Origin of the sequence: Xylanibacter oryzae DSM 17970 (assembly GCF_000585355.1) — a bacterium.
Lineage (GTDB): Bacteria > Bacteroidota > Bacteroidia > Bacteroidales > Bacteroidaceae > Prevotella > Prevotella oryzae.
In genome coordinates this window covers 1778491-1836161 of record NZ_KK073873.1, presented here as the reverse complement: position 1 = coordinate 1836161, position 57671 = coordinate 1778491, and the positions used below count along the sequence as shown (strand labels likewise).

The 57671-nt window shown below is 39.4% G+C and carries 50 protein-coding genes and 3 tRNA genes (1 of these 53 running past the window's edge); 46 read left to right on the top strand and 7 right to left on the bottom strand.

Features of this window, described 5'->3' with window-relative positions; all coding sequences use genetic code 11:
- Nucleotides 1-691 carry the 3' portion of a M48 family metallopeptidase gene (locus XYLOR_RS07410; protein WP_036878173.1) on the top strand. It extends 326 nt beyond the left edge of the window, so only the last 691 of its 1017 coding nucleotides appear in the window; the start codon falls outside the window, past its left edge; the stop codon is at nt 689-691.
- A 41-nt stretch (nt 692-732) separates the two neighbouring features.
- On the opposite strand, the gene XYLOR_RS07405 is transcribed toward XYLOR_RS07410, so the two are convergent.
- Both XYLOR_RS07405 and XYLOR_RS07400 read right to left on the bottom strand, forming a co-directional pair.
- Complete coding sequence (locus XYLOR_RS07405; protein WP_154655698.1) at nt 733-2292, bottom strand: hypothetical protein; 1560 nt, start codon at nt 2290-2292, stop codon at nt 733-735.
- Nucleotides 2293-2367: 75 nt separating this feature from the next.
- Nucleotides 2368-2440: transfer RNA gene (locus XYLOR_RS07400), tRNA-Met, on the bottom strand.
- 219 nt (nt 2441-2659) lie between these two features.
- On the opposite strand from XYLOR_RS07400, the gene XYLOR_RS07395 reads away from it, so the two are divergent.
- From XYLOR_RS07395 to XYLOR_RS07225, 34 genes are all read left to right on the top strand, one after another.
- Nucleotides 2660-3253, top strand: a complete 594-nt coding sequence (locus XYLOR_RS07395; RefSeq protein ID WP_036880890.1) for a TetR/AcrR family transcriptional regulator — start codon at nt 2660-2662, stop codon at nt 3251-3253.
- A gap of 37 nt (nt 3254-3290) precedes the next feature.
- Nucleotides 3291-4037, top strand: coding sequence for a 3-oxoacyl-[acyl-carrier-protein] reductase (fabG, locus tag XYLOR_RS07390; protein ID WP_036878169.1), 747 nt, complete (start codon nt 3291-3293; stop codon nt 4035-4037).
- Between the two features lies 1 nt (nt 4038).
- On the top strand, nt 4039-4716 hold the full coding sequence (locus XYLOR_RS07385; RefSeq protein ID WP_036878167.1) for an RluA family pseudouridine synthase: 678 nt from the start codon (nt 4039-4041) through the stop codon (nt 4714-4716).
- Between the two features lie 127 nt (nt 4717-4843).
- A complete protein-coding gene (locus XYLOR_RS07380; RefSeq protein WP_036880888.1) occupies nt 4844-9457 on the top strand; it encodes a translocation/assembly module TamB domain-containing protein in 4614 nt (1537 codons plus the stop codon).
- Nucleotides 9457-11775: a translocation and assembly module lipoprotein TamL gene (gene tamL, locus XYLOR_RS07375; RefSeq protein WP_036878166.1), complete on the top strand. Its 2319-nt coding sequence runs from the start codon at nt 9457-9459 to the stop codon at nt 11773-11775. Before XYLOR_RS07380 ends, tamL begins: the two co-directional genes overlap by 1 nt.
- 117 nt (nt 11776-11892) lie before the next feature.
- The gene (locus XYLOR_RS07370; protein ID WP_036878164.1) at nt 11893-12804 is read left to right on the top strand and encodes a sugar phosphate nucleotidyltransferase; all 912 of its coding nucleotides are present in this window, start codon (nt 11893-11895) and stop codon (nt 12802-12804) included.
- A gap of 62 nt (nt 12805-12866) precedes the next feature.
- Entirely contained in the window at nt 12867-13904 is a 1038-nt protein-coding gene (locus XYLOR_RS07365) for a DHH family phosphoesterase (protein ID WP_036878163.1), read from the top strand.
- A gap of 90 nt (nt 13905-13994) precedes the next feature.
- Nucleotides 13995-14639 (top strand): BamK family beta-barrel-assembly machinery protein, encoded by a 645-nt coding sequence (gene bamK, locus XYLOR_RS07360; protein ID WP_036878161.1) that lies wholly within the window; start codon nt 13995-13997, stop codon nt 14637-14639.
- Nucleotides 14640-16025 (top strand): phosphoglucosamine mutase, encoded by a 1386-nt coding sequence (gene glmM, locus XYLOR_RS07355; protein ID WP_036878159.1) that lies wholly within the window; start codon nt 14640-14642, stop codon nt 16023-16025.
- Between the two features lie 399 nt (nt 16026-16424).
- Nucleotides 16425-17897 carry an ethanolamine permease gene (eat, locus tag XYLOR_RS07350; protein ID WP_036878158.1) on the top strand — a complete coding sequence of 491 codons (1473 nt, stop codon included), beginning with the start codon at nt 16425-16427 and terminating at the stop codon, nt 17895-17897.
- A complete protein-coding gene (locus XYLOR_RS07345; RefSeq protein WP_036878156.1) occupies nt 17863-19254 on the top strand; it encodes an ethanolamine ammonia-lyase subunit EutB in 1392 nt (463 codons plus the stop codon). The genes eat and XYLOR_RS07345 overlap by 35 nt, the downstream gene beginning before the upstream one ends.
- Nucleotides 19247-20080: an ethanolamine ammonia-lyase subunit EutC gene (gene eutC / locus XYLOR_RS07340; RefSeq protein WP_051508927.1), complete on the top strand. Its 834-nt coding sequence runs from the start codon at nt 19247-19249 to the stop codon at nt 20078-20080. Before XYLOR_RS07345 ends, eutC begins: the two co-directional genes overlap by 8 nt.
- Nucleotides 20081-21277: 1197 nt before the next feature.
- Nucleotides 21278-22009 (top strand): flexirubin biosynthesis SDR family reductase FlxB, encoded by a 732-nt coding sequence (gene flxB / locus XYLOR_RS07330; RefSeq protein ID WP_036878153.1) that lies wholly within the window; start codon nt 21278-21280, stop codon nt 22007-22009.
- A 17-nt stretch (nt 22010-22026) separates the two neighbouring features.
- Complete coding sequence (locus tag XYLOR_RS07325) at nt 22027-23247, top strand: beta-ketoacyl-[acyl-carrier-protein] synthase family protein (RefSeq protein WP_036878151.1); 1221 nt, start codon at nt 22027-22029, stop codon at nt 23245-23247.
- 48 nt (nt 23248-23295) lie between these two features.
- The gene (locus XYLOR_RS07320; RefSeq protein WP_036878150.1) at nt 23296-24390 is read left to right on the top strand and encodes a FlxJ family methyltransferase; all 1095 of its coding nucleotides are present in this window, start codon (nt 23296-23298) and stop codon (nt 24388-24390) included.
- Between the two features lie 15 nt (nt 24391-24405).
- Complete coding sequence (locus XYLOR_RS07315) at nt 24406-24648, top strand: acyl carrier protein (protein WP_036878148.1); 243 nt, start codon at nt 24406-24408, stop codon at nt 24646-24648.
- Nucleotides 24649-24658: 10 nt separating this feature from the next.
- Entirely contained in the window at nt 24659-25555 is an 897-nt protein-coding gene (locus tag XYLOR_RS07310; protein ID WP_245601968.1) for a lysophospholipid acyltransferase family protein, read from the top strand.
- A gap of 1 nt (nt 25556) precedes the next feature.
- Complete coding sequence (locus tag XYLOR_RS07305; RefSeq protein ID WP_036878146.1) at nt 25557-26000, top strand: hotdog family protein; 444 nt, start codon at nt 25557-25559, stop codon at nt 25998-26000.
- Nucleotides 26001-26002: 2 nt separating this feature from the next.
- Nucleotides 26003-26434, top strand: coding sequence for an acyl-CoA thioesterase (locus tag XYLOR_RS07300; protein ID WP_036878144.1), 432 nt, complete (start codon nt 26003-26005; stop codon nt 26432-26434).
- Nucleotides 26431-28221, top strand: a complete 1791-nt coding sequence (locus XYLOR_RS07295) for a beta-ketoacyl synthase N-terminal-like domain-containing protein (RefSeq protein ID WP_051508926.1) — start codon at nt 26431-26433, stop codon at nt 28219-28221. The genes XYLOR_RS07300 and XYLOR_RS07295 overlap by 4 nt, the downstream gene beginning before the upstream one ends.
- Nucleotides 28221-28478, top strand: coding sequence for a phosphopantetheine-binding protein (locus XYLOR_RS07290; protein ID WP_036878143.1), 258 nt, complete (start codon nt 28221-28223; stop codon nt 28476-28478). The genes XYLOR_RS07295 and XYLOR_RS07290 overlap by 1 nt, the downstream gene beginning before the upstream one ends.
- Nucleotides 28479-28486: 8 nt before the next feature.
- On the top strand, nt 28487-29686 hold the full coding sequence (locus tag XYLOR_RS07285) for a beta-ketoacyl-[acyl-carrier-protein] synthase family protein (RefSeq protein WP_036878142.1): 1200 nt from the start codon (nt 28487-28489) through the stop codon (nt 29684-29686).
- A gap of 2 nt (nt 29687-29688) precedes the next feature.
- Entirely contained in the window at nt 29689-30720 is a 1032-nt protein-coding gene (locus XYLOR_RS13345; RefSeq protein ID WP_051508925.1) for a beta-ketoacyl synthase chain length factor, read from the top strand.
- Entirely contained in the window at nt 30708-31061 is a 354-nt protein-coding gene (locus tag XYLOR_RS07275; protein ID WP_036878140.1) for an EamA family transporter, read from the top strand. The genes XYLOR_RS13345 and XYLOR_RS07275 overlap by 13 nt, the downstream gene beginning before the upstream one ends.
- Before the next feature lie 10 nt (nt 31062-31071).
- Nucleotides 31072-31704: a flexirubin biosynthesis/transport protein LolA2 gene (gene lolA2 / locus XYLOR_RS07270; RefSeq protein ID WP_036878139.1), complete on the top strand. Its 633-nt coding sequence runs from the start codon at nt 31072-31074 to the stop codon at nt 31702-31704.
- Nucleotides 31679-32119, top strand: a complete 441-nt coding sequence (locus XYLOR_RS07265; protein ID WP_154655697.1) for a hypothetical protein — start codon at nt 31679-31681, stop codon at nt 32117-32119. The genes lolA2 and XYLOR_RS07265 overlap by 26 nt, the downstream gene beginning before the upstream one ends.
- Nucleotides 32119-32490, top strand: coding sequence for an ApeI family dehydratase (locus XYLOR_RS07260; RefSeq protein WP_036878135.1), 372 nt, complete (start codon nt 32119-32121; stop codon nt 32488-32490). Before XYLOR_RS07265 ends, XYLOR_RS07260 begins: the two co-directional genes overlap by 1 nt.
- The gene (locus XYLOR_RS07255; protein WP_036878133.1) at nt 32474-33238 is read left to right on the top strand and encodes a glycosyltransferase family 2 protein; all 765 of its coding nucleotides are present in this window, start codon (nt 32474-32476) and stop codon (nt 33236-33238) included. The genes XYLOR_RS07260 and XYLOR_RS07255 overlap by 17 nt, the downstream gene beginning before the upstream one ends.
- On the top strand, nt 33238-36720 hold the full coding sequence (locus XYLOR_RS07250; protein ID WP_036878131.1) for a 1-acyl-sn-glycerol-3-phosphate acyltransferase: 3483 nt from the start codon (nt 33238-33240) through the stop codon (nt 36718-36720). The genes XYLOR_RS07255 and XYLOR_RS07250 overlap by 1 nt, the downstream gene beginning before the upstream one ends.
- 15 nt (nt 36721-36735) lie before the next feature.
- Nucleotides 36736-38244: a phytoene desaturase family protein gene (locus XYLOR_RS07245; RefSeq protein WP_036878129.1), complete on the top strand. Its 1509-nt coding sequence runs from the start codon at nt 36736-36738 to the stop codon at nt 38242-38244.
- A gap of 3 nt (nt 38245-38247) precedes the next feature.
- On the top strand, nt 38248-39756 hold the full coding sequence (locus XYLOR_RS07240; protein ID WP_036878127.1) for a phytoene desaturase family protein: 1509 nt from the start codon (nt 38248-38250) through the stop codon (nt 39754-39756).
- Nucleotides 39757-39766: 10 nt separating this feature from the next.
- Entirely contained in the window at nt 39767-40657 is an 891-nt protein-coding gene (locus XYLOR_RS07235; protein WP_154655696.1) for an alpha/beta hydrolase, read from the top strand.
- Entirely contained in the window at nt 40647-41951 is a 1305-nt protein-coding gene (gene flxY / locus XYLOR_RS07230; RefSeq protein ID WP_036878124.1) for a flexirubin biosynthesis putative acyl-CoA ligase FlxY, read from the top strand. The genes XYLOR_RS07235 and flxY overlap by 11 nt, the downstream gene beginning before the upstream one ends.
- Nucleotides 41952-41959: 8 nt before the next feature.
- Nucleotides 41960-43081 (top strand): 1-acyl-sn-glycerol-3-phosphate acyltransferase, encoded by a 1122-nt coding sequence (locus XYLOR_RS07225; RefSeq protein ID WP_036878123.1) that lies wholly within the window; start codon nt 41960-41962, stop codon nt 43079-43081.
- A 320-nt stretch (nt 43082-43401) separates the two neighbouring features.
- Here XYLOR_RS07225 and XYLOR_RS07220 read toward each other — a convergent pair.
- A tRNA-Ser gene (locus tag XYLOR_RS07220) sits at nt 43402-43486 on the bottom strand.
- A 132-nt stretch (nt 43487-43618) separates the two neighbouring features.
- Here XYLOR_RS07220 and XYLOR_RS07215 point away from each other — a divergent pair.
- Nucleotides 43619-46147 (top strand): endonuclease MutS2, encoded by a 2529-nt coding sequence (locus XYLOR_RS07215; RefSeq protein WP_036878120.1) that lies wholly within the window; start codon nt 43619-43621, stop codon nt 46145-46147.
- Nucleotides 46148-46201: 54 nt separating this feature from the next.
- On the opposite strand, the gene XYLOR_RS07210 is transcribed toward XYLOR_RS07215, so the two are convergent.
- Together XYLOR_RS07210 and XYLOR_RS07205 are read right to left on the bottom strand one after the other, a co-directional pair.
- Nucleotides 46202-46630 (bottom strand): HIT family protein, encoded by a 429-nt coding sequence (locus tag XYLOR_RS07210; protein WP_036878118.1) that lies wholly within the window; start codon nt 46628-46630, stop codon nt 46202-46204.
- 97 nt (nt 46631-46727) lie between these two features.
- Nucleotides 46728-46801 (bottom strand) — tRNA-Thr (locus tag XYLOR_RS07205).
- Nucleotides 46802-47040: 239 nt separating this feature from the next.
- On the opposite strand from XYLOR_RS07205, the gene XYLOR_RS07200 reads away from it, so the two are divergent.
- The 10 genes from XYLOR_RS07200 to XYLOR_RS07155 all read left to right on the top strand — a co-directional run bounded on the left by XYLOR_RS07200 (nt 47041) and on the right by XYLOR_RS07155 (nt 56206).
- Complete coding sequence (locus XYLOR_RS07200) at nt 47041-47592, top strand: DUF4199 domain-containing protein (protein ID WP_036878116.1); 552 nt, start codon at nt 47041-47043, stop codon at nt 47590-47592.
- A 3-nt stretch (nt 47593-47595) separates the two neighbouring features.
- The gene (locus tag XYLOR_RS07195; RefSeq protein WP_036878114.1) at nt 47596-48558 is read left to right on the top strand and encodes a glycosyltransferase family 2 protein; all 963 of its coding nucleotides are present in this window, start codon (nt 47596-47598) and stop codon (nt 48556-48558) included.
- Nucleotides 48546-49031, top strand: coding sequence for a DUF6452 family protein (locus tag XYLOR_RS07190; RefSeq protein ID WP_036878112.1), 486 nt, complete (start codon nt 48546-48548; stop codon nt 49029-49031). Before XYLOR_RS07195 ends, XYLOR_RS07190 begins: the two co-directional genes overlap by 13 nt.
- Nucleotides 48982-49680 (top strand): DUF6048 family protein, encoded by a 699-nt coding sequence (locus XYLOR_RS07185; RefSeq protein ID WP_084608550.1) that lies wholly within the window; start codon nt 48982-48984, stop codon nt 49678-49680. Before XYLOR_RS07190 ends, XYLOR_RS07185 begins: the two co-directional genes overlap by 50 nt.
- A 1-nt stretch (nt 49681) precedes the next feature.
- Nucleotides 49682-50713 (top strand): FAD:protein FMN transferase, encoded by a 1032-nt coding sequence (locus XYLOR_RS07180; RefSeq protein ID WP_036878111.1) that lies wholly within the window; start codon nt 49682-49684, stop codon nt 50711-50713.
- Nucleotides 50714-50770: 57 nt separating this feature from the next.
- Nucleotides 50771-51388: a Crp/Fnr family transcriptional regulator gene (locus tag XYLOR_RS07175; protein WP_051508923.1), complete on the top strand. Its 618-nt coding sequence runs from the start codon at nt 50771-50773 to the stop codon at nt 51386-51388.
- A gap of 80 nt (nt 51389-51468) precedes the next feature.
- Nucleotides 51469-53559 (top strand): M3 family metallopeptidase, encoded by a 2091-nt coding sequence (locus XYLOR_RS07170; RefSeq protein ID WP_036878108.1) that lies wholly within the window; start codon nt 51469-51471, stop codon nt 53557-53559.
- Nucleotides 53560-53589: 30 nt separating this feature from the next.
- Nucleotides 53590-54033, top strand: coding sequence for a dCMP deaminase family protein (locus tag XYLOR_RS07165; protein ID WP_036878107.1), 444 nt, complete (start codon nt 53590-53592; stop codon nt 54031-54033).
- Nucleotides 54020-55654 (top strand): S41 family peptidase, encoded by a 1635-nt coding sequence (locus XYLOR_RS07160; protein ID WP_036880878.1) that lies wholly within the window; start codon nt 54020-54022, stop codon nt 55652-55654. Before XYLOR_RS07165 ends, XYLOR_RS07160 begins: the two co-directional genes overlap by 14 nt.
- A gap of 18 nt (nt 55655-55672) precedes the next feature.
- On the top strand, nt 55673-56206 hold the full coding sequence (locus XYLOR_RS07155; RefSeq protein WP_036878106.1) for a 5-formyltetrahydrofolate cyclo-ligase: 534 nt from the start codon (nt 55673-55675) through the stop codon (nt 56204-56206).
- Here the strand turns inward: XYLOR_RS07155 and XYLOR_RS07150 are convergent.
- Nucleotides 56203-56493, bottom strand: coding sequence for a DciA family protein (locus XYLOR_RS07150; RefSeq protein WP_036878105.1), 291 nt, complete (start codon nt 56491-56493; stop codon nt 56203-56205). The two genes, XYLOR_RS07155 and XYLOR_RS07150, sit on opposite strands and share 4 nt — an antisense overlap.
- Entirely contained in the window at nt 56486-57601 is a 1116-nt protein-coding gene (recF, locus tag XYLOR_RS07145; RefSeq protein WP_036878103.1) for a DNA replication/repair protein RecF, read from the bottom strand. Before recF ends, XYLOR_RS07150 begins: the two co-directional genes overlap by 8 nt.
- Nucleotides 57602-57671: the final 70 nt, after the last annotated feature.

The window sequence follows — 57671 nt, the reverse complement described above, 5'->3', positions numbered from 1 at the left end:
TTATAATATAGTTGAGAACCTGTGCATGACTTGCAATATGGATATGCCACAGATAAATGTGGTGGATGACCCTCAATTGAATGCCTTTGCTAGTGGAATAGATAAAAAAAGTTATACTGTTACATTGACTACAGGCATTATGCAGTTGTTGGATGATGATGAACTATCTGGCGTTATAGGTCATGAACTGACTCATATACGCAACCATGATACGCGACTGTTGATAACAAGTATCATCTTTGTAGGTATCCTTGCTACGATAACCAGTCTGGTAGTGAACATGATGTATAACATGTTTTGGTTTGGAGGCGGAATCGGAAGAAGGAGGGATAGTGATGATGATGGTAAGGGCAACGGACTCTCGATGATCGTAATACTGTTGGTGGCACTGGTGTGCTGTTCTGTAGGATATTTTTTCACTATAATAACACGATTCGCTATCTCTAGGAAGAGGGAATATATGGCAGATGCAGGTGGAGCGGAATTGTCGGGCAATCCTATGGCGCTAGCTTCGGCTCTGCGTAAGATTTCTAGCGATCCTGGATTACAGGGAGTAAAGCGTGAGGATGTAGCTCAGTTATTCATAATACATCCAAAGAGTATGTCGAATGGAGTAATGAGTTTTATGAATTCTATGTTTGCCACTCATCCAGATACTGAAAAACGAATACATATATTAGAACAATTCTAAAACAAATAAGCGGACTTCATAATAGAGTCCGCTTATTTGTTTTACTTGTTTGTCTGATTGATCAGTGACTTGATGTCAGTAATGCAGATGTCACTTTCAGATGTTAGAATTATCAGTTTGTCGTCTTTTGCATCGCAGTTGAGTATTATTTTGTTAAAATGCATCACAGGAACACCTGACTTGCGAATTATCCAACTGTCTAGATTGCCGTTGGTGACAACCACGTAATCGGCTGTCTGTGTTATCTGTCTATATAGATCGTTAATAGGAAACTTGCTGTTGATATACAAATCCTTGTCAGCCATATATACGTATGCATCGGATGAAATAACAGGGCAATTGTAATCGTCGTGGCATATGATTGCAAAATTTCCGGTGGACTGATTGTATGCATATACGGTATCGTTGATTAGGGCAAGAGGCCAACCGCGTTTTTTATTGTCCCATGAATATCTTACAGAAGCTGTATCTGATACAGTGCGGCTGGAAAGTCCCTTGTCTGACAAAAAGAAATACCGGTCTCCATATACTACGGCATCGTAGATTATGCATTTATTGTCAGATAGCATTTTTATATGTTCTAATTTGCCATTCTTGCTGTTGAACGAGGCCATGAAAGGAATGCCTCTTTCAATCTTACTGTTTCTTAAGCCGTGACCCATATTGAGCATATTGATATTACCACCATTTGCAGTAAGTATAGAATGTGATGCCAGATTATTTGGAAAATTATATATCCACCTCTGACTTAAATTGTAATCAAGGCATATAAGTTTTTCGCTGTCTGAAAAATATATAGACGAATCTTTAAGGCATACGTTAGAGTTGAGTCCGGTAATAACATTTGAGTTGGTCAGCATAGGAACAGAATAAATGTCGTTACCAACCATTCCGGCAAGTAATGATCCCTGTGCATTACTTTCAGAGACATTCATATCCGAGTCGGATACTCCTGCATTGATGTCATAAGAAGCCAAAAGTCCCTTTTGGGAATCTATAAGATTTAATTTGTCACCTATTATAAGACATCTGCTGCCACCAAGACTTTTGCATCCCGCATACGATATGTTGTGATATATCTTTGCTGTCCAAAGTTCAGAGCCATTGTTAATGTTGATACCAGTGAAAGAACCATTCCCCAAACTCTGGTACCCTAAAAGTACATCAGACGAATCAGCCTGCGTATGGACAACAGTACCTACATAACAAATATTTGACCAGCGTTTATCATGAGATGTATAGTCGTAATAAGACTTGTGAGTACCCTCTGTAATTAGTACTCCATTGTTGGTAAGCACCTCTTTAGGTTGATTGTAGTCAATTGGAATCTTCCATAACAATTGTTCGGAGACAGTATCATAGATGCCAAGTTGGCCCTTGTTGCTGTTCTCTGAGAAAATGCCATTACTGACAAACTCCAGACCGATATGCCTGAAATCAGGACTGGCTGTATAGTTCTTTACTATCTTATCAAAGTGAATAGCGTGCACACATATATTACTACCGTCAGACTTAAGCCCGATAACAATATCTTTTGGTTTCTGTGCAGAAGTACATAAAACAGTACCTGTGAGTAAAAAACAAAATAAGATTCTTTTCATATTTAGATTATTTGTCATAACGTGTTTAAAAGAAAAACGCAAAATATTGAAAACCAATATTTTGCGATCTTTTAGTTGCGGAGACGCGACTCGAACGTGTGACCTCCAGGTTATGAGCCTGGCGAGCTACCAACTGCTCCACTCCGCGATGTTATATTTTGTTATGCGCCTCATTTCTGAATTGCGACTGCAAAGGTATGGTTTTATTTTGTTATATCCAAATCTTTTGCAAACTTTCTTCATATTTATTTTTTTAATGCACATTCTTATGTTTTTATGAACGATTTATTTGCATAAGAAAAAATAAAAATATAATTTTGCACACAGTATACACGATGTGCAAAATGTAACTTTGGAGGAAAAAGCAATGTCAATTTCGAAAACGCGTCAAAAACTTGTGGATGTAGCAAGGCAACTGTTTGCCAAGAATGGACTTGAAAATACAACTATGAATGATATAGCTGTAGCTTCGGGCAAGGGCAGACGTACCCTTTATACATACTTCAAAAGTAAGGACGACGTCTATTATGCAGTGATAGAGTCTGAACTGGAAAGATTGTCAGATAAGTTGGACGAAGTGGCAGCAAAGCGCATCAGGCCACAGGACAAAATCATAGAACTGATATATACACACCTTATTATGATAAAGGAGACTGTGGTACGTAATGGTAATCTCAGAGCCGAGTTCTTTCGTAATATATGGATGGTTGAGAAAGTAAGAAAGAACTTTGACGAAGACGAATTGGAGCTGTTTCGTAAGGTATATGCCGATGGAAAGGCAGACGGCGAATTTGATATAGATGACGTGGATTTGGTAGCCGACATTACACATTATTGTATAAAAGGACTTGAAGTGCCTTTCATATACGGACGTCTGGGTCATGGAATGACAGAAGAGACGAGTAAACCGTTGGTAGTGAAATTCGTATACGGGGCTCTAGGCAAGAACGGCTTTAAATGAATGGATATTTTTAAACTAATAAATAAAAATTAAGAAAATGGGATTATTAACAGGTAAAACAGCTCTCGTAACAGGAGCTGCACGTGGTATAGGAAAAGCTATTGCATTGAAATTCGCTGAAGAAGGTGCAAACGTTGCTTTTACAGACCTCGTTATCGATGAGAATGGTAAGGCTACAGAAAGTGAAATAGCTGCTAAAGGTGTTAAAGCAAAGGGTTATGCAAGCAATGCTGCTGACTTTGCTCAGACAGAAGAGGTGGTTAATCAGGTTAAGGCAGAATTCGGAAGTATTGATATATTGGTAAACAATGCCGGTATAACAAAAGATGGTCTGATGATGCGTATGACAGAGGCTCAGTGGGATGCAGTAATAGCTGTAAATCTGAAGTCGGCTTTCAACTTTATCCATGCTTGTACCCCAATAATGATGCGCCAGAGAAGTGGTAGCATTGTAAATATGGCATCTGTAGTAGGTGTACATGGTAATGCTGGTCAGTGTAATTATGCAGCATCAAAGGCCGGACTGATAGCCTTGGCAAAGAGTATTGCACAGGAAATGGGATCTCGTGGTATACGTGCAAACGCAATAGCTCCTGGATTCATCGAGACAGCTATGACAGCAGCACTTCCTGATGATATACGTAAGGAATGGATCAATAAAATACCATTGCGCCGTGGCGGTACTGTAGAGGATATAGCAAATGTAGCTACTTTCCTTGCTTCTGATATGTCTTCTTATGTATCAGGACAGGTTATACAGATTGATGGTGGTATGAACATGTAATATGGAAGTCGTTTACGAAGACAATCATATAATTATTGTTTCAAAGAGAAGCGGTGAGATCGTGCAAGGTGATAAAACCGGAGATAAACCGCTTTCTGAGACAGTAAAAGAATATATTAAGATAAAAAGCGCTAAGCCGGGGAATGTTTTCCTCGGCGTAACGCACCGTCTTGATCGTCCTGTATGGGGATTGGTGGTCTTTGCGAAGACATCCAAAGCTCTTACACGTCTCAATGAGATGTTTAGAGTTGGCGATGTTCATAAGACTTATTGGGCTATAACAAAGAACTTCCCGAAGCAGACAGAGGGGACTCTTACAGACTGGTTGGTAAGGAATGAGAAACAGAACAAAAGTTATGCTTATGATCATGAAGTACCAAACTCAAAGCAGGCTATACTCAAGTATAGGGTAATCGGACATTCTGATAATTATACACTGATAGAGGTAAACCTTATGACAGGGAGGCATCATCAGATACGTTGCCAATTGGCAAATATGGGATGTCCTATAAAGGGTGACCTTAAATATGGTGCAAAGCGGAGCAATCCTGATGGAAGTATATCACTTCTAGCAAGAAAAATAGAATTCGTTCATCCGGTATCAAAGAAAGAAATAGTGATCGAAGCTTCCGTGCCTGAAGATAATTTGTGGCGTAACATTGCCAAAATAGGAGAATGACAGGGCATATAGAATGATTTTTCCGGATTTCAGTGGCTTTTTCTTATTTAAATTGCGAATTTTCCTTTTTTTTTATTTACTTTGCAGAGTTATGTGCATATGATATTATTTGTGCCGTAATTCAGATATGAATATACGTGTTAAAAAGATACTGAAGTGGACAGGTGTAGCAATACTTGCACCTATCCTGCTAGTTGTTTTATTGGCAATTCTCCTTTATATTCCGCCTATTCAGCGCTGGGCCGTAAAGGAGGTTGTATCTTATGCATCTAATAAGACAGGCATGAATATAAGTGTTGAACGTGTTAGACTTGTATTTCCTCTTGATCTTGGTGTTGATGGACTCCGTGTAATACAGCAGAACGACTCTTTGCCTCAGGTTAAAGACACTGTGGCTGATGTTAAAAACATTATGGTGAATGTACAATTTATGCCATTGTTGCATAGCAAGGTAGAAATTGACGCACTTGAGTTTAATAAGATGAGACTCAATACGACAAACTTAATTCATCAGGCACGCGTAAAGGGAACTGTTGGGCAATTGTCTATAAAGAGCCATGGTATAGATGTAAATAGAAAGTTCGTAAAGGTAAACAGTGCTAATATGGTTGATGCAAGACTAAATGTAGAGCTTAGCGACACTGTGCCTAAGGACACCACTCAAAAAAAGAACTTCTGGAAAATATCAGTAGACCATATTAACATCACTAATACTGATGTGGCGGTTCACATGCCAGGAGACACACTGCAAGTGCAGGGATATATTTCCAGGACTTCGGCAAGCGGTGGCTACTTTGATTTGTATAGTGGTTTATGCAAAGTGGACAATTTGGACTGGACCGGTGGAAAACTGCGGTATGACAATAATTATAAAACACAGACCAATGGTCTGGACTATAGCCATATAGCTATGACAGACGTAAATATAGGTATATGCGGTCTGTCTTACCTATCGCCAAAATTGAAATTGAACTTGCGTAACTTCTCATTTAGGGAAAAGAGCGGTATACGAGTGGATGATTTTTCAGGACTTATATCATTAGATTCGAAAAGAGTAATGCTGCCTGCAATACATTTCCGTACACCAGATTCAGAAATGTCGGCAGATTTAGAGATGGATCTTAACGCCTTTGCTAAGAAAAATCCAGGCAAAATATATCTAAGAGTGAATGGACAGTTTGGAAAGCAAGATCTTATGCATTTCATGGGATTAATGCCACAATCTTTTGTGCGTAATTGGCCAAACTATCCATTGAAAGTAATGGGTTCGGTAACAGGTAATCTTAATTATGTAGACTTTACTGGTTTGCTGATAAAACTGCCTACTGCATTTGATGTCTTATTAAAAGGATATGCTGCAAACCTTATGGATATGAGACACATAGATACCAAGATTCGGCTGAATGCACATACATATAATATTGGTTTTGTAACAGCTTTGTTGAACAATAATATTATGCGTAATTACAGGATACCAACAGGCATAGGTGTCAACGGTTCTTTCAGTATCAATGGAACACATTACGCTGCAGATCTAAAAGTAATAGAAGGTAACGGTACGGTAAGTGCACAGGGGCAGTATAATGCAGTAAAAAAGAGCTATCAGGCATCACTTAAAATTAAGAATCTACAGATACATCACTTTATACCTAATGATTCACTATATGCCTTCACCGGCAATGTTGATGTGAAAGGAGTTGGCTTTACCGTTATGTCTAAAAAGACACATATAAATGCTAAAGCGAACATCTCAAGTTTTCAATATGGGCACTGGAATTTAGATCATATGAAGGCAAACTTACTTTTGACTGACGGCAAAGCCCATGCTGATATAAACAGCGATAACAAATTACTTAAGGGACTGATATCGTTTGATGCACTGCTTGATGCCAAAAACATTAAAGCTACTATATCAGCGGATCTCAGTAAAGCCGACCTCTACCGCCTGCGCCTTTCTTCTAAACCACTTACCACGTCACTATGTGCAAATGTCGATGTTGCAAGTGATCTGAACAACTATTACAAAATGGAAGGTGTTGTTAGTGATGTGACAATTATGGATGTCAAAAAAACATATCGTCCTAAAGATTTAGTGATGGATATTATGACGAACAGGGATACCACAAGGGCAAAACTGTACTGTGGTAATTTTAGAATGAACATGAATGCACGTGGAGGTTACAAATGGTTATTGGGGCGCAGTAAGCTCATTATGAAGGAAATGACAAAAGAATTCAAAGAAAAGACAATAGACCAAAATAAGATAAGAAAACTTCTGCCCGTAATGATTTTTAGTTTAAGTAGCGGTAATAATAACCCTGTATATAATTTTCTTAAGTATAAGGGATATCAGTTTGATTCATTGGCTGTGAACGTGTCGTTGTCTCCTAAAGAGGGTTTGAACGGTAATCTGAATATTTGTTCGCTGAAAACCTCTCGAGCAAAGATAGATATAATAAATATTGAGGCTAAGTCTGACTCTGATAATGTAAAATTTACCGGTCACATTCAAAACAATAAGAAAGGTCAGCAGTATAAGTTTAATGCTCTTATGGACGGCTATATATTGAAAAACGGAGCAGGTCTTAATGTAAAGTACTTTGATGGTACGGGCCGTCTGGGATTACAGTTAGGCGCAGAAGTAGCTATGGAGAAAGACGGACTGAGATTCCACTTATCTCCCGAAAATCCAATAATAGGATATAAAAAATTCGGGCTTAATACAGACAATTATCTATTGTTGGGTAATAACAAACGAGTCTCAGCAAAGATAGACTTGCTTTCAGCGGATGGTGCAGGTATTAAGGTATACACAGACGACGGAGATACTGAAGCTCTTCAAAACCTTACAGTCAGCCTACAGAAATTCGACTTAGGCAAAATAATGGCTGTTATACCATATATGCCAAGGATGACAGGTACAATGAATGGCGATTTCCATCTGATACAGAATAAGAAAGAACTGTCTGTTTCATCAGATGTGGCGGTCAAAAAGATGACATATCAAGGTTGTCCATTAGGTAATGTAAGCAGTGAATTCGTTTATATGCCAAAAGAAGACGGTTCTCATTATGTAGACGGGCGACTGATGCGTGATGATCAGGAAATAGCCACAATAAAAGGTTCGTATAATTCAGCCGGAGATGGATCTCTAGATGCAACTTTAGGTCTTGAAAAATTCCCAATGGCCATTGTTAATGGTTTCGTGCCAAATCAGTTAATTGGTTTTAAGGGATATGCAGAAGGTACTGTGACCACAAAAGGTCCTTTGAATAAACCTCAGGTAGATGGTGAGGTATACCTAGATTCATCATACCTGGTTAGTGTGCCTTATGGCGTGGAAATGCGCTTCGACAACGACCCTGTGAGAATAGTAGGCAGTCATCTGCTATTTGAAAACTTTGAGATGTACTCGCATAATAATAATCCGCTGAATATATCAGGTTATCTGGACTTTTCGGATATGCAGAAGATAAACATGAGTCTGAATATGCGTGCACAGAATTATCTGTTGATTGATTCGAAGGAAAATAATCGTTCCATATCATATGGCAAGTCTTACGTAAACTTTTTTGGATCTCTTAAAGGATACATGGATAACCTTAATATGAGAGGTAAACTAGATGTACTGGGCAGTACAGATATAACATATATACTAAGAGACTCCCCACTTACGACAGACAATCAATTGGATGAACTTGTAAAGTTTGTAGACTTGCGAGATACTACACAAGAGATCGTAAAGCGTCCACCAATTGCTGGTTTGGATATGGATCTTATACTTAGCGTGAATGATGGAGCCAGAATAAGGTGTGACCTTAATTCAGACCATACCAACTATGTTGACCTTATTGGAGGTGGTGACTTGCATCTCAAGTATAACCCGATAGACGATATACGTATTACAGGACGATATACGCTGAATAATGGTGAGATGAAATATTCACTGCCTGTAATACCTCTGAAAACCTTCACAATACAAGATGGCAGTTATATAGAATTTCAGGGCGATCCTATGAATCCTAAATTGGACATTACGGCAAAGGAAAGAACAAAGGCTACGGTGTCCAGTCAGGGAGAAACAGGGCGCAGTGTAACATTTGACTGTGGCGTGATAATAACGAAGACGCTCAAGAATATGGGACTCCAATTCACTATCGATGCCCCTGAAGATATGAATATATCAAACCAATTGTCAGCTATGAGTACCGAACAACGCGGAAAGTTAGCAGTGACGATGCTGACAACAGGTATGTATTTGGCAGACGGTAATACTAGTGGATTCTCTATGAACGGTGCCCTCAACTCATTCTTACAGGGAGAAATAAACAATATAGCAGGTAATGCCATGCGTACACTTGATTTAAGCATAGGTATGGATAATAGCACAGATGCATCAGGGAATTCGCATACAGACTATTCGTTCAAGTTCGCTAAGCGTTTCTGGAACAATCGAATGAACATCGTGGTAGGAGGAAAAGTGTCGACGGGTATGGATCCTAATAATCAAGACCAATCAGTGTTTGATAATGTAACATTAGAGTATCGACTTGATAAGACATCTAATAAGTATGTAAAGCTCTTTTACTACCGCAATACATACGACTGGTTAGAAGGAGAAACAGGAGAATATGGCATAGGTTTCGTATGGCGTAGAAAATTGCAGCATTTCAAAGATATCCTAAGATTTAAAAATGTAGAGAATGATATGCCACCTGTAGATTCTGTAAAAATGAAATAATGAAAAAAGAAAGTATATACACACGAATAAAAATAACGCTGCTGTTGACAATCGCAGTGCTGGCATATTCATGCTCATCCACCAGAAATATTCCTGAGGGAGACCAGTTGTATACAGGAATTACCAAGATAGAATATAAAAACTATGAGAAAAATGACCATTTCACGCTGACTAAATCCGAAGTTGAGGCTGCACTAGCATGCGCACCAAACGGAGCTCTTTTCGGAAGTTCGTATTATCGTACTCCATTCCCTTACGGATTATGGATATGGAATGCCTTTTCCTCATCTAACTCAGGATTCAGCAAATGGATTACAAAATCATTAGGCAAGGCCCCAGTACTTATGAGTTGGGTAAATCCTGAACTACGAGCTTCTATAGCAAATTCGGTATTACGTAATCATGGATATTTTGATGGAAATGTGGAGCAGACACGAGTGCAACAGAAAAATATAAAGAAGTGTAAGATAGGTTATACTGTAAGTCCGAATCATCTGTATACACTAGATTCAATAGCATATAATGGATTTCCCAAACAGGCAGATAGCCTTATTCGTAAAACAATGAATGACGCGCTTATCCATAAGGATGACGCATTTGATGTTTATTCTCTTGATGCTGAACGTAATCGTATCGGAACTCTGTTTCGCAATAATGGATATTATTACTATCAGCCCGGTTATTCTACATATTTGGCAGATACACTTTCTGTTCCAGGTAAAGTAAACTTACGCTTCCATATGGCAGATGATGTACCTGTTAGAGCAAAGCAGAAATGGTATATTGGGAAATTAGATGTAGAAATCAAAAAACTTTTTACCGATCAGTTGACTGACTCCATCAAGCACCGTCGTCTCACTGTACATTTTACAGGTAGACGTCCTCCTATTAGGGTGCGTGTTATACTTAAAGGAATGAAAATTCGTCCAGGAAAACTATTTAGTTATGAAGATTATCTGGAATCTGCAAATAATGTTGGAGCTTCAGACTGTTTTAGTATGACCGACTTTAAATTCACACCACGTGATACAACTTCGTCTTGTGATACATTGGATATGCGACTGAGCTGTGTACTTGGAAAACCATACGACTTCTATGTAGAATCAAATTACATAAATAAAACAAGCGGAAGAACGGGTCCTGGAATAATAGTCGGTTTTACAAAACGTAATGCCTTCAGGGGAGGAGAAAAACTAGACATAAATATGCATGGTTCGTACGAATGGCAAGTTGGAAACAATGTGCAAGGTTCAAGTTCGCAGGTAAACTCATATGAATATGGAGGCGATGCGTCTTTAGAGATACCACGTTTAATGCTTCCTTTCAATGTGCGTCGTCGCCTATACAAAGCCCCAACTACGTTGTTTAAGGGGTCTACAAATATACTTAACCGAGCCGGTTATTTCAGAATGCATACCGTATCAGGTGAGATGACGTACAAGTTTCAGACATCAGCCAACTCAATACATGAATTCAGTCCATTGGTTATTGAATACCAGCATATGAATAGTTCTACCAAAAAATTCGATTCAATACGTGTAGCTAATCCATATTTGTCTGTATCAATGCAAAACCAGTTCATACCTAAAATGAAATATACATATACGTATATCAGTCCTGCAAAATACAGAAACCCAATACAATGGGAAACAACACTTACAGAGGCCGGTAATATATTGTCACTTGGGTATTTGGCCACAGGTAAGAAGTGGAATGATAAGGACAAACAGATGTTTAAGAACCCATATGCACAATTCTTTAAAGTGCAGACCGACTTCAGAAAGACTTGGAGGCTTGGAGATAAAACACAGTTGGTCGGTCATATAGGTGGCGGTATACTATTCTCTTACGGCAATTCATCAAGTGCACCTTACAACGAACAATTCTATATAGGAGGAGCTAACAGTGTACGTGCCTTTTCGGCAAGAAGCGTCGGTCCGGGAAGTTACTATTCAAATGTAGACAAATTCTCTTATGTGGACCAAACCGGAGATATGAAAATTCTTGCTAATATTGAATACCGTTTTAATATATTTGGTCATCTTTATGGAGCTACATTCTTAGATGCCGGAAATATTTGGTCGTTGAAGTATGACAGTTACCGAATAGGTTCGCAATTCAAGTTGAATAATATGCTCAAAGAAATGGCAACAGGAACAGGACTAGGCCTACGTTATGATTTAGAATTTCTTATAATCAGGCTAGATTGGGGTATCGGTATTCATGTTCCTTATGATACGACAAAAAGCGGATATTATAACATACCAAAATTCACAGACGGACAGACATTGCATTTCGCAGTAGGATATCCTTTCTGATAAAGGTAAGTTCTTTATGAAAATAGATTTAATGCAAAATACATTTGTCTGTTATCTAAAAATAAATTACCTTTGCAAGCAAGTTATATAACAACTGATACTTAAATACAATAAAAAATGAAACCAACTTTATTACTCCTAGCAGCAGGAATGGGAAGCCGTTATGGAGGTCTGAAACAGTTAGATGGTTTAGGCCCTAACGGTGAAACAATAATGGATTATTCCATTTATGATGCTATCAAAGCGGGATTTGGAAAGATCGTATTCGTAATCAGAAAAGATTTCGAGAACGACTTTCGTGAAAAGATATTAAGTAAATACGAAGGGCATATCCCTGTAGAGCTATGTTTCCAGAGTCTAGATTCTCTACCTGAGGGTTTTACTTGTCCGGCAGACCGTGTTAAGCCATGGGGAACAAACCATGCAGTGATGATGGCTCAGAATGCAATCAAAGAGCCTTTCTGTGTTATTAACTGTGATGATTTCTATAACAGAGACGCATTCATGGTAATTGGTAAATTCCTTTCAGAACTTCCAGAAGGCAGCAAAAACGATTATGCAATGGTTGGCTTCCGTGTAGGTAATACATTGTCTGAGAATGGAACTGTAGCACGTGGCATCTGCTCTAAAGATGAAAAAGAAAATCTTACAACCGTAGTAGAGCGCACAGAAATTATGCGTGTTAACGGTCCGGTAAGTTATAAGGATGAAAATGGCAAATGGGTAGCTGTAGAAGACAATACCCCTGTGTCTATGAATATGTGGGGATTCACTCCCGACTATTTTGAGTACAGCGTAGCATATTTCAAGGAGTTCCTTTCAGACCCTGCAAATATTTCTAATCTAAAAGCTGAATTCTTTATTCCACTTATGGTTAATAAGTTGATAAACGAAAAGACTGCCACCGTAAAGGTATTGGATACAACTAGCAAGTGGTTCGGTGTAACCTATGCAGCAGACAGACAGTCTGTAGTAGATAAGATACAAAGTCTTATCGACTCAGGCGTTTATCCTAATAAGTTATTTTAAACTAAAATAAATTGAAGAAGGCGCATCATTGATGCGCCTTTTTTATTAACTTTGCAACCATTATGCAGATCAATATATTAACAGACAAAGAATGTGGCCTCATCAAAAATCTGATAGAGACTTCAGAAAAGATAATAGTATGTTGTCATGTCAATCCAGATGGAGACGCAATAGGGTCTTCATTGGGCATGGCAGAATATATACGCTCTTATGGAAAGCAACCTTTAGTGATAGTTCCAGATCAATTTCCTGATTTTTTGAAATGGCTTCCCGGTTCAGAAGACATAATAAGATACGATAAACATAAGTCTGTAGCGGATACAGCCTTTGAAGATGCCGATACAGTATTCTGTATGGACTTCAATTGTGTAGAGCGTGTGGATGGTATGAGCGAAGCCTTACAGGCTAGTAAATCCACAAAGGTTATGATAGACCATCATCCCAATCCTCAGATGGACACACTTGTTACCGTATCACACCCCGAACTAAGTTCTACATCAGAGTTGGTATTCCGCGTAATATGGCAGTTGGGCTCATTTGATACGATGACGCCTAACATGGCTGTACCTATATATTGTGGAATGATGACCGACACAGGAGGATTCACATACAATTCGAATACACCTGAAATATATTTTATAATAAGTCAGTTGTTGATGAAGGGTATTGACAAAGATAAGATATATCGTAATGTATTCAATAATTACAGTTCATCACGTCTTCGTCTTATTGGATACATACTATACAATAAGATGCAAGTAAATGAAGAATATCATGTAGCTTGGTTTACTATTACCCGTCAGGATATGACCCGCTTTATGTTTAAGAAAGGCGATGCCGAAGGACTCGTAAATATGCCTTTACAGATAAAGGGACTGAAAATGTCAATATCTTTGAGAGAAGATACTGAAAAATCTAATTTGATTTGGGTCAGTCTCAGATCAGTAGACGATTTCCCTTGTAATGAGGTTGCAAAAGAATTCTTTAACGGTGGAGGTCACCTTAATGCAGCAGGCGGACGTCTGCATTGTTCTATAGAAGAAGCTGAAAATATTGTAAAGTTAGCTATAATTCGTTTTGCAGATCAACTAAGTCGCTAATAATCAGTTAAAGTAGCATAATTACATCATCTATTTTTTATTATATGCTTGGATTTTTGTAATTTTGTCACGATTAAAATAAATATTAAAATGAAAAAAACAGCCATAGCGCTTATATCCTTCATCGTTGTTATAATTGTAGCAAGTTGTAGCAAAGGAGAAACTTATGCGGATCAGAAGAATGCAGAGCGTGCTGCAATTAGTAAGTTTATATCAGATTCGTCTATAAATGTAATATCAGAAGCACAATTTGCCAATCAAGGTTATACAACAGACACGACAAAAGGCAAGAACCAATATGTACTTTTAGATAAGTCGGGAGTTTACATGCAGATAGTACGTAACGGTTGTGGCGAGAAGGTCAAGGATGGTGAAAATGTTACTATTTTATGCCGTTTTGATGAATATAACATAAAAGAGGATTCAATGCAGTTGAGTGATAATTATCTTACTTATGCAGCGTATCCTGAGAAAATGAATGTAACGAATTCAAGTGGTACGTTTACTGCTTCTTTTGACAGTAAATCCAGTTTGATGTATCTATCTTATGGTTCAACTTCAGTACCGGCCGGATGGCTTGTGCCACTTACTTATATAAATATAGGCCGTCCGCTAAAAGAAGGAGATGAAATAGCAAAGGTTAAAATCATAGTACCTCATTCAGAGGGACAGTCTCGTGCATCACAGTATGTATACCCTTGCTATTACAGAATAACTTACATGAGAGGAATATAAATGACACTTATTAAATCTATTTCAGGTATCCGCGGCACAATCGGCGGACAGACGGGCGATACGCTGAACCCGTTAGACATAGTTAAATTTACAACAGCTTATGCTACTTTTATTCGTCGTAGCAACAAATCAAATAGTGGGAAGATAATAGTAGGACGTGATGCCCGTATATCAGGCGATATGGTTGCAAAGGTAGTATGCGGTACTCTTATGGGTATTGGATATGATGTAATCAATATAGGTATGGCTACTACGCCTACAACCGAATTGACTGTACGTATGGCTGGTGCAGATGGTGGTATTATTATTACAGCCAGTCACAATCCACGTCATTGGAATGCCTTGAAACTTCTTAATAATGAAGGTGAATTCCTTACAAAGGATGAGGGCAATGAAGTGCTTGAAATAGCAGAAAAAGAAGATTTTGAATATGCTGAGGTTGATAACCTCGGAAAATATACAGAAGACGATACATATAACAAAAAACATATTGACAGCGTTCTTAATCTGAAACTTGTTGATGTTGAGGCTATCAAAAAGGCCGGATTTAATGTATGTGTTGATTCAATTAATTCAGTAGGAGGTATTATCCTTCCTGATTTATTGGATGCTTTAGGGGTAAAATACACATTCCTGAATGGAGAAGCGAATGGAAACTTTGCCCATAACCCGGAACCACTGGAGAAGAACCTTGGTGGTATTATGGGAGAAATGAGTAAGGGTAAGTTTGATATGGGTATCGTAGTCGATCCTGATGTAGACAGACTTGCTTTCATTTGTGAGGATGGAAAAATGTTTGGCGAAGAATACACATTGGTTTCTGTTGCAGATTATGTATTGAGCAAGACACCTGGAAATACAGTATCTAACCTAAGTTCTACACGTGCACTGCGTGATGTTACAGAGAAACATGGTGGCAAATATACAGCTGCTGCAGTAGGAGAGGTAAATGTTACGACAAAGATGAAGGATGTCAATGCTGTAATAGGCGGAGAAGGTAATGGTGGAGTAATTTATCCAGAGAGTCATTACGGTCGTGATGCGCTAGTAGGCATTGCTTTATTCCTTTCTTCTTTGGCACATAAGGGATGTAAGGTAAGCGAGCTACGTGCTTCGTTTCCTAATTACTTTATTGCAAAGAATCGTATTGATCTAACAGCATCTACTGATGTTGACGCTATATTGGTAAAGGTAAAGGAGATGTTTAAGAACGAGCAGATCACAGACATTGATGGCGTGAAAATTGATTTCCCTGATAAGTGGGTACATCTTCGTAAGAGTAATACTGAACCTATTATAAGAGTTTACAGTGAGGCGTCAACAATGGAGGATGCCGATGCTATAGGTAAAAAACTAATGCAGGTTGTTTACGATATGCAGAAGTAGAAATACTATATATATAATGTAAAGACAGATTCGAAAGAGTCTGTCTTTTTTGTTTATGTAATCTCTTATATATAATAAATGTCATTACATAATAGATGATATAAATAGCAAATAGTATGATAATATTTTGAATATCAATACATAAATATTATTTAGATGTCAATAAAGTTTCAATTTGTTTATAAAATAATGTTTTTAATTACTATTTGTAAACAGATATTCTTTTATGATATCAAAAAGTAACATGATTTCATTTATTACTTACTTTATGATATAATTTATTTTGTTATTATAACAAAATGTTGTATCTTTGCATTATTAAGATTACAAAATGATATTTGCGAATATCATAACAATACACACAAATAACAACACAACACAAATTAAAACAAATTAGGTATGGGTAAGCAGAAGTCAACATTAAAGCGTAAGTTGAACGCTTTTCATTTATGGGGAATAGCTGTAGGATTGGTTATTTCAGGAGATTATTTCGGATGGAGTTACGGTTGGGCATCAGGAGGAACCTTAGGATTCTTAATAGCAACATTGTTTGTTGCAATAATGTACGTGACTTTCATATTCAGTTTTACAGAGATGTCGTGTGCCATTCCTCAGGCCGGAGGCCCTTTCGCTTATGCTCGTAGAGCTTTTGGTCCACTCGGAGGATTCTTTGCAGGGACATTTACACTCATAGAGTATGTTTGCGCACCGCCATCCATAGCATTAGCTATCGGAGCATATTTCAGTGATCTAATACCAGGGCTGAGCCCGGTTGCAATTGCAATTGTCGCTTATGGACTTTTTGTTGCCTTAAATCTTTGCGGAGTTTCAGCAGCAGCCACATTTGAGCTTGCCGTTACTATAGTTGCTATATGCGAGTTACTCGTCTTTATGGGCGTTGTAGCACCTGGTTTTGCATTAACAAACTTCCTTTCACATGGTTGGGCAGGCTCAGATACCTTCTCCATGGGGACGATAGGGGGTATATGTGCATCAATACCATTCGCAATCTGGTTCTTCCTTGCAATAGAAGGAGCCTCGATGAGTGCTGAAGAAGCGAAAAATCCACAAGTTACAGTTAAAAAGGGGTTTATTACAGGTATAATAACTTTAGTACTTCTTGCAGCCGGTGTAATGATGTTTGCAGGTGGATCTGGTGATTGGAAACAATTATCTAACCTTAATGACCCTCTGCCAAAAGCAATGATGATGGTTGTAGGTCAAAAGAGCAGTTGGGTACATATGTTGGTATTCCTTGGTCTGTTTGGACTTCTTGCATCATTCCATGGCATAATAATGGAGGCAGGTCGCCAGATATTTGCACTATCACGTGCCGGTTATCTGCCAAAGCCACTAAGTTGGGTTAACAGGCGTGCGGTTCCACACTGGGCAATTGTAAGTACAGCGGTGTTTGGTATTGTATGCGTAGTCTGTGATGGTTTTGATCTGTTCCTTAATGGTCAGTCGTTGACTGCAAATATAATCACGTTAGCATGTTTCGGTTCGATAACGATGTATATAATATCCATGATGTCTCTGTTCAGACTGCGTAAGACAGAACCAGACCTAGAGCGTCCATACAAGGCAATATGTTATCCGGCCTTCCCTATAATAGCATTGGTCGGAGCCGTTATATGTTTTGTACTCATGGTATATTATAATTTCAATGTATTTGTAGCATTTGTTATAATAATGGCATTATGCTATGGATATTATCTGTACAACCGCAAAGCGATACATGAAGATTTTGTTGTCATAGACGACAATGCGCCAGAGGTTGAAGACGAGATAGATTCAAATGTAGAACCTGAAGGTGAATTAATAGGAGAGACAGTTTATGTACAAGATAGCGATAGGAAACATAACATATGAATTTAATAATCTGAGAGATGTGATGGCAAAGGCCACGCCAGCTCGTTCTGGCGATGACCTTGCCGGAATCTCTGCATCAAGCATGGAAGAACGAGTGGCTGCAAAGATGGCTCTTGCAGAAGTTCCACTTGAGAGATTCCTTGAAGAACCTCTTATTCCTTATGAGGAAGATGAGGTTACCAGATTGATTGTTGATACTCATGATAAGAAAGCTTTTGCTCCGATAAGCAGTCTTACGGTAGGCGACTTCCGCAACTGGTTACTTAATGACCATACTACTACGGCCGACCTTTCGTATGTGGCTCCGGGGATAACTCCTGAGATAGCTGCTGCTGTGAGTAAAATAATGCGCAATCAAGACTTATTACTGGTGGCACAGAAGTGTAGCGTTGTAACAAAATTCAGAGATACAATAGGGCTACCGGGCCGATTGAGTGTCAGGTTGCAACCTAACCATCCTGTAGACGACCTCAAAGGTATAGCGGCAAGCATAATAGATGGTCTGATGTATGGTTGTGGAGATGCTGTTATCGGCATCAATCCGGCCAGCGACAGCATACCGGTACTGATGAATTTGAACTATATGCTGGATGATATAATAAGTAATTATGATATACCTACTCAGTCGTGCGTACTTACGCATGTCACTACTTGTACCGAACTGATAAACAGAGGTGCACCGGTAGACTTGTTGTTTCAGAGTATAGCAGGAACTGAGAAAGCTATGGCTGGCTTTGGAGTGAATCTGAAAATGCTTGATGAGGGTTATGAAGCCGTAAAGAGTCTGCATCGTGGTACTATCGGCGAAAACTGTATGTATTTCGAAACAGGACAGGGTTCGGCGTTATCATCAGATGCAAATTTCGGGGTAGACGAACAGACTTGCGAAGCTCGCTGTTATGCTGTGGCCCGCAGGTATCATCCTCTTCTTGTGAATACAGTGGTAGGATTTATAGGACCGGAATATCTATATGACGGAAAGCAGATAACAAGAGCAGGACTGGAAGATCATTTCTGTGGTAAGTTGATGGGCGTACCACTCGGCTGTGATATCTGTTATACTAATCATGCAGAGGCAGACCAGGACGATATGGATAATCTGCTTACGTTGCTCGTCGCAGGTGGAGTAAACTACATAATGGGTGTGCCAGGTGCAGACGATATAATGCTCAACTATCAGAGTACATCTTATCATGATGCGCTTTATGTTAGAAAACTATTAAACAAGCGACATGCACCTGAGTTTGAAAGTTGGTTGAAGAAGATGAACCTTATAGATGATAAAGGGGATATACTTCCATTCAAACCAACAAATAAATTATTGCAAATAGAGAAAATGGAGGCTGTAAATGGATGAAAATCATTATATAACCGTAAAGGCTGAAAATATAAGGGAGAATGATTGTTGGGAGAAACTCAAATCATATACAGATGCCAGAATAGCCCTTGGCAGAACAGGATGCAGCATATTGACAGACGACTATTTGACGTTCAGTCTGGCGCATGCCAAAGCACGTGATTCTATAAAAATGCCTTTCGATAGAGATCGGATCGGCAAAGAATTGCATGCAATGGGGCTGGAGACGATAAATGTGGAGAGTTCTGCAGCCAACAGAGAAGTCTATTTATGCCGTCCTGATTTCGGCAGGCGCCTCAGTGAGAAAAGTAAGGCTCAGCTTGACGAGCTAAATTATCAGGGAGCAGATGTATTGTTAGTTATTGGTGACGGACTTTCATCAAAGGCTGTTCACAAACAGGCCGTGCCATTCATACGACAGCTTTTGCCATACATGGATGAACTTGGCATGACGGTTGGACCGGTGGTGCTCGCAAAGGAGAGCAGGGTAGCACTAGGTGATGACATCGCGGAGAGGATGCATTGCGGACTGGTTGCTATCCTGATAGGTGAGCGCCCCGGTCTTTCATCTCCAGACAGCCTCGGAGTCTATATGACATACAAACCTTTCTGGGGCAGAATGGAAAGCGAACGCAACTGTATCTCAAATATACGTCCTGAAGGGCTTAGTTATGGCAAAGCCGCATTCAAGTTGGCATGGTTAATAGAGAATGCGTATAATATGAAGAAAAGCGGTACAGCTCTTAAAGACCAGAGTGATGACCCACAACATTATCTGACATTGAAACCACATATAAACGATACCAATATACTGAATATTGTTTGATATAGTCATCGTGAAAAGATATAAAAGTTATGCTATTAATGAGAGATATACATAAAAAAACTAAAATAAAATACCACTTTACCACTATGTGACTTAAGTGGTTGAATGTTAATAAGATAAGAACTCGCGATGAGTATCATAAATACCACGAAATGACACTATAATGCCACCCTTTTGATAATGTGATTTAGATAGGTTTCTATATATTATCCCAAAGTATAAATAAGTTGCAACTTATTTATACAATAAATAGAAATATGTATAATTACTATGGAATATACTTTAACCCGTTGTCAGAATTAAACAAGTGCTCATTTAATTCCGCCAACGGGTAACTTTGTATACAAAGAATAATATCCAGAACAATATGTAAAACATTTTCTTTGTGTTAAGCAAATCAGGAAGGCTTTTATGTTTCTGTAAAGTGGATCAGTAAAGCTTTTAATAACTTGTACAGTAAATCAGTAAGTATAACAACAAAGATGTATACCTAATTCAGGCATAGTCATAGCTATGCTTTTGTGATGCTGTAGCATAGCTTTGAGTTGGTAAAAGCATAGCTATCATGAGGTCGAAGGATAGCTCTTGCGAGGTAAAAGCATAGTGATTGACTTTATCCGTTGGAGGTTTACGCTTATTGGCAAAAATAAGTGCTATTATGGCATGTATTTAGTACCATCTTATATTGTTTAGTGGCATTATAGTGGTGTTTCGTGGTATTTATGAGCTTACGAAAGCCCTATAAACACAGGGTAAGTGGTATTGTGACATTTTTTTTAATAAAAAAGTTGTTGTAAGAGCATTTTATGTTACATCTTTTATCATAGTCAATAACCATAAAGCGATAAAAACAAAAGCAAAACACATACATTTCATTTCGGATATATGTCTAGAAGCGTTTTTTTGTTCAATATTTCACAAATTACAAATAATATTCGTATTTTTGCATGCATAAATGCAATCTAATGTTGTTAAAGTGGTGGAAGTTGATATTGTCCTAACAGAAAAAGAAATAGAAAGCGTGGTAATAGATAACGAGAATAATTGCTTATCTGGAAATAATAAAAAGACAATTGATGATTGTTGTAGCTTTCTTAAAAGACTTTATTTTAAGAAAATAATATATTCTTCTTCTCTGTCATCTTTGCAATATAATATTAAGAGAGTAATATATCTTAAAGGCAATAATTTTTGAATATGGCAAAGTATGCACTCATAACGGGAGGCTCGCGAGGTATAGGCAGAGCTATAAGTATAGAACTGGCTTGTAAAGGATATATCGTAGTAGTCAACTATGTTGCTAACGAAATGGCAGCAAAGGAGACTATTGATATGATAGAAAATGCCGGAGGACATGGCGAACTGCTACCGTTTGACGTGTCTGACGAAAAGCAAACAGATCTTGCCCTCGAGCAATGGGAAACTGCTCATCCAGAAGATTATATATCTGTACTTGTCAACAATGCAGGTATAAGAAAAGACAATCTTATGATTTTTATGCAGAATGAACAGTGGAAAGATGTGCTCAATACAACTGTCAACGGTTTTTTCTATGTTACCCGTAGACTTTTGAAGAATATGCTTACACATAGAGACGGGCGGATAATAAACATAACGTCCTTATCAGGTATAAAAGGGTTGCCGGGACAGACCAATTATTCATCGGCAAAGGCTGCTTTGATAGGAGCAACAAAAGCTCTTGCACAAGAAGTAGCTCCAAGGAAAGTAACCGTTAATGCTGTAGCTCCAGGATTTATAGCTACTGACATGACTGCCGATTTGGATGAAAAAGAATTGAAAAAGCTAATACCTTCAGGACGCTTCGGACGCCCTGAAGAAGTTGCAGCACTGGTAAGATTCCTTGCTTCAGAAGATGCTGCATATATCACCGGACAGGTAATACAGATTAATGGAGGATTGTATACATAAGACGAGAAAGGTATTAGATGGATAGAAGAGTTGTTATAACAGGAATGGGTATATGGTCGTGTCTTGGTAAAAATCTGGCAGAAGTACGTGACTCATTATATGAAGGACGATCTGGCATAGGAATTGAAAAAGCCAGACTAGAATACGGATATCAGTCTGCATTGACGGGTATCGTAGAAGTACCTAATTTGAAAGGAGTGCTTCATAGACGGTTGCGTGTAGGATTAAGCGAAGAAGCTGAATTCGCCTATATGGCAGCAAAAGAAGCTTTTGGTAATGCAAATATTGATGACGACTTCCTTAAAAGTAATGAAGTTGGTATTATTTTCGGAAACGATTCTTCTGCAAAGCCTGTAATTGAGGCTGCAAAGATAATGGATGAGAAGCATGATTCTGCGTTGTTAGGTTCCGGACTTATATTTCAGTCTATGAATTCAACAGTCAATATGAATCTTAGTACAATATTTCATCTTCGCGGGGTAAACTTTACCGTAAGTGCTGCTTGCGCCAGCGGTTCTCATTCTATAGGTTTGGGATATATGCTTATCAAGAATGGACTTCAGGATATGGTGCTATGCGGTGGAGCTCAAGAAGTGAACTACTATTCTATGGCTACATTTGATGCTCTGTCTGCATTCTCAAAGTCGATGGATGAACCTAAAAAGGCATCAAGACCTTTTGATAAGGACCGTGACGGGCTAATACCTAGTGGTGGAGCAGCAGCATTAGTGCTTGAAGATTATGAGTCGGCCGTGAAGCGTGGGGCTAATATCGTAGCCGAAGTTTGTGGATATGGTTTTTCATCTAATGGTGGTGGAATCTCAGAACCAAGTGATAATGGTTCTGTAATAGCTATGACTCGTGCTCTTAATGATGCCGGACTTTCTGTCGATGACGTCGACTATATCAATGCTCATGCCACATCCACCCAGCAAGGTGATATGTATGAGGCAATAGCCTTAGACAGAATGTTCAGAAGCGAACACGCTTTGATAAGTTCAACCAAGTCGATGACAGGACATGAATGTTGGATGGCGGGAGCAAGTGAAATAGTATATTCGGCATTGATGATGAATAACGACTTCGTTGCTCCTAATATAAACTTTGAGCATCCTGATGAATATTCAGAGCATCTTAATCTTGCATTAGAGACAAAAGAATGTAAGTTGGACAAGATTCTTTCAAATTCATTCGGATTTGGAGGTACAAATAGTGCCTTGGTAATAAAGAAAGTATAAAGTAAGTGATATCAATTGGCAAACAACTAATATATTAAAACGAATAATATGAATTTATCATCTGCATTGAAAAAGGTATATACGAAGGAAACGAACTCTGTGCGTACTGCTCAAAGGCTTGCTGAATTTATAGCTTTTGGTCCTGTTGTCTTCGAAGTATCACGCATCATGGTTAAATTTGGCATACTTGATATATTACGTGATAGTGAACAAGGACTCACTATTGTTGAATTAGCCGAAAAGACTGGCAAGTCTGAATATGCTGTGAAAGTACTTCTTGAAGCCTCACTTACTATAGGTACCGTAATAGTAGACAAAGATACAGATAGGTTCAAATTAGCATATGCCGGTTGGTTTCTCATCACAGATTCTGCTACCAAAATTAATATGGATTTTAATCATGATGTAAACTATAAGGGACTTTTTAATCTTGAGGAAGCACTTAATCAAGGAAAACCTGTAGGATTAAAGCATTTTGGCAATTGGCCTACAATATACGAAGGTTTGTCGTCGCTACCCGAACAGGCAAAAAAGAGCTGGTTCACATTCGATCATTTTTATTCAGACAGTTCTTTTGATGAGGCTTTAGAGATCGTATTCCGCAATAAGACCAATACACTTCTAGATGTAGGTGGCAATACAGGTCGTTGGTCTTTACGCTGCGTATCTTACGACAAGAATGTGAATGTGACCATACTTGATCTACCTCAGCAGATTGATATTATGCAGGAACAGACAAAAGGTAAGGAAGGTGCAGAACGAATAAACGGAATAGGTATAAACCTGTTAGATAATGAATCAGAGTTCCCTACCGACAAGCATTACGATGTAATATGGATGAGTCAGTTTCTAGACTGTTTCGGAGAAGATGAGATAGAAAGTATACTGTCGAGAGCCGAAAAAATAATGGATGATGATACACGACTGTACATCATGGAAACATTGTGGGACAGACAAAAATATGAAACGGCAGCATTCTGCCTCACACAGATCAGTCTATACTTTACAGCTATGGCTAATGGCAATAGCAAAATGTATAACTCAGACGATCTGATAAGAATAGTAAACCGTGTGGGACTGAAGGTGGAAAAGATACATGACAATTTAGGACACGGACATAGTATCTTAGTTTGTAGAAAATAAAAAGTAATAAAAAATATGGAAAGAAAAGAAATAGAAGAAAAAGTAAGAGAGTTTTTGATCGACGACTTGGAAATAGAAGAAGACAAAATTGCCCCTGCAGCCAAGTTGAAAGATGATTTAGGTATAGACAGCCTGGATTTTGTAGACATTGTAGTGATAGTAGAGAAAAAATTCGGATTTAAGATCAAACCGGAAGAAATGGCCGGTATAACAACACTCGAAGAGTTTTGTGACTATATTCAGAGTAAGGTAGGTTAGTTTTGGCAAAGTGGAAGATATCAGACACGACCGGTGGAAAGGCAAGACAGGTGGAACACCATGGATGCAACGTTCGTTGATATGGTTGTTTAGTTGGTTAGATTTGCGTGTGATGTACTCATTGATGGGATTTGCAATCCTGTTTTACATGCTTTTCAACCATAAAGGATACATGTCTATGTACCATTTCTTTCGCAGAAGATTTGGTTATTCTCCGCTTAAGTCGTTTCTTAATGTTTACGCCAATCATTTCAGGTTCGGGCAGGTCATACTAGACCGCTTTGCATCTTATGCAGGAAAGAAATTTGATATGGAAATCGACGGATATGAGCATTTTGCACAACTAGATCAGGCAGATGATGGTTTCGAACAACTTAGTTCACACATAGGTAACTATGAATTGGCTGGATATTCACTGAAGTCAGAACATAAGAATTTTAATGCTCTTGTCTTCTCCGGCGAAACAGAAACGATGATGGAAGGACGTAATAAGATGCTTGGTAAGAACAATATACGTATGATATCCGTGCAAGAAGACATGTCGCACATCTTCACACTTAACAATGCGTTGCGTGATGGCGAAATAGTAAGTATGCCGGCCGACCGTATCTTTGGTTCTACAAAATATGCAGAATGTATGTTTATGGGTGAAATCGCAAGATTCCCATTAGGGCCATTTGCCCTTGCTGTGCAACGCGAAGTTAAAGTCATTGCCGTATTTGTAATGAAAAAAAGTGTAAACAAATATAAGATATACATAAGAAATATCCAAACAGCTCCCGATTCCACTGCTGTTGGTAAGCATAAGATGAAAGAACTAGCGCAGTGTTTTGCTTCAGAGATGGAAAAGATTATACGAAAGTATCCTACACAATGGTTTAATTATTTTGATTTTTGGGAAAAATAGAATGGACAATATAACAAACGTACCTCCAATACTAGAACTTTTACCTCAACGCCTTCCGTTTGTGATAGTTGACAGAATAGTAGATTTCAATGAAACGACTATTACTACCGAACTATTGATTAAAGACAATGAGATTTTCATAGAAGATGATAAACTGTCTGCCACAGGACTTATTGAGAATATAGCTCAGACTTGTGCTACACGTATAGGTTATATTAACTGGCTTAATAATAACGCTATCAACATAGGATATATAGGTGCAGTACATGATCTGAATATATACCGTCGTCCCAAATTAGGCGAAAAGATACAGACTACGATAGAATCAGTTGTCGAGATCATGAATATGACTCTCGTCAAGGCTGTAGTGAAATGTGGAGATGAAACATTAGTAGAGGCTGAAATGAAAATAGCTGTCAGCAATAAACCGAAGAATAATAAGTAATAATGGACAATAAAATATTATCAGCAGAGAAAAACTTTGAGATAAGATTCAGCGAAGTAGATTCGATGAGTTTTGTCTGGCATGGTTCTTATCCTTTATATTTTGAAGATGCCCGCGAATCCTTCGGCGAAAAATATGGATTAGGGTATATGGTGATATTCAATAGTGGCTATTATGCGCCATTGGTTGACTTGTCTTTCCATTATAAGAAACCACTTCGGTATGGGATGAAGCCTATGATACGTATTACATATGTACCTACGGATGCTGCAAAGATAATATTTGATTACGAGATAATAGATACATCAGATGGTAGTGAAGTAGCTACCGGACATTCTGTTCAGGTATTTTTGGATAGTAAATATCAGTTGGTATGGTATAATCCTCCATTTTATGATGAATGGAAGAAAAAATGGAACGTGAATAAGATATGATAGTAAAGATAGCAGATAATATTATATCACCTTTAGGATTCTCAAGCACAGAAAACTATGATTCGGTGAAGTCGGGATATACAGCCTTACGCAAGTATGAAAGTAACTCTCGGCATTCTGATTGTTTTGTGGCTTCATTTATAGATAATAAAGTTCTTGATAGCGCTTGTAACGAAATCAGGCTGGATGTAAAAGATTACACCAAGTTTGAAAAGATGATATTGTTATCATCATCCAAAGCCATTGCAGATAGTGGTATAGATGCATCATCATCCAAAGTAATATTTATATTATCTACTACAAAGGGCAATGTGTCAATGCTTAGCGGTGAATATGCGAATATCCCTGAAGATAGGGAATTGTTGGGTAGAACAGGGCGGTTGCTCTGTGATTATTTTGGCAATGCAAACCCCGCAATTGTGGTATCCAATGCCTGCATCTCAGGAGTCTGCGCTCAGATTACAGCTATGAGATGCCTTAATAGTGGCGATTACGATTATGCAGTCGTAGTAGGTGCCGACTGCCAGTCACCATTTATTATCTCAGGTTTCCAATCATTCAAGGCCCTTTCTGACGAACTGTGTAAACCGTTTGATAAAGAAAGGAATGGATTGAATCTTGGTGAGGCTGCCGGGACGATAATATATGCGAGCAGAAAGAATGTTTCTGCCGGTGAATGGATACTCAGAGATGGCAGTATAAGGAATGATGCCAATCACATATCCGGTCCGTCACGTACAGGTGAGGGCAGTTATAGAGCATTGCTCAGGGTTATGAGAAATGAGGACTCATGCAATATCGCATGTCTAAATGTTCATGGTACAGCAACTGCATATAACGATGAGATGGAATCAATAGCCATAGAGCGTTCGGGAATGATAGACGTCCCAGTAAATGCCCTTAAAGGTTATTATGGTCATACGATGGGAGCAGCCGGTATAGTAGAATCTATATTGTCAATGCATTCTATAGAAGACAAAACGATATTGGCTACCAAAGGTTTTGAGACATTAGGTGTATCACATCATGTTTTGGTATCAGGTGAAAAACGGCATACGGATAAAAATTCGTTTATCAAACTGCTTTCCGGATTCGGTGGATGCAATGCTGCTTTATTATTCAGCAAGAATGTAGACAGCACAGTAGATTCATCCGGAATATATCCAAATAATATTGGACGAATAAAGAACTGGATTAGCATTACTCCCACTAAGGTATGTCTTAATGACATTGATCATAAATGTGATAAAGAAGGAAAACGTCTAATCACAGAATTATATAGAAAGAATATAGGCAACTATCCCAAGTTCTTTAAGATGGATATGTTGTGCAAACTCGGTTTTGTAGCATCCGAGATGTTATTACAGGCAGAAGGGAACGATAGATTTGTGCCATGTGAAGACAGGGCCGTTATTTTGTTCAACAAATATTCGTCACTTAATGCAGATAAGAATTATCAGTCAACAATACAAGATACAGAAAATTATTATCCAAGTCCGTCCTTCTTTGTATATACCTTGCCTAATATTGTTACAGGTGAGATTTCAATACGTAACAAATACTATGGTGAGACATCCTTTAATGTACTGGAAAACTTTAACGCGAAACAGATAGCAGAGAATATCTCAAATGCTTTTCAAGATGATATCACACAATCTGTCATAGGCGGATGGGTAGATTGTAAGGACGATGAACATTTTGAAGTGCTCATGTTTATAGCTGATAAAGAGGGGCACAACCTTTATGAAGATATATCGGACATAAGAAATAAAAATAAAATCATATAATGGAAAATCTGAAAATAGAATTAAAAAACAAAATTATAGAAGTTCTTAATCTAGAGGATATGACTCCTGAAGATATAGATGATAACGCTCCTCTCTTTGGTGATGGCTTAGGACTTGATTCAATAGATGCCTTGGAACTTATTGTTCTGATGGAGAAAAACTATGGCATCAAGTTGAGGGATGCAGCAGAAGGAAAAAAGATATTCCAGTCGATAGAAGTTATGGCAGACTATATATCAAAGAACAGAACTAAATAAAACGGTAAATGATGGGTAAACCAATATACATAACAGGTACAGGTATAGTTTCGGCCATAGGTAATGATAAGCAGCATACTCTGCAGTCGTTGCTGAGGTCTGAGTCAGGCATCGCACCCATCAGATATCTTAATACCGAACATAATGAATTCCCTGTTGGAGAAGTTAAACTGAGCAACAGTGAAATGCGTGCTATTCTTGGTATAGATGAACAGAAACCATTAACCAGAACATCCTTATTAGGTGCAATAGCAATAAAGCAGGCAATAAAAGAGGCTATACTTGATGATAGGCAGTTGAATAGTGCCGGATTGATTTCTGGTACTACAGTAGGAGGAATGGATACAACAGAACTCTATTATCATGATATAATATCTGATAACAGTAAAAACTCATATATTAATATACATGACTGTGGGGCAACAACCGAACTCTCTGCCGATATGGTAGGCCGTTTTGCATTTGTCACTACATTATCCACAGCTTGTTCTTCTGCAGCCAACGCAATTATTGCAGCCGCCGATATGATAAGAAGCGGAGAGGCAGATATTGTAATAGCTGGTGGTGCTGAGTGCCTTACGAAGTACCATCTCAACGGATTCAATACATTGATGATATTGGATAAAGAACCTTGTAGGCCTTTTGATGCTAACAGAGCCGGACTAAATCTAGGTGAAGGTGCTGCTTATGTTGTGTTAGAGAGTATAGAATCTGTCAATAGGCGTAGCATTACACCACTAGCTGTATTAAAAGGTTACGCCAATGCTTGCGATGCATTCCATCAGACCGCATCATCTGCCTGTGGAGATGGCGCTTATCTGGCAATGAAGAATGCCTTGTCTGACGGTGAAACACGAGTGTCTGACATAGATTATATAAACGCTCATGGTACAGGTACACCAAATAATGATGAGAGTGAGACTGCCGCTATGAAGAGACTGTTTGGCGATAATATGCCAGACGTTTCATCTACGAAGAGTTTGACAGGTCACACAACAAGTGCTTCAGGAGCGATAGAAACCGTAATATGTGTATTAGCCATAAACAATAACTTTACGCCTGTTAATGTTAATTGGAAAAATAGAATGGAGAATGGTATCATTCCGGTACAAGATATAAGATCCAAAAAGCCGATAAAGAATGTGTTATGCAATTCATTCGCATTTGGTGGCAATGATTCTTCTCTCCTTATTTCAAAATATAATTAAGTATGAAGGAAGTATATATAGTTTCGGCCGAGCAGATATCTATTCAGCAACCTCTAGTTGATGATTGGATGTCCACACCTGTATCTTATGGTACTTCATATATACGAAGCTTAGATCCAAGTTTTAAAGGTTTCATTACACCTATAGAGGGCCGTAGAATGGGCAAAATACTCAAGCGGGCAATGGCAACATCCATCACGGCACTTAAGCATGCAGACATAGAGAAGCCCGACGCCATCATAACAGGAACGGGTTTAGGGTGTATAGAAAATACTGAAAAATTTCTAGGTAGTATGTGTAATGATGGTGAGAATCTTCTTACACCAACCAGTTTTATGCAGTCTACTCACAATACCATCAGTTCGCTTATTGCCATACATACTCATAATAATGGTTATAATGCAACATATTCGCATAGGGGTATATCTTTTGAAAGCGCACTATATGATGCATGGACTCAAATGCAGTTGGATAAGATAACGTCTGCATTAGTAGGAGCTCATGATGAGGTTACACCGACTGTGTATTCATTAGCAGAAAAGATAGGCGTTAATGGAAAAATATGTGGTGAAGCCTCCGTGTCTATGATACTAAGTACTTCAGATCGATGTCGCCAATCAGCTACGTGTCGTCTAGCTGGAATAAAAATAATGTACAAACCTTCTCACCAACAGATAAGTGATGCCTTGAAAAAGGTACTTTCTGATGCAGGTAAACGTATGACAGATATAGATGCTGTTGTTCTCGGGGTGAACGGTAATGCTGATAATGATATTCATTATCATAATAATAGAGATATCTTCGAAAATATACCGTTAATACAATACAAGCATTTGTTTGGCGACTGTTTTTCTGCGTCTGCTTTAGGTGTTTATGTCGCAGCCACTTGCATTAATAAAGAGGTTATACCGGAGCATTTATTTATAAATAATAGAGACAAAAAATATATCAGACCTAAGTCGATTATCATATTCAACCAGTCTGACGGGAAGAATTATTCAATCATCTTATTAGAATCATTATGTGGAGAATAATACCTTTATCAATAATACAGAGCATTCTGCTTTCGGGTGGACAAGTTCTTCTCAAGTTTGCCTTGGCAAAGATGGGACACTTCGGATGGAACTGGAACTTCTTTATACGTTTGCTTACCAACTGGGAGTTCTTAGGCTGTGGAATACTTTACGGGGGAGCGTCCTTATTATGGATGTATATCCTTAAGCACTTCCCATTCAGTATGGCATATCCTATGATAAGTTTAAGTTATGTATTTGGAATGTTTGCAGCCATATTCTTCTTTCATGAGCATATATCTGTCTATAGATGGTGCGGAGTGGGATTCATAATGTTAGGTTGTTGTTTAATAGTAAAATAATAAAAGTAATATGAGGTTTAAATTATTAATATTATCATTGTTGACAGTAATGTCATGTAGTGCTCAAGGTCGTCAGGTACAAGGCGTAGCCAGAGATAACATGATAAATGCGATAGGTCGTACGGCCAGTTCAATAAGATCACTAGAATGTGATTTTACGCAGACCAAACATTTGCAGATGCTTAATGACAACATGGTATCCAGAGGACAGATGTATTACAAGCAGGGCGGCAAATTGAGATGGGAATATCTATCACCATACAATTATATCTTTGTTATGAATGGTAATAAGGTGATGCTTAAATCCAATAAGCGTAAGGATATTATTGATGTAAGGTCTAGCAAACTGTTTAACGAGATAGCTGGTATAATGATGAACAGTATTACCGGTCAGTGTCTTTCTGATTATCATAATTTTGCAGTCATAATGTATGATAATGGAGATGAATGGACAGCCGTACTGTTTCCAAGAAAGAAAGATATACGACAGATGTTCCAAAAGATTGTACTTACATTCAGTCAACGAAGAGCTATGGTTACAGATGTCCAGATGATAGAGAAAAGTGGTGATACCACATATATAAAATTGAAGAATGTAAAATCAAATACACCGGTAAATGAGAAAGTTTTTGACGTTGATTAGTCTACTGTTCATGCTGTCTGCTGCAGTCCATGCCCAAAGCGCTATATCGTTTGGCACAGACGGTCGTGCTCAGTATTCTTTACTGATACAGTACAAGAAGGCTGGCATTACCGGAGTCTGTATGATGAAGAAAGACAGCTCTAATATTGTAGGCAGCATCGTAAATGAGTTTGGTGTTAAAGCCTTTGATTTCAGATACGACACAGAAAAAGACCATATCAAGCTCATCAACGTTATAAGTTTTTTGAATAAGTGGTATATAAAGAAAACGATAAAAGCTGATTGGCGATACCTCTTTTCATATCCCAATAAACATTCAAAGTCGAGAGCTATCTATTTTAGCAAAGACGGCGAGATAACACTTGATAATATTAAACGAGGAATAAAATATTCATTTAAAAAAATTGAAGAGTAATGAAATTATTAGGCGACTTCTTTCATATTATAGATGTACCTGTAGATGGCACTTGCTCTTGGCGTATTAAACTTAATGCTGACCATATTATCTACAAGTCACATTTCCCGGATAATCCGATTACTCCGGGTGTCTGTATGATACAGATAATTACAGAACTGATGGAAAGTAAGACCTTACTAAGATTGGAACTTAAGAAAGTACGCAATGTAAAGTTCCTCTCTGTACTTTCACCTGTAAACAATGATGAAGTGACCGTTCTGGTTAAGAAAATAACTGTTGATGGAAATGAATATAAAGTACAGGCAGTAGTTTATGATGACTCTGTTCAATTCGCTAAAATATCTGTAGTCTATGAAGCCATACGATGATATAATAAAGAATATGCGTGAAGAGAAAATCTGTGTCATAGTACCTACATATAATAATGCCGGTACTATAATAGAGATCCTTGAACGTATTCTTTTGTATTCATCAGATGTTATTGTCATTGATGACGGAAGCACCGACAATACAGAAACTCTTTTGAAGTCGGCTATGCTGCCCATAATGCTCATTAGTCATCAGTACAATCAAGGTAAGGGTATTGCATTGAGAGACGGTCTCATAGAAGCCAAGGAATATGGCTATCGTTATGCTATAACCATAGACTCAGATGGACAGCATTATCCTGAAGATATACCATTATTTCTTGATGCCATAACTAAAAATCCTGATACACTTATTGTCGGCAACAGAAATCTAAAAAATGAGAATCTCTCAAGCGGCAGTTCATTTGCAAACAAGTTCTCTAATTTCTGGTTCATGATACAAACAGGATTGAACTTGCCGGATACACAGACAGGTTATAGACTGTATCCCTTGAGTATGATGAGAGGGCTAAATTATATTACATCACGATATGAAGCCGAACTTGAGTTACTGGTCTTTTCGGCCTGGCATGGCATCAAGCTCCAACCACTTGATATAAGAGTATATTACCCACCTTCAGGAGAGCGCGTTTCGCATTTCCGGCCGGTCACAGATTTTGTCAGAATCAGTATATTGAATATCGTGTTATGTTTTCTTGCCGTAGTTTACGGTTTACCAATGAGAATAATTAGGAGGTTAATAGGTTAATGATAAGGTTATTTTTGTCTATATACAGTTATTTTGCTAAGCATAGAAGACTCTTGATAGTACTATTTATCGTCAGTCTCCTTGCATCATCATTTTTGGCCCTAAACCTGCATTATGAAGAGAATATCGCAGATTTTCTTCCACAAAATAAGCAGGTAGAGAAGTATGAGTCTGTCTATAATAACCTTGGCAGTCAGAATAAGATAGTCGTGATATTCTCGAAGGACCGCAATACAGACGTAAATGGAATGACTCGGGCCATGGATGCCTTCGGTACATTGTGGCATAAAGTGGATAAGCAGCATGTGGTAAAAGATATGCAGGTCAGTATTGATGACTCTCAGATCATCGGCGTTTCAGATTTTATCGGTGATAATTACCCTTATTTCATGACCGAAGAAGACTATTCAAGGATAGACTCTCTATTGAAAGACCATACCTACATATCCCGACAACTGGATTCGGACAAGCGTCTACTTATGCTTCCTACAGCAGGAATATTGACACGCAACCTGTCTAAAGATCCGTTGCATCTCTTTACACCTATATACTCACGACTTCAAACTTTAAAAGTAAGTGACAATTATCAGGTTAACGGTGGTTATATTCTGAATAAGACAGGTGATAAAGGTTTCGTATTCTTCTCATCGCCTTATGGCATCAGTGAGTCAAAGATGAACCAGACTATCGCAGATAAGTTGGATGATGTAATCAGTCGACTGAAAGTCTCTTATCCTGAGATACATGTATCTGCTGTTGGGGCGCCACTGATAGCTGTAACAAACGCCTCGCAGATAAAGAAAGACAGCATCCTTTCCATCACATTAGCCGTAGTACTGATATTTGCAGTACTTATATATTCATTCAGGCGTATAGACGATCTGTTGTGGATCGGAGCATCACTACTATTCGGTTGGATGTTCGCCATGGGAGGCATTGCAATATTCAGAGACAGAATATCCATAATAGTGATAGGGATAAGTTCGGTAATCATAGGTATTGCCGTCAACTATCCGTTGCATTTTCTAGACCATATCAAGCACGAAAATAATCGGAAGACGGCACTTCGAGAGATGGTACCTCCATTGCTCATCGGCAACATAACCACCGTAGGTGCATTCTTATGTCTAGTATTCCTCGATGCAGATGCCATGCGTGATTTAGGCCTGTTCGGTTCACTGGTACTAATAGGTACGATACTCTTCGTATTGATATTCTTACCTGTACTCGTATCACCGCGTAAGCCCACTACCAACCATTTTGAGTTTAATATAGATAAGCTTCATTTCAAAAACAAGCTAAGCAGAAAGTGGATATTCTTGATATTCGCAGTCTTAACCATCATATTTGCCTATTTCAGTCTAGACACATCTTTCGACTCGGATATGCAGCACATCAACTATATGACAGATCAGCAACGTGATGACATCAAAACCTTGCAGTCTAGTATAGCCGATCACGACTCACTTACCACGATGTATGCTGTAGCCGAAGGTAGCAATATCAATGAGGCTCTCAAAAACAACGAGTTGATGATAAATAAGATGCATTCAGACTTATCCAAAGTCAAATATAAGGTAAGCGGTATAAATAACTTTTTGCCGTCAGCGTCATTGCAGAGACAAAGAATAGAGAAGTGGAACAAGTTCTGGAAATCTCATCAGGATGTAATGCGAGTGTTTGATGAGGAGTATACCAAAAAGGGATTTTCTGATAATGCGTTCGATAACTATAAGAATAACTTTAAAAAGCAGTATCAGGTGCATGATGCGTCTTACTTCAATCCACTTACCCTTGTAGTAGGCAGTAATTTCGTTCAACAGTGTGATGGTGCCACCCGTATTGTCAATTATGTTAAAGTACCAAAGCATCATGCCGGTCAGTTACGTACCGTCGTTAATACCGGTCATACTTTCGTGTTTGATACAAGTGATATAAGCAGTCAACTGGTCACAATACTATCCAATAATTTCAATTATATCGGTTTTGTATGCGGGTTCATTGTCTTCTTCTTCCTGTGGATATCCTTCGGCAGATTCGAACTCAGTTTATTGTCTTTCCTGCCCTTGGCTGTTGGTTGGTTGTGGATACTCGGGATAATGGACCTAAGCGGTCTGCAATTCAATATCGTAAACATCATATTGGCAACATTCATATTCGGTCAGGGTGATGACTACACCATATTCATAACCGAGGGACTCATGTACGAGTATGCCTATGGTAAGAAGACACTTGCATCATACAAGAATAGCGTAGCCTTGTCGGCCGTCATTATGTTTATCGGTATGGGAACCCTCATTTTGTCTAAGCATCCAGCCATGCGCTCCTTGGCCGAAGTTTCCGTAGTAGGAATGATCACCGTTGTAGCTATGGCCTATTACCTTCCACCTATGGTATTCAGATGGCTTACCATGTCAGAAGGCAAGAAACGCGATGTACCTATCACGATCAAGAGATTGGCATATTCGTTGTTCTCACTTCTTTTCTTTATCTTTGGCACCTTCGTGTTTATGCTGCCGTTCACCTTCTTTTACTTCCTGATAGGGAAAAAAACCGATAAGAAGGTCTTAAGGTATCATCGATTCCTTCAGAGCATATCCAAGTTTATCATATACAGAGTGCCCGGTGTGCATTTCTCTTATAACAACAGTGTAGAAGAGCATTTTGACAATCCTGCTGTGATTATAAGCAACCATCAGTCGCATCTTGACCTGATGTGTATAATGATGCTTACACCAAAACTTGTCATACTTACCAAAGATTGGGTATGGGAAAATCCCTTCTATGGCAAAATCATACAGCATGCCGAGTTCTATCCGGTTTCAGACGGAATAGAACAGAACGAAGAGCGCCTTCGTTCACTTGCATCAAGAGGATATTCAATAGTGGTATTCCCCGAAGGTACACGTTCGGCCGATTGTAAAATACAAAGATTTCATCAGGGAGCATTCTATCTGGCGCAGAAGTTTCACCTTGATATCATACCAATATACCTGCATGGAGTGGGGCATGTTCTGCCCAAGAAGGACTTCATGTTGCGCGAGGGTAGCATCCATATGGAGATAGGACAGCGTATAAATCTACAACCGCAGACTAATGCCCCTGTAGATATCCTTCGTATCACCCGTGATATACATCGTATGTATGTAAATCACTACGACAGTTTATGTGAAAGAATTGAAAACTACAAATATTTTCTGCCTTATGTGCGTTATAAGTATATGTACAAAGGCCATGATGTAGAAAGAAACTGCAAGTCGGTTTTAAGCAGAATCTTCCGAACAGATACTATCGAGTATCATGTTATGGATAATGGCGATGTCGTAATAGACAACTGCGGTCAGGGCGAAACAGCTCTGTTGTATGCACTAGCCCATAATGATGAGGAAGTATATGCTTACTTGGGCGATGAAGACCATTATAAGTTGGCATCCCACTGTAGTTGTATACCATCCAATCTACACTTTAGAATGCATGAGTAATAATACGATAATGTAATGAGCAAACGAATAGTAATCATAGGCAGTGGATTAGGAGGATTAACTTGTGGAGTTATTCTTGCTAAGAACGGCTATGATGTTACTGTTCTTGAGCAAGCCCGACAGATAGGAGGCTGTCTGCAGTGCTTCTATCGCAATAAGGTGAAGTTTGAGACAGGCATGCATTTTATAGGCAGTGCCGACCCCGGACAGACACTCTATCGTATGCTGAGGTATCTTGATATTGACAAAGATATACAACTGGGCAGGTTGGATACTTCTGGATATGATATTATTTCGCTTGCAGGCGAGAGGTTCAGATTTGCCAATGGCAGAGAAGCCTTTATACAGCAGATGACCTCTTATTTCCCTAAAGAGCACGACAATATCGTAAAGTATTTCGACCTGATACAGAAAGTGTCCGGCGCTTCATCATTGCATACGCTTGACTATGCTGAGACTGATATGGTAATAAATACCGAGTATCAGCGTCGTAGTATTAATGAAGTGCTTGACAGTCTTTTCTCTGACCCCTTGATCAAGAAGGTACTTGTGGGCAATCTCCCCTTGTATGCCGCCGAGAAGGATAAAACCCCTTTCGCGCAACACGCCTTTATAATGGATTTTTACAACCAGAGTGCTTTCCGTGTAGTCGGAGGCAGTGATATAATAGCCAAATCTTTGGCCGCCAATATCCGGAGATACGGTGGGCAAGTGCAGGTAAACCGTAAAGTTACGAGTATTCTGTGTGATGACGTCAAAGCTACAGGTGTAGAGGTAGAATGTGATGAGTTTATCCCGGCAGATATTGTCATATCAGATGTACATCCCGCACGCACGCTTGAGATGCTTGATACTAAAATCATCCGTTCGGCATATCGCGAACGTATCAAGGCTATCCCCAATACAGTCTCCACATTCTCATTGTTCCTACATTTTAAGGAAGGCGCAATGCCATATATGAATTCTAACTTCTATGGATATAGCGGAGACAGTCCTTGGGGATGCGAAAATTATGATCTTAGCAGTTGGCCGAAAGGTTATCTTTATATGCATTTCTGCCATAAGGCCAACCCTCAATATGCGGAGAGCGGCATCATTCTGTCGTATATGAAGATGGCAGACACCGATAAGTGGATAGGCACAAAAGTAGGTCGGCGTGGTGAAGACTATGAATTGTTCAAGAAGATAAAAGCTGAACGCCTTTTGGATGCCGTAGAGAAAGATTTCCCGGGTATAAGGGATTGCATCTCAAGTTACAAAACTGCGTCGCCCCTCACATACCTTGACTATACAGGCACGCAAGAGGGTTCGATGTATGGCGTAGTCAAAGACATAAACCAAGGTCCGGCTTACCGTGTATCGCACAAGACCAAGGTTCCCAACCTTCTGCTTACAGGTCAGAATGTAAACTCGCATGGCATGCTCGGTGTACTGGTAGGCACAGTAGTGACGTGTTCAGAGATACTTACCGCAGAACGTGTATACAAACAGATAATACAATCAGGTATAGATGCATTGATATAACATATGAACAATAATATAATTATCATAGGCGGTGGTTTGGGTGCACTCTTCACGGGAGCTTTTCTTGCGAAGAACGGCTTTCGTGTCACCATCATGGAGAAAAACCATATTATTGGTGGCGGATTGCAATGCTTTAAACGGCGTGGCGAACTATTTGAGACAGGCATGCATGTACTGGGAGGTTTTCAACGAGGAGGTTCGCTCAACAAGATATGCACCTACCTTGGTATAATGGATAAGTTGTCTATAAGAGAACTTGACGGTGATGCTATCGATTCTATACGCTATCTGTCAGATAATGTAACATATTATATACCTAAGGGGCGTGAGCGGTTTGTCGAATATTTTGCAGACTTGTTTCCGCATGAGCGTGATAACATCAGACTGTATGTAGACCAACTTTATAGTCTGGCAAACGAGGTAGACTTGTTTTATCTGCGTAAGTCATCCGATTCTATCTTCTCTCACAGTGACAATTTCATGTGCCCTGCCGATCAACTGATATCGCATTATATCAAAGATCCCAAACTACAGGATGTACTTGCATATATGAATCCTATGTATGGCGGTGTGGCCCATCATACCCCCGCATACATCCATGCACTCATCAATGTACTGTATATCGACGGTGCAAGCCGGTTCAATGGCGGCAGTCAGCAACTGGCAGATGCCCTGTCTCAGATCATCATTGACGGAGGCGGACAAATCCTCGTCGACCATCAAGTAGCACACATACAAGTCTTTGACAAAAATATCCAATATATAGAGACAACCCAAGGCGAAAAATTCACCGCCGATACATATATCAGCGACATACACCCATGCACCCTTACAGGCCTTATGAGTGCCGGAGCATTTCCCCGTTCATATATAAGTCGCCTTACCGATATTCCCAATACATATTCAGCTTTTACGGTATATATAATATTCAAAGATGGAACTTTCCCATACATTAACCACACATGTTATTATCAGGAAGACTACGGTATGGTGTGGAAACACGATGAGTATGACGCCGACCGTTGGCCCAGAGGATTCATGTATATCACCCCGTCTACGATAGACCAAGGTCCATATGCAAACAAGATGATAGTCAACAGCATAATGGATTTCAGTGTCGTACTACCTTGGGCAGATACCCTTACAGGTCATAGAGGCAAAGAATATGAAGAGTGGAAAGAGGCACACAAAAATATGGTTATTGACCGCCTTGAGACATTGCATCCCGGCATTAAGGATATGATAGAATATTCTTTTGCGTCGTCCCCACTCACCATACGCGACTACTATGGAGTGAAAAACGGTTCACTGTATGGATTTCGTAAAGACAGTTCAAACATCTTGCTGTCTCAGGTACCGATATATACCAAAGTGAAAAACCTGTTGCTCACAGGTCAGAATATCAATCTGCACGGTATATGCGGAGTACCCCTCACAGCTGTTCAGACAGCCGAGGCTCTGATAGGGCAGGGCGTTTTGTTGGATAAGATAAATTCAGCTTATGTGGAATAATATCATATGTATGATACTGCTTGTCATTTGCACGTTAAGTGCAGATGCAAAGGATAAAGACGTAATAGAGTCTAATATCTGGCAAGGCACCAACGAGAATAGTCGTGTCAAGATGATAGCCTATCTGCCATCCTCAGGTCATGCCAATGCAGCTGTAATAATATGTCCCGGAGGTAGTTATTTCTGGCTCGACCATACAGGCGAGGGCACAATGGTGGCTAAATGGTTGCAGAGCCAAGGCATTGCTGCATTCATATTGAGATACCGCACAGGTGGGGTACCGGCCTTCGCCTTCCATACCCGGTTGTTGATAAGAGGCAATCGCTATCCTGACATGATAATGGATGTGCAGCGCGCCATAGAATTGCTCAGGGTATACTCCGGCAAATATAGGATAGATGCTCATTGCATTGGTGTGATGGGTTTCTCGGCAGGTGGTCATCTTGGTATGATGGCTGCTATCTATTCGCATACCGACTTCTTATGTCATAAAGGTATCTATACCAATGTATCACTCAGACCTGATTTTGTGGCCGCCATCTATCCGGTAGTCACTATGTCCGGACTGTCAGTGCATAAGCGTTCACGGCGTGGACTGCTTAGCGAATGGCGTGAACATAGCAAGACCATGCAAGATTCCCTGTCGGTAGAGCGCCATATACCGTCAGACTGTCCACCTATATTCATCGTCAACTGCAAAGACGACCCCGTGGTCGACTATCATAACTCCATGCTTCTTGATTCTGCCCTTACTGTAAAAGGCATATCACATAAGTATATACAGTACCGTACAGGAGGTCACGGCTTTGGTATGAACCCCGCAAAAGGGAGTGTCGAGTGCCGAGAGTGGAAAAATGAATTTATAAAATGGTTTCAAAACATATTTGATAATGGAAAATGATATTGAATTCAAGTCAGCCGAAGAGATAAAGGAGTATCAGGAACACTTGTTACACCAAGCTCTCGTGTACCTTAACGGGCATTCCCGTTATTATCAGCGGATGTTCTGTAAATATGATATAAACATAGATAAGATAAGTAATATAGAGGATCTCGTAAAGATACCATTCACAGAGAAGAAAGATCTGCAGCTGTTTAATGAAGACTTTCTCTGCTGTCCCAAAGATAAGATCATCGATTATATCACCACCTCCGGAACCCTTGGCGACCCTGTCACCTTCGGTTGTACCGAGAAAGACCTGCAGCGTCTGGCCTATAATGAGATGAAATCGTTTGAGTGTGCCGGATTGCATCCCGGCAATATCCTGCAACTCATGACCACCCTTGACAAGCGGTTTATGGCCGGTCTGGCTTACTTCCTTGGCATTAGAAAGCTTGGGGCGGGCATCATCCGTGTAGGCAATGGTATACCCGAACTGCAATGGGATACTATAAAGAGGATAAAACCTGATACTATAATGTGCGTGCCGTCATTCATCCTGCGACTCATCCAATATGCCGAGGAGCACGACATCGACTATAAGAACAGTAGTGTGAAACGCATCATCGGTATTGGCGAGGGATTGCGCGAACAAGACCTCAGTCTTAATCTGTTGGGCAAACGTATAAAAGAGAAGTGGGACGTACACCTCTTTGCCACATATTCATCTACTGAGATGGGCGCCACCTTCTCAGAGTGCGAGTACGGCAAGGGCGGCCATGTGCATCCAGAACTTATAATCGTAGAGATAATCGGTGATGATGATTTGCCGGTAGCCGACGGTGAGATAGGCGAGATCGTAGTTACCACCCTCGGTGTAGAAGGTATGCCTCTATTAAGATTCCGCACAGGAGATATGGCTGCCAAACTTGTAGACCGGTGCGACTGTGGGCGCAACTCTTATCGCCTTACACCGTTGGTAGGTCGTAAAAACAATATGATAAAATTAAAAGGTACCACCCTCTATCCCCCTGCGATAAATGATGTGCTCGACAATACCCCATATGTAGAAAATTACATTATCATGGTGCGTTACAGCGATGCCGGAACCGACGATGTGATAGTAAAGATCGGACTGAAAGCAAACGATAACCACGAAGAGTCGGATATAATAAAAGACCTGAAAGACAGGTTCCGCTCCCGTTTGAGAGTGACGCCTAAGATAGAGGTGCTCCCAGTAGAAAACATCCATAAGATGAATTTTCCCGCCAAGAGCCGCAAACCTATAAAGTTTGTTGATCAAAGAAAAAAATAACCACTATTATGAGCAAGTTTGACAGCATACGTCCTTATCGCGACGAAGAAATCCACGATGCGATGCAGAGGATAGCCAACAGCGAATTTTTTCCGCTGATAGCCTCATATACATATCCTGCCAAGAGTCTGGAGGATGTCAAAAATATCATAAGGGGATGCAATACTATAAAAGAATTCCAGTTTGAGGTGATGCGTTATGTAGCCGAACAGGTTATGAAGCGTAGCATTACAGATTTCACATATCGAGGTTTGGAGCATCTAGATCCGTCAAAACATTATCTTTTTGTATCCAATCACCGCGATATAATGCTTGACTCTTGCCTGTTACAGTATGTGCTATACATCAACGACTACGAAACTACCGAAATCACCTTTGGCGCTAACCTGATGTGCAATCCTCTGGTGGTGGATATAGGCAAGTCTAATAAGATGTTCCGTGTAGAGCGTGGCGGTAATATCAAAGACTTTTACAAGAGTTCTAAGCTTCTTTCAGAGTACATACGTCACGTCATCACCGAGAAGCACCAGAGCGTGTGGATAGCCCAGCGTAACGGTCGCACCAAGGATGGCAATGACATTACAGAACAGGGCATAATAAAGATGTTCTGCCTTAGTTGCATGAAAGACAAGATAAAGGCCCTTTCCGACCTAAACATTGTGCCTGTAGCCATCTCTTACGAATGGGAACCATGCGATATCCTAAAGGCCATCGAACTCTACGAATCGAGTTTCACCAAGTATATTAAGAAGCCCGGCGAAGACATTAACAGTATATTGACCGGCATAGTCCAGCGCAAGGGTAGGGTGAGTATTGAGATTTGCGAGCCTCTCTCAGATGCCGTTCTGCGTCAGTTTGCCGATTGCACCAACAGCGATTATCACCGTAAGGTGGCAGCTATCATAGATAGTTCTATACATTCGACTTATAAACTTATGCCCAACAATTATATAGCGCACGATATTAGATATGGTCAGCAGAAGTATAAACACCTCTATACGGCTGCCGAGAAGGCTTCATTCGTCCGCAGGTTAGACAAATTAAATATCTATGACGGTTGTGATGTTGAGGCTCTTAAGGATATATTCCTTGGGATATATGCTAATCCCATAGAAAATTGTGATAAATGAGAACTGACATAATATTCGGGGACTTGACGCATTTGAAATGTAGCATTACTTTTTCTTATTTTATGCAGGTGTATGTATTTCTCCCACCTTCGGTGGTACTCCCCTAAACCGCAAAGGTGAAAATAAAAAAGCAAAAACTATTAATAACATAAACAAACTTTGGATGGCATTTCTAACTTATTCCTCCATTTTTATTAGGGAATTTGAACGAAGTGACGGATGATAAGTAAAAGGGATTGCAAAATAAGGTACAAACTAAATAACGCACCGCAAAAAACACAAAAAAAGCCGTTGAGAAACTCAACGACTCCTAAAACTTGCGGAGAGAGAGGGATTCGAACCCCCGGTACCTCTCGGTACGGCAGTTTTCAAGACTGCTGTAATCGACCGCTCTACCATCTCTCCTTCAATCTAGGGATTGGCTTTGTGTTCTAAAGCGAGTGCAAAGGTAAGGGCTTTTTTTGTACTGTGCAAATTTTTAATGGCTTTTTTTACGCTTTAGATACAAAATAATTATTTTTGTAGTACCTTTGCACTATGATTTACCCAAAGAACTTTGAAAATAAGATAGGCTTTGACGAGATAAGGGGACTGTTGAAGGAGCGATGCCTTAGCAGTCTCGGTAAAGAAATGGTCGATAATATAGCCATTTCTGCTGATGCTGACGAGATAAACGAATGGATGGAACAGTTGAGAGAGTTCCGCAGACTACAAGAGGAGGCGGATGATTTTCCACTGCAATATTTCTTTGATGTGCGTGCTTCTATATCAAGACTGAGACTGGAAGGTACTCATCTGGAAGAGAATGAACTGTTTGACTTGCGCCGCTCGCTTGATACTATCTGTAATATCGTGAACTATCTGAACCGCTCTGATGATAGTGATGGGGAAGAGGAACGTTCATACCCTTACCCGGCGTTACACAGATTGACTGAAGATGTGTTTACTTTCCCGCAACTGGTGCAACGCATAGATCAGATACTGGATAAGTTTGGCAAAATAAAGGATAGTGCATCGCCCGAACTTTCTAATATTCGTCGTGATTTGGCAAAGACAGAAGGTGGCATATCGCGTACCTTATATAATATACTGCGGTCTGCTCAGAGTGAAGGACTGGTGGATAAGGATGTAACGCCGACCCTGCGCGACGGCAGACTGGTGATTCCGGTAGCTCCGGGACTGAAAAGAAAGATAAGGGGTATTGTACACGATGAGTCGGCTTCGGGCAAGACGGTGTTTATAGAACCTGCCGAGGTGGTAGAAGCTAACAATAGAATTCGTGAACTGGAAAGTGACGAACGACGTGAGATTATACGTATACTTACTGAATTCGCAAAACTGGTAAGACCATATGTACCGCAGATTCTTTTGTCATATAAGTTTTTGGCTACCATCGACTTAATAAGAGCAAAGGCTGAATTTGCAAGGATTACGAAGGCTTTTGAACCTAAGGTGGAGAGCTATCCGTATATCGACTGGATAAGGGCTGTACATCCGCTACTGCAACTGTCGCTTGAAAAGCAGGGCAAGAAGGTTGTTCCACTGGATATAATGTTGACCGGCGAGAAAAGAATTCTAATAATATCCGGACCAAACGCGGGCGGTAAATCGGTATGTCTGAAGACAGTAGGACTGGTACAGTATATGTTGCAGTGCGGTATGTCAATACCAATCGGAGAGCGTTCGAAGACCGGCGTATTCAAGAATATAATGATTGACATCGGCGATGAACAGAGCATTGAGAATGACTTGAGTACTTATTCAAGTCATCTGATGAACATGAAGAATATGATGAAGCAGGCTGATGGGAAGAGTCTTCTGCTGATAGACGAGTTCGGAACAGGAACGGAGCCTCAGATAGGCGGTGCAATAGCCGAATCGGTACTGAAGCAATTTTGCAAGAAAGAGGCTTATGGGGTAATTACCACTCACTATCAGAACTTAAAGCACTTCGCTGATAGTCATGACGGCGTTATCAATGGCGCTATGCTATACGACAGGCAGGAGATGCAGGCACTGTTCCAGTTGCAGATAGGAAATCCGGGCAGCTCGTTTGCCATAGAGATAGCACGAAAGACAGGTATACCCGACGAGGTGATAAAAGACGCAAGCGAAATTGTAGGCAGCGATTATATCCAGAGTGACAAATATCTGCAGGATATTGTTCGTGACAAGCGTTATTGGGAGAACAAACGACAGACTATACATCAGCGTGAAAAGGCTATGGAACAGACTATCGCGAAGTATGAGAATGATATAATAGAACTGGAACGTAGTCGTAAGGAAATATTGAAGGCGGCTAAGGCTAAGGCGGAAGAGCTAATGGCTGAAAGCAACAAGAAAATAGAGAATGCGATACGCGAGATAAAGGAGAGTCAGGCTGAGAAGGAAGAGACTAAGAAAATCAGAGAAGAGTTGAAGACCTTCAAAGCTGAAATAGACGAAATAGACACGACAGTCAACGATGAGAAGATCGCAAATAAAATCAAGCAGATACAGGAACGCAAACAACGCCACGAAAAGAGGAAAAAAAATAAGGCAGAGAAATCGCTTAAATCAGAAAATTCGGTAATCCCGACAGTAAGCAAACCAAAAGAGAGTTTGCCGTTGCATATCGGAGATACAGTAAGAATTAAAGGTTTGACGTCTGTGGGCAAGGTGGAAAGCATTGAAGGAAAAACAGCATCTGTAATTTTTGGAGACATGCGCACCAAAATGCGAACAGACAGACTTGAACATGCAGATGCGCCTGTGAAAGAAGAGCCAAAAGTTTACACTTCTATTGGAAGACAAACCCGTGAGGCTATAGATGAAAGAAAACTGAATTTCAAACAAGACCTTGACTTGCGTGGCATGCGTGGCGAAGAAGCAATAAATGCAGTAACGTATTTTATAGATGATGCCATACTGGTAGGAATGAGCAGAGTGCGCATACTGCACGGTAAGGGTAATGGAATACTAAGACAACTGATACGTGAATATATTGCTACAATCCCCAATGTCACTTCTTTCAGAGACGAACATGTGCAATTCGGTGGCAGTGGAATAACGGTGGTGGATCTGTAAAACACAAAGGTGAGCAATCATACGATAGCTCACCTTTTATATTTATTGGAATAATTATTTTAATTCTTTCTTAAGGCTATCAGCCATCTCTTCATATTCTTTATCAGATAGATAAACCTTCTGAGGGTTCATCTGGAACACTCCTCCAAAATCAGGTCCTCCTTTATATTTAGGTATCAGATGAAAATGCAAATGCTCAAGAGTATCGGCATAAGCACCATAATTGATTTTATCCGGATTGAATACCTTCTGCATGGCACGTGTAACCTTAGCCACATCAGCCATAAAAGCATTACGGTCGGCATCATTTAGCAGATTGAGGTCGTCTACATGATCCTTGTATGCTACAAGGCAACGACCATGATAAGTCTGCTCTTTGAAAATAAACACACGAGATACGCTCAACTGCGCAATTTCAATCATAAGATTGTGTAGTGTCTCATTGCTCTGACAATAAAGACATTGTTTAGGATCACTTTTCATAATTAATAGTATTTTCTTAATTTGTTCTAATCAAGAAGCAAAGGTAACGAATAAATCTGATTAAACAAAAAAAGGATGTGAAAATCACATCCTTTTGAGCCTCTTGTCGGATTCGAACCAACGACCCCGAGATTACAAATCACGTGCTCTGGCCAACTGAGCTAAAGAGGCGGGTGGGTAAGCTACTTACATCGCGCCGCTACAACCAACTACCTTTGCTACGTTCCCGTCCTGGAGGATTCGAAGGGAGCAGACCGTGTAAGACTTACCCGTTTTGCGGCTGCAAAGGTACATAAATTTTAGTATTAAACAAATATTTATCTACAAAAAATCAAAAAAAACTTGTGTTTGACTCTTTATCTGATATAAAATTACTACTTTTGCAGAGTCTTTTCGACTCAATATAAATTATGATAAATCCAAACGAATTTGTACAATTAAAAGCTTTTGCCCGCCAAGACGGCACGTTCTTAGGACTGATGTGGATAGCAAGTTTTGCCTGTTATGTAGGAGAATTTCATTATAGTCCTTTAGGTATGTTAGCAATGATACTTGCTGTAATCTCGCCCTTTTTCCTTGTCATGTGTCTCAAAAAGTTCCGCGACAATGTAAGAGGTGGTGAAATATCTTTTAGAAGAGCATTTTGGTATTGCCTATTTTGTTTCTTTTATGCATCTCTTCTGTTTGCCCTTTCTCAATATGTATACTTTGCATTTATAGACAATGGTTTTCTGGTACAGCAATATAACACAATGATGTCTACGCCTGAAGCCAAACAGTTGATGAACTTATATAAGGTGGCTAACGAGATGGAAGATGGGATAAGTGCTTTTGCAAGACTTACAGCCATAGAGAAAGCTTTAAACTTTCTGACGATGAACATAACAATCGGTATTGTTCTCAGTTTCCCTATCGCCGCTATTATGAAATCTAAAGTTAAACTCAATAATAATCAAGAATAATATATGGATATTTCAGTCATAGTGCCTCTATATAACGAGGAAGAATCGCTCCCGGAACTTTATGCCTGGATTGAGCGTGTGATGAAAGCTAATAATTTTACTTTTGAGGTTATTTTTATAAACGATGGTTCTACAGATCGCTCTTGGGAGATTATCGAAGAACTTAGCAAGAAGAGTGAGAATGTAAGGGGTATCAAGTTTCGCCGCAATTACGGCAAAAGTCCGGCTCTCTTCTGTGGTTTCAAACAGGCTGATGGAGATGTAGTAATCACTATGGATGCCGACCTGCAGGATTCGCCTGATGAGATACCCGGATTATACAAGATGATCAAGACAGACGGATATGATTTGGTTTCAGGTTACAAGCAGAAACGCTATGATCCGCCATCAAAGACTATACCTACAAAGCTATTCAATTCTACGGCGCGCAAAATTAGCGGAATAAAGAATCTGCATGATTTCAACTGTGGACTTAAGGCTTATCGCAAAGCTGTTGTTAAGAATATAGAGGTGTATGGCGAAATGCATAGATACATACCTTATCTTGCTAAGAATGCGGGATTTAATAAAATAGGAGAAAAGGTGGTACAGCACCAACCTCGTAAATACGGAAAATCGAAATTCGGACTAAACAGATTCTTTAATGGATATCTGGACCTTATAACATTATGGTTCCTGAGCGGATTCGGCCGCAAGCCAATGCATGTCTTTGGTTTTATGGGTTCAATCATGTTCTTTATCGGTTTTGTGGCAGCTTTCGTAATAGGTGCCGACAAACTTGTATCTCTTGCTCAGGGTATCCCGATGCGACTGATTACAAATACACCATACTTCTATATAGCTCTAACTATGATGATAATCGGAACTCAACTATTCGTAGCTGGATTTCTTGGAGACCTGATAAGTCGTACGTCTTCAAACCGGAATGATTATCAGATTGAGGAGGAAATAAGATGCAAAAAATAATAGGTGCTATTGCAATTGCTTTATTGGTATGCGCTTGCTCGTCTATCGACTGTCCTATACAGAACACTGTATACACTACCTATAAGATATACAACAAGGTGGAGAAAGTGGATACACTTAGAGACACGCTGACTGTATACTCTAAAAGGGTAGAGGGCACTGATTCTGTCTTTATCAACAAAGATATTAAGGTTACTAATTTCAGTCTTCCTATCAGTTATATGGCAGATGCAGATACACTGGTGTTTGAATTTAAGAACGCGAACTCCATTATTTTAAAAGATACAGTAACTGTATCGAAAACCAACACACCGCATTTTGAATCGGTAGACTGCAGTCCATCTTATTTTCATAATCTGACCGGTGTAAAGTATACCAAAAACAAAATAGACTCTATTGTTATTAAGAATACGACTGTAAGTTATGATGCATCTAAAGAACAGTTCCACATATATCTCAAAAGCGATAACTAGCATTCTGCTGTTATTGCTATGTACCACGGTATCTGCGCAATACAAATACAGGAAGAAGACCGTTGTAGTAGAAAAAGACACTATACCTCTTTTTAGAGGCATTGCCATATCAACCGATTTGGTTGGCCCGATAATGCTCTCGGCGAGCGACTACGGTCAGTATGAATGTGCACTTAAGGTAAACCTTAAGGACAAATACTTTCCAACAGTGGAACTGGGATATGGAAAGGCCAATCATAACGATGGTACGAATATCAACTACAAGACTCAGGCTCCCTACTTCCGTATAGGATGTGACTTTAACATCCTAAAGAACAAGCATGCACCCAACCGGATGTTTGTAGGACTCAGGTATGCCTACACATCATACAAATATGATGTAAGTAAAGCTGATTTTAAAGATCCTGCATGGGGATGGAATGTAAATTACAATATATCAAACGTCAGTTGCAGTTATCATTGGATTGAAGCTGTTATTGGTGTGGATTCCAAAATAGTTGGTCCATTGCACTTGGGCTGGACTGTAAGATATAGACATCGTATAGCCTGTAACGAAGGCGATTATGGTAATTCGTGGTATGTGCCGGGGTTTGGAATTTCAAACAATATACGACTAGGTGGAACGTTTAATGTAATAATAGATATATAATATGGATACAAAGAAGAAGACTAATAAAAAGTTATTATGGCAGATGCCTTTTCTGCTGCTTCTGATTATCGGTACTGTACTTGTAGTACGCCATCAGCATGATGCACCATATCAACATGATACCGGCTTTATATTCGGTACTGTGTACAACATCACTTATCAGAGCGACGCAGACCTGAACGGAGGAATAGTATCTGAATTGAAGAAAGTGGATTCTTCTTTATCTCCTTTTAACAAGTCGTCTATTATCACAGCTATCAACAATAATAAAGATGTCAAGGTCAATGATAAATTTGCTTATGTATTCAATCTTGCAGAACATGTATCAAAAGAGACAGATGGCGCATTTGACATTACTGTTGCCCCACTAGTCAACGAATGGGGATTTGGGTTTAAGAAGGGCACAGAACCCAACAAACATCTTATAGACAGCCTGCGTTCAATAATAGGTTATCGGAAAGTATCTCTTGTTAATGGCAAGGTGAAGAAAAAGGATAACAGAATTATGCTCGACTGCAGTGGAATAGCAAAGGGCTATGGCAGTGACGTCGTAGCACGATTTCTAAGAAAGAAGGGAATAAAGAATTTCATGATAGAGATTGGTGGCGAAATAGTTACCAGCGGTATAGATGAGAAACGTACCCCATGGAAAATAGGCGTCACTGAACCTACGGATGATTCTCTCAATACAAATAACCAACTGCAGACTGTACTTAATATTACAGATATGGCTATGGCTACTAGCGGTAACTATAGGAACTTTTACTATAAGAACGGTAAGAAATTCGCTCATACGATAGATCCGAAGACAGGCTATCCTGTGCAGCATAACATACTGTCATCTACTGTCATAGCAAAAAACTGTGCTACTGCCGATGCTTATGCGACTGCATTCATGGTATTGGGATTAGATAAGTCGAAGGAAGTCTTGAAAAAGCACCCGGAACTTATGGTATACTTCATCTATTCAGATCACCACAGCAAGAACTCAATATGGTTTTCACCATCGTTAAAAGATAAGATTCAAAGATAGCTAATGCCAATAATTCAATTATACAATAAATTATTACAATTTCCTCTATTTTTGGGTATGAGCAGAGACGACCTCAGTAATATAATTGAGCATACCAGATTCGGATTCGTAAAATACGAAAAAGATAAGATAATTATAAAAGAGGGGCAACAATGCAACCGCCTGTATTTTCTTACAGACGGAATAATAAGCATTAAAAACTGTTCAGATAACAACAGTTACAGCGTAGAGGAGGATATCCATGCACCATATATTTTCGATATGGAATACCTGTTTGGATTGACTCAAAAATTTCCTAGCACATACAAGGCAATAACCACTTGTAATCTTATAGTAATTGACAAAGAAGAAATCTTGAAATTATCAGACGAATTCTTTATCTTTAAGATAAACATGTTTAACCTGTTGTCAACCCAATCACAGAAACTTATCGGTAAACCATGGCGAAAGCATCCTAATAGTACTAGAGCAACGATAATAAGGTTCATAAAAGACCATTGCATATATCCTGCAGGTAAGAAGATGTTCAACATAAATATGCAGACATTGGCTAATCAAATAAATGACGGACGGCTTAATGTATCAAGAGAATTAAACAAGATGAAAGAAGAAAAATTGATATTACTGCATAGAGGAGGTTTTGAAATTCCGGCATTAGAGCATCTATTGATGTAACATACGTTAAATCTTTTCTTTATTATAAGGTATGATAGGATTTTTTCTTACTTTTGCAAATCAAATAAGACATAATTAGTATGAGTGAGAATAACATAGAGAAGAATAAGCGTATTAACCCTTTTTTTGAACAATATAACACGCCTTACGACACAGTGCCGTTTGACCGTATACATATATCAGATTTCGAAGAAGCTTTTATGGAAGGTATACGTCGGGATGACGAAGAAATAAAAAAGATAACAGACGATCCTGAAAAACCAACTTTCGACAATACCATAATACGGGTAGGCGACGAGAAGGACGGTGATAATTATAATGACCTGCTAGGTAGGGCATCTACTGTATTTTTTAATCTGTTAAGTGCTGAGACAAACGACGAAATGGACCAATTGGCCCAGAAGATGAGTCCAATATTGACAAAGCATGCTAACGATGTTCGACTTAACGATAAATTATTTGAGCGAATAAAATATGTGCATCAGCATCATCGCAAACTTACCTCTGAAGAGAAAATGCTTCTAGACAACTGCTACGATGGTTTTGTACGCAGTGGCGCTTTGCTTGATGAATATGAAAAGAATAAACTGCGTCAGATTACAGAAGAAGCGAGCAAACTGTCATTACAGTTCTCGCAGAACCTGCTAAAGGAGAATAAAGACTACACGCTGCATATCACAGACGAGGCTCAACTAGACGGTCTTCCTGATACGGCGAAAGCAGCAGCAGCGCAGACTGCAAAAGAAAGAAATGAACAAGGGTGGATATTCACCCTTGATTTTCCAAGTTACAGTCCGTTCATGACATATTCTACTAATCGTCAGCTACGTAAAGATATGTACATGGCGCGTAATACAGAATGTACTCATGATAACGAAAATAACAATCTTGAGATATGCAAGAGGCTTGTCAACCTGCGCCGTGAAATAGCTCAGCTGCTTGGATACAATACATACGCCGACTATGTACTCAGACATCGCATGGCCAGCAATGTGGATAATGTATACAAACTGCTGAATGATCTGATAGACGCATACAAGCCAACAGCCATAGAGGAAGTTGAAGCAATTGAAAAGCTAGCAAAAAAGACAGAAGGGAAAGACTTCAAACTTGAGCCATGGGATTTCAGCTTCTACTCTCACAAACTACAACTGGCCAAATACAATCTGGATTCAGAAATGCTCAGGCCGTATTTTGAGATATCCAAGGTCATAAATGGTGTATTCGGACTAGCTCACAAACTTTATGGAATAACATTCAAAGAAAACAAAAACATCCCTGTATACCATCCCGATGTTAAAGCCTATGATGTCTTCGATAAAGATGGCTCATATCTGGCAGTATTCTATGCCGATTTCTATCCACGTAAAGGCAAACAAGGCGGAGCATGGATGACAGAGTATCAAGGACAATGGATAAACAGAAAAGGACAAAATATACGTCCACACGTCAGTGTGGTAATGAATCTAACAAAACCAACAGATGAGAAACCGGCCCTGCTTACACTAGGAGAAGTAGTGACATTCCTTCATGAGTTCGGTCATTCACTGCACGGTATGTTTGCGAATACGCGTTTTGAAAGCCTTTCGGGCACAAATGTATGGTGGGACTTTGTAGAATTGCCATCACAATTTATGGAAAATTTTGCTATCGAAAAAGATTTTCTACGTACCTTTGCGTTCCATTATCAAACAGGCGAACCCTTACCAGATGAACTCATAGAGCGAATCATAAAGAGCCGTAATTTTATGGCTGCTTATTCTTGTCTGAGACAAGTAAGTTTCGGTTTGCTGGATATGGCATATTATACAAAAAGAGATGCATTCATAACCGACATCATAGAGTTCGAGAAGAAAGCATGGCAGAAAGCTATGGTCACACCTCAATTGCCAGATACCTGCATGACGGTACAGTTCAGTCATATTATGGCTGGTGGATACTCCGCCGGCTACTACAGTTACAAATGGGCAGAAGTGCTTGAAGCTGATGCCTTCAGCGTATTCAAGAAAAATGGCATATTTGATCGGAAAACAGCACAGAGTTGGAGAGACAACGTATTGTCAAAGGGAGGCACTGAGCATCCAATGACACTATACAAACGCTTCAGAGGCAGCGAACCAACCATTGACGCACTTTTGAAAAGAGACGGCATTAAAAGGACTAAAAAATAAAATTCAGCTATAAGCAAGTTGAAAAACAATATGAATTCTAAAGAGAAACAATTCGAACTAGACTACCGCTATATACGAATGGCTCGTATATGGTCGGAGAATAGTTATTGCAAACGAAGAAAAGTCGGTGCATTGGTCGTAAAAGACAAGATGATCATAAGCGACGGATACAATGGTACCCCAAGCGGATTTGAGAACATATGCGAAGACGATAACAACCTGACCAAACCTTACGTACTGCATGCAGAAGCGAATGCCATAACAAAACTGGCACGGAGCAACAATAATAGTGATGGTGCTACATTATACGTCACAGCAGCCCCATGCTTGGAATGTTCAAAATTGATAATACAAGCAGGAATAAAGCGTGTGGTATATGGAGAAGAATATCGCTTGCACGATGGTATAGATTTATTAAGAAGAGCCAAAATAGAAGTTATTTATCTAAATCCAGATGAAGATGAACCCAAATAAGTCAAATCGGTATATGCCATTCATGATGGCCCTATGTGTCATCTTTGGTATTGTTATAGGTACATTTTATTCAAATCATTTTTCCGGCAATCGCCTGAGTATTATCAATTCGAGCAGTAACAAGTTGAACAACCTGTTGCACATAATTGATGATCAATATGTTGACCCTGTAAACATGGACAGTCTAGTTGAGAAAGCGATGCCTCAGATACTTGCAGAACTTGATCCACACTCTGTATACATAAGTGCGAAAGATGTGCAGGCTTCAAACGATGAACTTAAGAGTTCCTTCTCAGGCATAGGTGTCGAATTTACTATACGTCAAGATACCATACACGTTCAGAATGTTATCAAGAACGGTCCTGCCGAAAGAGCAGGTGTAATCGCAGGAGACAAGATTGTGAACGTTGACGGCAAACCTTTTGTAGGGAAACAGGTAACTCAAGAAGAGGCGATGCATAAGCTCAAAGGACAAAAAGACACGAAAGTCAAAATTGGCGTTTTGAGATATGGCGAGAAGAAGGTGCGTTTCATCACTATTACACGTGGAGATATTCCTCAAAAGAGTATATCAGCTACATATATGTTGAACGAGACTACTGGATATATCAAAATTAAAAACTTTGCTGAAAATACCTATCCTGAATTGCTAATCTCATTGGCAAAACTCTCTCAGAGCGGATTCAGCAACCTTGTCATTGACCTTCGCGACAACACAGGAGGTTATCTTGCTTCGGCAGTACAGATGGCCAACGAATTCTTGCCAAAGAACCGGCTTATAGTATACACTAAAGGTAGAAAATCACCACGTGAGGACTATCGTACAGATGGTCGCGGCAGCTATCAGAATATACCTCTTGTCGTACTTATCAATGAAGGTTCGGCATCAGCATCAGAGATATTCGCAGGTGCCATGCAAGACAACGACCGTGCCACTATCATTGGTCGACGCTCGTTCGGAAAGGGTCTGGTACAACAACCTATCGCTTTCCCTGACGGTTCTATGATAAGGCTTACCATAGCTCGTTATTACACACCTTCAGGTCGTTGTATACAAAAACCATATACTACAGGTGATGACAAAGATTATCAGCAAGATTTGCTTACAAGATATGAGCATGGAGAGTTCTTCTCAAGAGACAGTATTAAACACAAGGGACCGGCTTACCATACACACATCGGACGTGTCGTATACGGTGGCGGTGGTATCACACCTGATATCTTCGTGCCAGAAGATACACTGGGCATGACATCATACTACAAGCAGGCAGCAATGAGTGGACTTATCTTACAGTTCGCATATTCTTATACTGACGATAACCGTATCAAACTGAATAATTTCAAAGAGATGATGGAGCTATCCGACTATCTTGTCAAGCAGAATACCGTAAGCCAGTTTGCAGATTACGCTAACGACCACGGGCTAAAGCGTCGTAATTTGATGATACGTAGATCTCACAAACTACTTCAGACCTGTATAGATAGTAGAATTATTTATAACATTATGGACGAAGATGCATGGAATGAGTACATCAATCAGGACGACCCTGTCATAAAGAAAGCTCTTTATGTGTTTAGAAACAATGCTGCTTTCCCCAAGAAGCCCACAGGTAAAAAATAATATTATATCCCGGCATATATGCAAGAGAAGATTTTATTAAGAAATAAAATAAGAACCCTAAAGCGACAATTCACCCAAGCACAATTGGATGAATTGTCGCTTTCTGTTGAAAGGAAAGTCATCAGCAACCAACGGATTATTAATGCCGACATTATATTGATGTATTATTCGTTGAGCGATGAGGTCAACACCCATAGCCTTATTGATAACCTATTGTCACAAGGCAAGAAGATATTACTGCCTTACGTAATAGACGAAGAGAATATCGAGATACGAGAATACAATGGTCCATATGATCTAATACAGGGAGCATACGGTATAATGGAACCTACAGGCAATTCGTACTGTAATATCGAAGATATAGATGTAGCATTGATACCTGGAATGAGTTTCGATAAAGACAAAAACAGATTAGGCCGTGGAAAAGGATATTATGACAGATTTCTAAAGAAGATACCTAAAACGTACAAGATAGGTGTATGCTTTGAGTTCCAAAAACAAGATAATATCCCTACAGGCAAATATGACGTAAGGATGGACGAAATAATTTAATTAAATCTTACATCAGCAATAACGATGCGCCCCACAGACTGATTCAATAGCATCACTATCTGCTTTCTCCTCATAGACAAGTCTGCCCTTAATGCAGGACTAGACAGATGAACCACAAGAGTTTGATTACTTATGAATTTATTCAACGTATATTTGGCAATTGCAGGTCCCATAACATCTTCCCAAGAGTCGATCAATCTCTTTTGCAGCAGAGGCGTTTCAAGACCCTCCTCACGCAAGAGTACATTAAGTACATCCCCCAATGATTTGACATTTCTCTTAAACATCCGAAACCTCCTTTTCTGTTATTTCACCATCATCTACATTAAATATCTTATAGTCAAGACTATTACAACATAATATCTTATCCAGATTCTCCCTGTTTGTATCAGTTATCAGTATCTGTCCGAACTCTTCACTGCCAACCAAATTTACAATATTTTCAACCCTCACAGCATCCAGTTTGTCAAAAATATCATCAAGAAGAAGTATCGGGGTAGTGCTATTACCTACATGTTTTAAAAAGTCAAACAAAGCCAGTTTGAGAGCTATCACAAAAGTCTTGCTCTGCCCCTGACTGCCTTCCCTCTTCATCTGATACTCCCCGAGCATCATCTCCAAATCATCACGATGCACACCATGAAGCGAGTATCCCACAGCCATGTCTTTAGCTCGGTCTCTCCTTATTATATCAATCAATGGCCCACGCTGACAATGTGATAGATACCTCAAAGAAACAGTTTCCTTATCTCCTGAAATATCTTTATAAAAAGTTCTGAAAACAGGTATCAGTCTTTCCACAAATTCAGTTCTCTTACTATACAGCGTTTCACCCTCAAGAGCCATCTGCTCCTCCCATATATTCATGAGTTCAGCATCAGGTTCATCATCCATTTTCAAGAGAGAGTTTCTTTGCTGTAAAGCCTTATTGTACCTGTTAAGCGATTCGATATACGAATGGTCATATTGAGATATCACCACATCCATCAACTTACGCCTTTCTTCACTTCCCCCATCTATGATGAAACTATCAGAAGGCGAAACCATAACAAGTGGAATAAGTCCAATGTGTTCAGACAGTCTTTTATATTCTTTTTTATTACGTTTGAAATGTTTTTTTATGCCCCTTTTCATACCCACATAGATGTTATCAGGCTCCCCGTTATCATCCAAATAAGCACCTTCAAGCACAAAGAAATCCTCGCCATGGCGTATTACCTGCGAGTCAATAGGATTATTAGCGCTACGGCAGAAAGACATGTAATAGACAGAATCCAGAACATTCGTTTTGCCCTCCCCATTGCTTCCGATAAAACAATTTATCTTATGCGACAAAGAAAGATTGGCTGTCTTAATGTTTTTATAGTTTATAATAGATAATTTCTGCAGTATCATTTACTATTTTCCCCTATTTTTTTGCAAAGTTAAAGGTTTTGCGACTGAAAAACGAAAAAAGTGGTTGATA

Coding starts and splice junctions, on each gene's coding strand:
- XYLOR_RS07405 (WP_154655698.1), bottom strand. CDS start 2,292: ATGAAAAGAATCTTATTTTGTTTTTTACTCACAGGTACTGTTTTATGT.
- XYLOR_RS07395 (WP_036880890.1), top strand. CDS start 2,660: ATGTCAATTTCGAAAACGCGTCAAAAACTTGTGGATGTAGCAAGGCAA.
- fabG (WP_036878169.1), top strand. CDS start 3,291: ATGGGATTATTAACAGGTAAAACAGCTCTCGTAACAGGAGCTGCACGT.
- XYLOR_RS07385 (WP_036878167.1), top strand. CDS start 4,039: ATGGAAGTCGTTTACGAAGACAATCATATAATTATTGTTTCAAAGAGA.
- XYLOR_RS07380 (WP_036880888.1), top strand. CDS start 4,844: ATGAATATACGTGTTAAAAAGATACTGAAGTGGACAGGTGTAGCAATA.
- tamL (WP_036878166.1), top strand. CDS start 9,457: ATGAAAAAAGAAAGTATATACACACGAATAAAAATAACGCTGCTGTTG.
- XYLOR_RS07370 (WP_036878164.1), top strand. CDS start 11,893: ATGAAACCAACTTTATTACTCCTAGCAGCAGGAATGGGAAGCCGTTAT.
- XYLOR_RS07365 (WP_036878163.1), top strand. CDS start 12,867: ATGCAGATCAATATATTAACAGACAAAGAATGTGGCCTCATCAAAAAT.
- bamK (WP_036878161.1), top strand. CDS start 13,995: ATGAAAAAAACAGCCATAGCGCTTATATCCTTCATCGTTGTTATAATT.
- glmM (WP_036878159.1), top strand. CDS start 14,640: ATGACACTTATTAAATCTATTTCAGGTATCCGCGGCACAATCGGCGGA.
- eat (WP_036878158.1), top strand. CDS start 16,425: ATGGGTAAGCAGAAGTCAACATTAAAGCGTAAGTTGAACGCTTTTCAT.
- XYLOR_RS07345 (WP_036878156.1), top strand. CDS start 17,863: ATGTACAAGATAGCGATAGGAAACATAACATATGAATTTAATAATCTG.
- eutC (WP_051508927.1), top strand. CDS start 19,247: ATGGATGAAAATCATTATATAACCGTAAAGGCTGAAAATATAAGGGAG.
- flxB (WP_036878153.1), top strand. CDS start 21,278: ATGGCAAAGTATGCACTCATAACGGGAGGCTCGCGAGGTATAGGCAGA.
- XYLOR_RS07325 (WP_036878151.1), top strand. CDS start 22,027: ATGGATAGAAGAGTTGTTATAACAGGAATGGGTATATGGTCGTGTCTT.
- XYLOR_RS07320 (WP_036878150.1), top strand. CDS start 23,296: ATGAATTTATCATCTGCATTGAAAAAGGTATATACGAAGGAAACGAAC.
- XYLOR_RS07315 (WP_036878148.1), top strand. CDS start 24,406: ATGGAAAGAAAAGAAATAGAAGAAAAAGTAAGAGAGTTTTTGATCGAC.
- XYLOR_RS07305 (WP_036878146.1), top strand. CDS start 25,557: ATGGACAATATAACAAACGTACCTCCAATACTAGAACTTTTACCTCAA.
- XYLOR_RS07300 (WP_036878144.1), top strand. CDS start 26,003: ATGGACAATAAAATATTATCAGCAGAGAAAAACTTTGAGATAAGATTC.
- XYLOR_RS07295 (WP_051508926.1), top strand. CDS start 26,431: ATGATAGTAAAGATAGCAGATAATATTATATCACCTTTAGGATTCTCA.
- XYLOR_RS07290 (WP_036878143.1), top strand. CDS start 28,221: ATGGAAAATCTGAAAATAGAATTAAAAAACAAAATTATAGAAGTTCTT.
- XYLOR_RS07285 (WP_036878142.1), top strand. CDS start 28,487: ATGATGGGTAAACCAATATACATAACAGGTACAGGTATAGTTTCGGCC.
- XYLOR_RS13345 (WP_051508925.1), top strand. CDS start 29,689: ATGAAGGAAGTATATATAGTTTCGGCCGAGCAGATATCTATTCAGCAA.
- XYLOR_RS07275 (WP_036878140.1), top strand. CDS start 30,708: ATGTGGAGAATAATACCTTTATCAATAATACAGAGCATTCTGCTTTCG.
- lolA2 (WP_036878139.1), top strand. CDS start 31,072: ATGAGGTTTAAATTATTAATATTATCATTGTTGACAGTAATGTCATGT.
- XYLOR_RS07265 (WP_154655697.1), top strand. CDS start 31,679: ATGAGAAAGTTTTTGACGTTGATTAGTCTACTGTTCATGCTGTCTGCT.
- XYLOR_RS07260 (WP_036878135.1), top strand. CDS start 32,119: ATGAAATTATTAGGCGACTTCTTTCATATTATAGATGTACCTGTAGAT.
- XYLOR_RS07255 (WP_036878133.1), top strand. CDS start 32,474: ATGAAGCCATACGATGATATAATAAAGAATATGCGTGAAGAGAAAATC.
- XYLOR_RS07250 (WP_036878131.1), top strand. CDS start 33,238: ATGATAAGGTTATTTTTGTCTATATACAGTTATTTTGCTAAGCATAGA.
- XYLOR_RS07245 (WP_036878129.1), top strand. CDS start 36,736: ATGAGCAAACGAATAGTAATCATAGGCAGTGGATTAGGAGGATTAACT.
- XYLOR_RS07240 (WP_036878127.1), top strand. CDS start 38,248: ATGAACAATAATATAATTATCATAGGCGGTGGTTTGGGTGCACTCTTC.
- XYLOR_RS07235 (WP_154655696.1), top strand. CDS start 39,767: ATGATACTGCTTGTCATTTGCACGTTAAGTGCAGATGCAAAGGATAAA.
- flxY (WP_036878124.1), top strand. CDS start 40,647: ATGGAAAATGATATTGAATTCAAGTCAGCCGAAGAGATAAAGGAGTAT.
- XYLOR_RS07225 (WP_036878123.1), top strand. CDS start 41,960: ATGAGCAAGTTTGACAGCATACGTCCTTATCGCGACGAAGAAATCCAC.
- XYLOR_RS07215 (WP_036878120.1), top strand. CDS start 43,619: ATGATTTACCCAAAGAACTTTGAAAATAAGATAGGCTTTGACGAGATA.
- XYLOR_RS07210 (WP_036878118.1), bottom strand. CDS start 46,630: ATGAAAAGTGATCCTAAACAATGTCTTTATTGTCAGAGCAATGAGACA.
- XYLOR_RS07200 (WP_036878116.1), top strand. CDS start 47,041: ATGATAAATCCAAACGAATTTGTACAATTAAAAGCTTTTGCCCGCCAA.
- XYLOR_RS07195 (WP_036878114.1), top strand. CDS start 47,596: ATGGATATTTCAGTCATAGTGCCTCTATATAACGAGGAAGAATCGCTC.
- XYLOR_RS07190 (WP_036878112.1), top strand. CDS start 48,546: ATGCAAAAAATAATAGGTGCTATTGCAATTGCTTTATTGGTATGCGCT.
- XYLOR_RS07185 (WP_084608550.1), top strand. CDS start 48,982: ATGATGCATCTAAAGAACAGTTCCACATATATCTCAAAAGCGATAACT.
- XYLOR_RS07180 (WP_036878111.1), top strand. CDS start 49,682: ATGGATACAAAGAAGAAGACTAATAAAAAGTTATTATGGCAGATGCCT.
- XYLOR_RS07175 (WP_051508923.1), top strand. CDS start 50,771: ATGAGCAGAGACGACCTCAGTAATATAATTGAGCATACCAGATTCGGA.
- XYLOR_RS07170 (WP_036878108.1), top strand. CDS start 51,469: ATGAGTGAGAATAACATAGAGAAGAATAAGCGTATTAACCCTTTTTTT.
- XYLOR_RS07165 (WP_036878107.1), top strand. CDS start 53,590: ATGAATTCTAAAGAGAAACAATTCGAACTAGACTACCGCTATATACGA.
- XYLOR_RS07160 (WP_036880878.1), top strand. CDS start 54,020: ATGAACCCAAATAAGTCAAATCGGTATATGCCATTCATGATGGCCCTA.
- XYLOR_RS07155 (WP_036878106.1), top strand. CDS start 55,673: ATGCAAGAGAAGATTTTATTAAGAAATAAAATAAGAACCCTAAAGCGA.
- XYLOR_RS07150 (WP_036878105.1), bottom strand. CDS start 56,493: ATGTTTAAGAGAAATGTCAAATCATTGGGGGATGTACTTAATGTACTC.
- recF (WP_036878103.1), bottom strand. CDS start 57,601: ATGATACTGCAGAAATTATCTATTATAAACTATAAAAACATTAAGACA.